Genomic DNA, 48,703 nt, shown 5'->3' with positions numbered 1-48,703 from the left:
TTTTCACAATTATTTCTTTCTATCTCCACCAATTTAATTTTATCGATAAAAATTAACGTATAGGGGAGCGAATTTTCCAGATCGTCCAATCCCACTTCCGCAATCCCCCTGCCTAGCTCGTCAAGTTCGTATTGGAAAGTGGTATTGTAAGCACTAAAGTCAGGATTTTCAATCTTTGGAGAATCGTTTAAACTTGTGTTCACTTCCTGGAATGAGTTATTGATACTCTCAATGAGGGCTTTGAGTTCCCTACCACTGCGGTCTAGGGGAAAAGAAAACCTTTGAATATCGCCCTCATCTTGAAAAAGACCACTGACAATGACTTTCTCTGAAAGCAGGTGAGTGGTCAAAAAGCCCGTACCAAATCTCCCTATAGTTTTGGGCATCTCTGTTTTATCAGTTTCTCCCCAGTCTTTATCATCCGAACTAATTTGACGGATTAAACCTTCAATATTTTTATTGGTAAAATAACTGTAATTGTGACTGAATTCTATAGATTTTGGAGTCAATCTTACCCTGACAGCAACCTTTTGTTCCGGAAAATCAACTGCAGCCTTATCATTGGCATTTTGTAAAAGTTCCCAAATCCACCGTCTCTTGGAGTTTTCCGTGGATGACATCCTTAAAATCCGCATCTTTTCAAAGATTTTCTGGGCTGCAATGCGGTTTAAGGTGGCAATAACGTTCTTGTCAAAACGAGACATGGTGATGACTCCTAACTCCAGTTGATAATGATTACAGAGGCGTTAGGTTTATCTTGCCCAAAAACTTTGTTAATCTATCACTAAACTCTAGCAAAGGCAGGGAGTCATATCATGTCCCGCAAATTAGCGCTCATAAAACCTCGGCAGACCTCTTTGCGTCTTTGCGCCTTTGCGTGAGGTAAATCATAATTCACTAGTTATGCCGCTAGCATATGGATGAAACCAACAACATAAGTATTAAAGGCAATATGCGATTGCAAGAAGGCATTGATCTGGTACGTCCGTCCGACCTCCCGCGTGTCCTTGAAGTTTGGGAAGCCTCTGTACGCGCAACTCACCTTTTCCTGACGGAAGTTGATATCCAGTTCTTCAAGCCACTGGTGCGCGATGAGCTTCCCCATGTGGAGGAACTGGCTTGCGTGCGTGATGAGGAAGGTCAGGTTGTTGGATTTGTTGGCGTAGTAGACGACAAAGTTGAGATGCTATTCATCCATCCCTTGTGGCGCTTAAGAGGGATCGGACGGCGACTGTTAGATTATGCCGTCAAGACCCTCGGTGCCACAAGAGTTGATGTGAACGAGCAGAACGAACAGGCGGTGGGGTTTTACCTACAGATGGGGTTTGAAGTCGAAGGACGTTCGGAGTTCGATAGCATGAGCAAGCCATTTCCCCTGTTACATATGCGCTTAGATAATTGAAGTTCTGGAGATGAGTGAACAATCTCTCTCCAAACGTATAAAACCACACTGTAATAAACAGCGTGGTTTGGTTTAGATATAAGCTTTAAAATTAATAAGTAAAATTTGTTTTTGTTGACTGTAACTACAAAACTGAGTTACAGCATTCCGGAAATTAGGGTCAAAAATTTTTCTACAAGTATTGACCTCGCTCTCCCCAAATGGCCAGGGAGATACTGTAATTTGATAGCGATTGTTTTTGTTTTCTACTAGAGTTAATTGAAGTGCGATCGTGCCATCAAGCGTTGGCACTTGAGTGACCTCCTGCTTACCAGTAAATCCCTGACACAAAAGAATTGAGAGTGTGTCCCAGGTTGCTACTAGCTTTTGGTTGCGTTCGATCGCCTCTCGCGTTGCATACCGTGCGTAGTATTCATCATGGCTCAAGGTCTCAATAAGTTTTTCTTGAAATTCGTACTTGTGATTTAAATGATAATTCTGCCAAACGGAAGGGATATGCTTTAAAACCATTTAGGACAAAATATGCTTTACAAATTTAATCAAGAGTCACTAAATTAAAATGATAATCAAACGAGAGGGCTTACGCAACACAGCACATAAAAACCGTAGGGTGTGTGACGCTACGAACAAATTTCAACGTAGTTGTAAGACTTGTAGCGTCACGCACCGGCTTAGAAATGTGACCGCTCTTATGCCTCTATCGGTTCGAGATGCCCTGAACCTGCAAGTGTTTTCAGGTCAATATCTGCGATACATTTCACTTTAACATAATTCAACGTAAGGTCACCTACTAAGTGAACCTTCCCCGTTTGACGCTCAAAGTCAGCGGAATTGAAATCGGATGCTTCGGGATCGAGTTTGACCCCCAATTCCGTACCACCCTTTGTGTTGGTGAATTTAATATGCACATAGGAGCGGTCAATACTCTCTTTGAAAGCGGCGACAGTTTTTTCAGGTCTCAGACTGGCTTCAACGGGATGATTTCCTTGGGATAATCTTTGTACTAACTCGTTCATTGCAGTTTCTCCTTGTTTTTCCTTTTCTTCAATAACTAGGGCTTGGCGTTGTCTTGAATAACCGAGGTGTTGATTGTAATCGGCTCGTAAACTGGAATTTCAAAACCCAACGTCTTTGTACAAAACTCTTTCCATTCAGGAGTGACGTTCTCAAAAATGATGTTTTCATCTTTGAAAATACCATCTGTCACTACGTAATTTTCTTGCAGATAGAGAATATCGTCATCAGTGAGTTGTCTATCAACTTCGACTTCTTTGCCATCTACCTGTTTCTTCTCTTTTTTGACATTTTCAATGTTCTCAGTCCAGTGAGAGAACTGACGGAAGTTTTTCAGCAAGTAAGCTTTGCAATATTTTCCCATTGTTGCCATAATGATACCTCTTATTGTTGAATTCTGGCTTCAATTGCACTCATAATACCTTTTGTTTGGAGCACCTGAGTCACCTGAAAACCTGCTGTTGATAATAAACAACGAAATTCATCTTCCGTTCGCATTAAAGAAGCACCAGTTAAAAATAAGTTAAGACTGGCAAAGCTGAATTCCGGCGACGGGTTATCTGTTGGCATGACAGTATCAACAATCAATAGTTTATCGTTAGATGTCATAGCTTTGTAGCAGTTCGTCAGAATTTTCAGAGCTTGGCTATCATCCCAATTGAGTAAAACTCGCGAAATTAAATAAACATTACCACTCTTGGGAATAGACTCAAAAAAGTTACCGCCAACAATCTGACAACGGTCAGCAACTCCAGCAGCTGACAAAACTTTTCCGGCACTTGCAACAACATCTTCTTGGTCAAATAAAATACCTTGCAATTGGGGATTTGCCTTGAGAATAAAGGCAATTAAGCTGCCCGTACTACCGCCGACATCGACAATTGTTTCCACTTTGGAAAAGTCGTAAGCTTCTAGAAGTGGCAAAAGCCATTCTCTGGTCGTCTCTTCCATGTACTCGTTGAAATTCTTTGCCACCTCGGGATTTTGTGCTAAGTAACCATACAAACTGGTTTGAAAAGTTTGTTGAACGGCACTTTCACCAGTTGTCGCAGTATGTAGCAGGTTTCCCCATAACGGATAAAATATCTGCATTGTTGCCAGTATTGTACTTCTAAGAGAATCATTCGTGCCAGTCAATAAACGTTTTCCTAAGGGGTTTAATGTAAAGTTGTTGTCCTCATCCACAGAAAAGAGATCGAGGCTGACTAGCATCCGCATCAAATGCTCAAGAAAAACTTGATTGACTCCTGTGGATTGGGCTAGCTGATGAGTATTCTTCGCTCCATTGCTCAAAATATCTGCAATCCCTAGTTTCGCGGCAACAAAAATAGCCTGTGATTTAGCGAATCCACCAACTATTTCAAACAAGGGGTCAGAGGTGGATAAACTTTGATTTTGTTGTTGTTGTTCATGTAATCGCATTTTTATCTCCTGAGTACTAAATGAGCTGCCTTGCCGAATCCAGATACAGCCGTAGCTTCTCACCTAAGACTTGCACGTGGGGAAGATGATGCATCGTAATGTGGTTTCCAGGTACTGGTATCACCTTGACCCCAGAAGTTGCTACCAAAAGCCAAGGTAATTCTGGACTTTGGGCATTGTATGCATCTCTCTCTGTTGCAAGACAAAAGACGATGTGACCGGAATAAGTTTGCGGGACATAATTTCGCATTGCTTTCATATAAACTTTGAAAAGCTTGAGTTCACGACGCAATTCTCTTAGTCCAAAATTAGGCGGTGTTCCTGTATCGGTCATCTTCATCTGCTCTAAAAAGTAGAGGAGTTGTTCGTCAGGGCTCATCTGCCGCAGGTGGTCTAGTGTGATTTTTATGTTTAAACCCACACTAAGTATGTAAACCAGGATTGCAGTTTCATCTTCTTCCAAAAACACGGGCATTTGACCGGGACCTGGGGTATCGATCAAAGCTAACAGTGCTACCTCTTGACCTAAAGCATGGAGTTGTTGTGCCATTTCAAAGGCAACTGTACCGCCAAAGGAAGAACCTCCGAGAAAATAAGGTCCTTGTGGCTGGAGAATACGTAACTGTTGAATGTACTGAGTCGCTATGTCCTCGACTTTGGTCAAAGGTTCTGTGTGTCCATCCACTGCAGGGGATTGTATGCCATAAACAGTCTGGTCTGAACCGAGACAACGTGCTAAATCGCGGTAGAAGTAGACGTGTCCACCTACAGGATGCACCAGGAATAATGGTTGCTGCGAGCATCCCTTTTGAATTTCCACAAGCAATGAAGGTACAGACTCTGTTTGTTTTTGGGTGGAAATTTCAGATTCTGATGGCGTCTGTTGAATGAGTTGCGATAACGCGGCGATGGTGGGAGCTTGAAGTAAGCTATGACCAGACAAGGACTTTTGAAAGGTTTCACTTAACTGGGAAAGAAGCTGAACTGCTTGTAAAGAGTCGCCACCCAATTCAAAGAAGTCATCGTGGATACCGATTTGGTCAATACCAAGAAATTGTTGCCAAATTTCAGTCAGACTTTGCTGCAGTTCATTTGTGGGAGCAACATAAGCATTGTGTAAATTGGGTCGCGAATGGATTGGTTCTCGTTTTTGGGTGGGTTCAGTATTTTCATTGGATGAGAATTGCTTTGCTTGACCAATAAGAGGGGGGTCAATCCAGTATCGCTGGCGCTCAAATGGATAGGTTGGTAAAGGAAGACGTTGGCGTTGCTCGTGTGCAAAAAATTCTGACCAATTTACCTGCACGCCAGCCAGCCAGAGTTTGCCTAAGGTTGTTAGTAACAAAGCAAAATCTGAGTTTTCGTCTTGGGGATGGCGTAGGGATGAGAGGACAATTTGTTCTTTTGCTTTCTGTGGATGTTGTTTTGCTAATGTCGTTAATGTTCGACCCGGTCCAATTTCTAACAAGATTTGCTCTGGTTGTGGGAACAATTGTTGCAAACCCTGTGCAAAGCGCACTTCGTGTCGTAAATGCTGCGCCCAATAGTTGGGATTCGTGGCTTGCTCTGGTGTTATCCACGTACCAGTGACATTGGACAGGTAAGGAATTTGAGGTGGTTTGAGATTGACTTTTTTCACCGCAAGAGTGAATGGTGCTTTTATCGGCTCCATCATGTGAGAATGGAAAGCATGGGAGGTGTGTAAATGGCGACACTCTACCCCTTGTGCCATCAACTTGAGTTGCAATGCATTTATAGCTTCTGTGGTTCCTGCCACGACACAATGAGCAGGTCCGTTAATCACAGCCAAGGAGAGTTGCTCACCCAAAAGCGGTTGCAGTTGCTTTTCTTCTAGAGGGACTGCAAGCATAGCACCTGTGGGCAATTGCTGCATCAGTTGTCCTCGTTTTGCCACTAACAACAAAGCATCTTCTAGGGAGAACACACCCGCAAGACAGGCGGCGACATATTCGCCAATGCTGTGACCAATCATGGCAGATGGCTTTATTCCCCAGGACATCCACAACTGTGCTAAGGCGTACTCAACGATAAACAGTGCGGGTTGGGTGAGTGCAGTTTGCTTGAGTTGCTCTGTTGCTTCTTCAAGGTGATGCTTTTGCGGATACAGATAGTCACGCAAGTCCAATCCCAGATGCGGCTTGAGGATTTCCGAGCTTATATCAATATAATGGCGAAATGTCGGCTCTAGTTGGTAGAGTTCTAACGCCATATTCACATACTGCGCTCCCTGTCCAGAAAACATAAAGACGACTTTTCGCTTTATGGGTTCTTGAAAGTTAGTCAAAACTTGTTGTGAGTCATTGGTTGAGAGTGCAGCGATTGGCTCCTCCAGTGTCCCTTGGGCGATCGCATCTTCTCGATTCCGACAAACCAATATCCGTCGATAGTCAAAAGCTTTTCTACCTATACTGAGAGTGTAAGCGACATCAGCCAGTTTCAGCTTGGGATGTTCCCGCAAGTGCTCCACTAAATTCACTGTTGCACCAAGAAGCGCCGTGTCGGTTGTTGCTGAGAGCATGAGCAATTGCCAAGGTCGGGATGGTCCTGAGGTTTGAATCACCGGAGCTTCCTCAAGGATAACATGGGCATTTGTACCACCAACGCCAAAAGAACTCACCCCTGCACGGCGCGGAGTTCCATTCGTATTCCATTCGGAGAGTTGGGTGTTGACATAAAATGGGCTGTTGGCGAAATCAATCTCCGGATTCGGCTCTTGAAAATGCAGGCTCGGTGGTATTAACTGATGTTTGAGCGCACAAACAGTTTTGATCAAACCAGCAACACCGGCTGCTGAATCGAGATGTCCGACGTTGGTTTTCACCGAACCCAGGGCACAAAAACTTTTCTTTTGAGTGTAACGTGAAAAAACTTGTGTGAGCGCCTTCATTTCTATGGGATCGCCCATAGGGGTTGCTGTTCCGTGAGCTTCGATATAAGCGATCGTTTCTGGTTCCACTTCAGCAAAAGCCAGCGCCTGGGAAATGACTGCGGCTTGACCATCTACACTCGGTGCGGTTAAGCCAACTTTCTTTGCACCATCATTGTTAATAGCACAGCCTTTGACCACAGCATGAATGTAATCTCTATCGGCGATCGCCTCCTCTAATCTTTTGAGCACCACAATTCCCACACCGCTACCACCTACAGTTCCTTGTGCTTGAGCATCAAAGGCGCGACAGTGACCATCCGGAGACAGAATCATGCCTTCTTGGTATAAGTATCCCGTTTTTTGGGGAACTCTAATGGAAACGCCACCTGCCAAAGCCAAATCGCATTCATAATTTAACAAACTGCGGCAAGCCATAGAAATGGCGACTAATGAAGTCGAGCAAGCCGTTTGAATCGTCAGACTTGGTCCTGTCAGATTTAACTTGTAAGAAACTCGTGTCGATAAGAGATTGCTATCATTAGCAATCATCATTTGATAATCCCCAACAGATTTTCTTAATTCAGGATTGGCATAAAGATTATTCAAGAAGTAGCTGTTGAATCCACCTGTTCCTGCATAAACTCCTATGGAACCTAAATCAGTTTCAAGCAAGTAACCTGCTTGCTCTAATGCTGACCATGCACATTCTAAAAAAAGACGCTGTTGTGGGTCTGTGATTGCTGCTTCCGTTGGATTCATGCCAAAGAATGCCGCATCAAACCACTCTACATTGTCGATAATACCATTGGCTTTGACATATTGACAGTTGCGAACCAATTCTTTTGGAACTCCTGCTGATTCCAGTTCCTCTTGAGAGAAGAACGTAATAGATTCGACACCATTTTGTAGATTCTTCCAAAATTCCTCTACATTTTTTGCCCCAGGAAAGCGACCTGACATCCCAATAATCGCAACGGCTTCTTGAGAATCAGACATCTCAAATTTCTCCATGATTTTTGCTTTCAACTAATAAAGAATAAAGGAGCGAGTCTTTGGGATTAGGATAAAAAACCCATCCTTCATCCTTCATACTTCATACTTCATACTTCATACTTCATACTTCATACTTCATCCTTTAGTTGTCGTTGCCTACGTTGTTTGTGTCGATGCATTGCCTCTTTTTGTTTATTAACTTGTTGATAGCTTTGCTCAACAGTGGTGTTGTCTGGTTGTGACTGAGTTAAATAGTTCGCTAAAGAATTGATGGTGGGATACTGAAACAGTTCAACCATTAATACCTTTTTGTCAAGCAGTTGTTGTAGCTGGCTATGGACTTGAGCTAGGAGTAATGAATGACCACCATTATCAAAAAAGTTGTCATGTATTCCCACTTTTTCACGATGTAATACCTGCTGCCAAACGCGAGCAATTGTTTGTTCTAGTTCAGTTTCAGGTGCCACATAAGCGGCTGACAAACTTGAGTCAAAATCTGGTGCGGGCAATGCTCTGCGGTCTACTTTACCGTTGGGTGTCAACGGTAGGACTTCGAGCATCACTATTGCAGACGGTACCATGTATTCTGGTAACTTCTGTTTGAGAAAGGCGCGTAATTCGCTAATTGTCGGTATGCTTTCCTGCTCTGGAACAATGTAAGCTATTATACGTTTCTCACAGAACATATCGTCGCCTGCGATCGCTACAGTCTCTCGTACCTGAGGGTGTTGAGTTAATGCAGCTTCAATTTCTCCCAACTCAATGCGGAAGCCACGTATCTTCACTTGGTTGTCAATGCGACCCAAAAACTCTATGTTTCCATCTGCTAAGTAGCGTGCTCGATCTCCAGTTTTATACAGGCGTACACCTGGTTGTGAGCTCCATGGGTTGGGAATGAATTTCTCTGCGGTAGTTTCCGGACGGTTAAGGTAGCCCCGCGATAGCCCAACGCCACTGATGTATAACTCCCCTGGTATCCCAATCGGGACTGGTTTAAGATGCTCATCTAGTAAATAAACCTGTGTATTCGCTATGGGGTGACCAATCGAAAGTTTGCCACTTATACTACATTCTAAGACCGTTGCACACACCGTTGCTTCTGTTGGTCCATAGGCATTGAAGAATTTTCGCTCCATAGCCCATTGGCGCACTAAGGCTTGAGAACAGGCTTCGCCTGCAACAATCATCGTTTGCAGTGCTTTAAGTTCAGACTTCGGCAACACTGCTAATGCTGATGGTGGCAACGTGACGTGGGTCATTTGATGTTGCCCCAACATCTCAATTAATTCTTTGCCCGGTAACAAAGAGTTTTTTGTACCCAGATACAGTGTTGCTCCTGTGTTGAGCGCCATCACGACTTCCCAAATCGAAGCGTCAAAACTCAAAGAAGCAAACTGAAGAACATGACTAGAATCCCTCACATCAAAAATTTTCTTCTGAGCAGTAGCTAAGTTACATAATCCTGAGTGGCTGACTAATACGCCCTTCGGTAAGCCTGTGGAACCAGAAGTATAGATGACATAAGCCAGATTTTGAGTTGTGACTCCACTGTTAGGATTGTCCTGGCTGTGTTGGGCAATTGCCTGAGCCTGTGTATCTAAACAAACAATATGAGCACTGTGCTGTGACAAACTCTCGACTAAATGCAGCTGCGTTAGCAACACAGAGACTCCAGTGTCAGAGAGTATAAATGCTAATCGCTGCTCTGGGTAGCTTGGGTCGAGGGGCACATAAGCACCTCCGGCTTTGAGAATAGCCAGTATTCCCAAGACCATTTCCAGTGAGCGCTCTACATACAACCCAACTAATACCTCTGGTTTTACACCCACTGATTGCAAGTAGTGGGCTAATCGATTGGCACGCACATTCAACTCGCTGTAAGTGAGCCGTTGGTCTTCAAAAACGAGTGCTACTGCATCTGGTGTCACCTCCACTTGTGCTTCAAATAATTCATTAATGCACAAGTGCTTTTGATACTCCATTGCTGTGTGATTCCAGTCAAACAGCAGTTGTTGCTGTTGTGTGGCACTCAGCAGTGGTAATTCCCAGATTTGCTGTCGTGGATTGGCGACCACTGCTTCGAGCAATGTTTGAAAATGCCCCAACATCCTTTGAATAGTATTTTGTGCAAATAAATCTGTCGCGTAAGCCACCATCACTTGTAACCCTTGTGGCTGCTCCCACACGTGCCATTCCATGTCCAGACGCGTCGTGTTGTACTCCAACTCTAAGCGACTCAATTGCAGCCCTGTGAGTTGTAACTCCGACATCGGCGCATTCTGGAGAGCAAACACCACCTGAAACAGTGGGTTGGAATTGAGGTGGCGTTCTGGCTGCAGTGCCTCCACAAGCCGCTCAAAGGGCAAGTCTTGATGAGCATATGCTTCCAAGGTGACGGAGCGTACTTGTGTGAGCAACTCGCTAAAGCACAAATTGCTTTGAATTTGCGTGCGTAACACTAAAGTGTTGACAAAAAAGCCAATGAGGGGTTCAATTTCAGAGCGGTTGCGGTTGGCTATCGGTGAACCTACCACGATATCTGTCTGCCCTGAATAGCGATGCAATAAGACTTTAAACGCAGCCAGCATCGTCATAAACAAGGTGACTCCATGCTGCTGTGAAAGTTTCACTAGCGCTTGTTTCAAATTCTGTGGCAGTGAGAGAATTTCTACCCCACCACGAAAAGATTGTACCACAGGGCGCGAGTAGTCTGTGGGCAAATCAAGTACAGCAAGATTTGCCAACTGTTGGAGCCAATAAAGCAGTTGGGTTTTCAGTACTGTATGTTCTAACCAAGTGCGTTGCCAAACGGCAAAATCTGCATACTGTATACTCAGTTCTGGTAATGGTGAGGTCTTGCCTGTAACAAATGCATCATACAGTACAGCTAACTCCCGATGTAACACTCCCCACGACCAGCCATCTGAGATGACATGGTGCATGACTAACAGCAGCACGTGTTCATGAGGTGCTAAGCGCAGTAGCATCACTCGCATTAGGGGAGCAACTCTTAGGTCAAAAGGTTGTTGCGCCAGTTCCGTTGCCAAAAAGCGGGCTTTTTGCTCGCGCTCAAATTCGGGCAACGATTGCAAGTCGATAGTTGCAAGTATTGACTCTACTGAAGGTAGGATACTCTGTGTTGGTTGTCCATTCACTGTCAAGAAACTGGTGCGTAGAGTTTCATGGCGGCGAATGATTTCGTTGAGGCTGCGCTGCAGTGCCAACACATCTAGTAGACCTGTCACACGCAATGCAAATGGCATATTGTAGAAAGGATTAAGTGGCCTCAACTGGTCGAGGAACCACAGTCTTGCTTGAGCAAAGGATAACGGCAATTCCTCCTCGCGTGCTACACGCTCAATGGCATTTGATTCCACTGCTGTATTTTGACCTTGAGTCTGTGCTATCGACTCAGCCAAAAGGGCTGGGGTCGGAGCTTCAAACAAATAGCGTAGAGGTAACTCCAATTGCAGCACATCTCGCACTCGCGAAATCAATTGCGTCGCTAGTAGCGAATGTCCTCCCAAATCGAAGAAGTTGTCATGAATGCCAATCTGCTGTTGCCCAAGTATCTCTGCCCACAAAGACACCAAAATTTCTTCCATCGGCGTGCGTGGAGCGACATAAGCTTCACTCAAGTACCCTCGACTGGCTTCAGGAACTTTCAGCGCTTTGCGGTCTACTTTGCCACTAGGTGTCAACGGCAGGGCGTCTAGCATCACAATTGCACTTGGCACCATGTATTCTGGCAACTTCTGTTTGAGGTAGGCACGCAGTTCGCTAATTGTCGGTATGCTTTCCTGTGCTGGAACAATGTAAGCTATTATACGTTTCTCACTGAGAATGTCGTCGCCTGCGATCGCTACAGTCTCTCGTACCTGAGGGTGTTGAGTTAATGCAGCTTCAATTTCTCCCAACTCAATGCGGAAGCCACGTATCTTCACTTGGTTGTCAATGCGACCGAGAAATTCTATGAAACCATCTGCTAAGTAGCGTGCCTTATCTCCAGTTTTATACAGGCGTACACCTGGTTGTGAACTGAAGGGGTTTGGTATAAACTTTTGCGCGGTCAGTTCCGGACGGTTGAGGTAGCCACGCGATAGCCCATCACCACTGGTGTACAACTCCCCTGCTACCCCAATCGGTACAGGTTTAAGATGCTCGTCGAGTATATAGACCTGCGTATTAGATATCGGGCGACCGATGGGGACAGTTCCTTGTACTTGGGTGAGTTGTGTGATGGGACAGCAGCAGGTGAACGTTGTGTTTTCCGTTGGTCCATAACCATTGATTAAGGTCAATTGCGGCAGTTGTGCCACCACCTTTTGCACATGAGGGACTGATAAAACATCACCCCCTGCTAATAACTGACGCACACCCCTTAAGTGTTGGAGTTGCTCCTCCACCATCAAGTGGAACAAACCTACTGTCAGCCACAACGTTGTTACCTGGTGTTGCTCAACCACCCGTCCCAATTCTGGCAACGATGGCTTGTGCGGTGGCATGACAACCAACCGCCCACCATTGAGCAAACATCCCCAAATTTCAAAGGTCGATGCATCGAAGGCGATGGGTGCCAACTGCAACAACACTTCCTCTGCATTCAAGTGAACGTAGTTAGTTGCTTTGACTAATCGTATGACTCCCCGATGCAGGACGCTGACTCCTTTGGGTAACCCCGTTGTGCCTGAAGTGTACATCACATAAGCTAAGTGTTCTGACCTCACCCGATTGAAAGAGTCGTGCTCGCGGCTTTGAGCTATCTCTTGCCAATCTGTATCTAAGCAGACTACTTTTGTAGTATAACTAGCCACCTTTTGGGTCCAACGCTGTTGAGTCAACACGAGCGACACTTTGGCGTCAGAAACCATCAAAGCCAAGCGCTCAGATGGGTAGCTTGGGTCGAGGGGCAAATAAGCGCCCCCCGCCTTCAGAATCCCCAACAGTCCTACAATCATCTCGATTGAGCGCTCCACACACAACCCCACTAACTCCTCTGGTTGTATGCCCACTGATTGTAAGTAATGTGCTATCTTGTTTGCACGCTCATTTAACTCATCGTAGGTGAGTTGCTGCTCTTCAAACACCACTGCCACAGCATCTGGCGTCTGCTCCACCTGTGCCTCGAACAGCTCGTGTATGCACAAGTGGTGGGGATATTCCTTTTGCGTGTCATTCCAGCCCAAGAGCAGTTGCTGCTGTTGTGTGGCACTCAGCAGTGGCAACTCCCAGATTTGTTGCTGTGGATTGGCAACCACTGCTTCTAACAAAGTTTGAAAATGCCCTAACATCCTTTGAATAGTATCTTGGGCAAACAAATCTGTCGCATAAGCTACCATCACTTGTAACCCTTGCGGCTGCTCCCACACGTGCCATTCCATGTCAAGGCGCGTCATGTTGTACTCCAACTCTAAGCGACTCAATTGCAGCCCTGTGAGTTGTAACTCCGACATCGGTGCATTCTGGAGAGCAAACATTACCTGAAACAGTGGGTTGGAATTGAGCTGCCGTTCTGGCTGTAGTTCCTCCACCAGCCTCTCAAATGGCAAGTCTTGATGAGCATATGCTCCCAAGGTGACTGAGCGTACTTGTGTGAGCAACTCGCTAAAGCACAAATTGCTTTGAATCTGCGTGCGTAACACTAAAGTGTTGACAAAAAAGCCAATTAAAGGCTCAATCTCAGAGCGATTGCGATTGGCTATCGGTGAACCGACTACGATATCTGTCTGCCCTGAATAACGATGCAATAAGACTTTAAACGCAGCCAGCATCGTCATAAACAAGGTGACTCCATGCTGCTGTGAAAGTTTCACTAGCGCTTGTTTCAAATTCTGTGGCAGTGAGAGAATTTCTACCCCACCACGAAAAGATTGTACCACAGGGCGCGAGTAGTCTGTGGGCAAATCAAGTACAGCAAGATTTGCCAACTGTTGGAGCCAATAAAGCAGTTGGGTTTTCAGTACTGTATGTTCTAACCAAGTGCGTTGCCAAACGGCAAAATCTGCATACTGTATACTCAGTTCTGGTAATGGTGAGGTCTTGCCTGTAACAAATGCATCATACAGTACAGCTAACTCCCGATGTAACACTCCCCACGACCAGCCATCTGAGATGACATGGTGCATGACTAACAGCAGCACGTGTTCATGAGGTGCTAAGCGCAGTAGCATCACTCGCATTAGGGGAGCAACTCTTAGGTCAAAAGGTTGTTGCGCCAGTTCCGTTGCCAAAAAGCGGGCTTTTTGCTCGCGCTCAAATTCGGGCAACGATTGCAAGTCGATAGTTGCAAGTATTGACTCTACTGAAGGTAGGATACTCTGTGTTGGTTGTCCATTCACTGTCAAGAAACTGGTGCGTAGAGTTTCATGGCGGCGAATGATTTCGTTGAGGCTGCGCTGCAGTGCCAACACATCTAGTAGACCTGTCACACGCAATGCAGATGGCATATTGTAGAAAGGATTAAGTGGCCTCAACTGGTCGAGGAACCACAGTCTGGCTTGGGCAAAGGATAACGGCAATTCCTCCTCGCGTTCCACCCGTTCAATAGTAGAAGACTCCACAGCCACCATGCCACCTTGAGTCTGTGCTATCGACTCAGCCAACTGAGCTGGGGTCGGAGCTTCAAACAAACAGCGCAGAGGTAATTCCAATTGCAGCACATCTCGCACTCGCGAAATCAATTGCGTCGCTAGTAGTGAATGTCCTCCCAAATCAAAGAAGTTGTCATGAATGCCAATCTGCTGTTGCCCAAGTATCTCTGCCCACAAAGACACCAAAATTTCTTCAATGGGAGTACGTGGAGCGACATAAGCTTCACTCAAGTACCCTCGACTGGCTTCAGGGGATGGCAGGGAATTACGGTCTACTTTACCATTAGGTGTCAACGGCATCGCGTCGAGTATGACAATTGCACTTGGCACCATGTATTCTGGTAACCGTTGTTCTAAATAACCGTGCAACTGCGACTGTAGTTGGCGACTCTGGTGGAGCTGTAAGGGATTGTTGGCATAAGTCTGCCAAGCTCTTGGCTGCACTTTCTTTCTTTCTAGGGGTGTCACTCCACCCACAGGCTTGTGTGGAATCTGTGTAGATTGCCGCGAAAATACGACATCGTAACACCCGAGATCTGTTTCTGACCAACTGATGGCTAGGGTATATCCATACTGTTGTGCCATGTTCCAAAACTGTTCCGGCTCCACCCCAGATTCAGCAGTGAGTGTGTTGATGGCTGTGCGTAATTGACTAATACTCTTGGGACACTCATGACTGGATAACAGTTCTACGGTTTTGATGGCGCTCAGTACTCGCGCATTAGGTATGTTGACAATCCCTAATTGTGCGCTTTGGCTTTCTAATAGTTGTGCTGTGCTCTCTAAACTTAGCCCAATGCTTTCCCACTCATGCCATGAGCACTGCAATTCTTTCGTTGATTGACCAGAACCTACCTCTAGTGTGACATCGTAGCGGAAGCAACTTAACTCATTGTGGGAATCCCCGCGCTGCAGGTGAATCTGCACGTTGGCAATTTGCGGCAAGTGCTGCTTCAGGGCGAGGAAAAATTCCGGAGCGATGACTAACTCCGTTTCCTGTGAGATCTGGGCTTGGACGCGCTGTCGTAACTGCTCGATAGAGAGTTCCTCTTGGGCTTGATACAACTGCACAGAGGCGTGGAATGCTTCTAGCAATGGTAAACTGCGAACATCTCCGATAAATACTATCCCACCTGGTGCTACGGCTTTGAGAGCTCCAGTTAACACCTTTAACAAATAATCAATACTGGGGAAGTACTGCACCACTGAGTTGAGGATGACGGTATCAAAGCTGCCTGTTTCTATCCCCTCAAAATCATCCGCTAGTTTTTGCTGTAATTGAACTTGTGGCAGGTGCCATTCTGGGTGGCGCAATTGCCGTGCTATCGATGATATCGCCACAGGAGAAAAATCTGTGCCGTAGTAGTGCTGAGTGTAAGGTGCAATTTGGAAGAGCAACAACCCTGTGCCACAGCCGATTTCGAGTACACGCTGTGGTTGGAAAGCTCTTATGTGATTGACTCGTCCATTGAGCCACTGTCGCATCTGCTCTGGTGGAATCGGTTGATTGGTGTAGCTACTATTCCAACCGATAATGTTGAAAGTGGCGTCACTCTGTTGGTTTGGTTGAGCATAAGTTTGGTCATAGAGTGTTTGCCACTGGCTGAGGTGCTCCGTTGGCAGTTGTGTCGATTCAGGATTCGTGTTGATTGTTCCAGATAAGTCTGGAGTGCAATACGCAACAATTCGCTCCACCCCTGGGCTATCCTCTCGGACTATCGCCACAGTTTGTTGCACCAAAGGATGCTGATTTAACAAGAACTCAATTTCGCCAAGCTCGATTCGGTAGCCTCTGAGTTTGATCTGATTGTCAATGCGACCGAGAAATTCTATGAAACCATCTGCTAAATAACGTGCCTTATCTCCGGTTTTGTACAGGCGTACACCTGGTTGGTCGCTATAGGGGTTGGGAATGAATTTCTCTGCAGTAGTTTCCGGACGGTTGAGGTAACCACGGCATAACCCATCACCACTGGTGTACAGCTCCCCTGGTACTCCTATTGGAACTGGTTTAAGATGCTCGTCGAGTATATAAACCTGCGTATTAGATATCGGGCGACCAATGGGGACAGTTCCTTCCACTTGGGTGAGTTGTGTGATGGGACAGCAGCAGGTAAACGTTGTGTTTTCCGTTGGTCCATAACCATTGATTAAGGTCAATTGCGGCAGTTGTGCCACCACCTTTTGCACATGAGGGACTGATAAAACATCACCCCCTGCTAATAACTGACGCACACCCCTTAAGTGTTGGAGTTGCTCCTCCACCATCAAGTGGAACAAACCTGCTGTCAGCCACAACGTTGTCACTTGGTGTTCCTCAACCACCCGCCCCAATTCTGGCAACGATGGCTTGTGCGGTGGCATGACAACCAACCGCCCACCATTGAGCAAACACCCCCAAATCTCAAAGGTCGATGCATCGAAGGCGATGGGTGCTAACTGTAACAACACTTCCTCTGCATTCAAGTGGACATAGTTAGTTGCTTTGACTAATCTTACAACCCCCCGATGCAGGACGCTGACTCCTTTGGGTAATCCCGTTGTGCCTGAAGTGTACATCACATAAGCTAAGTGTTCCGACCTCACCCGATCGAAAGAGTTGTGCTCGCGGCTTTGAGCTATCTCTTGCCAATCTGTATCTAAGCAGACTACTTTTGTAGTATAAGTAGCCATCTTTTGGGTCCAACGCTGTTGAGTCAACACTAGCGACACTTTGGCGTCAGAAACCATCAAAGCCAAGCGCTCAGATGGGTAGCTTGGGTCGAGGGGCAAATAAGCGCCCCCCGCCTTCAAAATCCCCAACATTCCTACAATCATCTCGATTGAGCGCTCCACACACAACCCCACTAACTCTTCTGGTTGTATGCCCACTGATTGTAAGTAATGTGCTATCTTGTTTGCACGCTCATTCAACTGGTGGTATGTTAATTGCTCATCAGAAAACACCACTGCTACAGCATCTGGCGTCTGCTCCACCTGTGCCTCGAACAGCTCGTGTATGCACAACTGGTGAGGATATTCCTTTTGCGTGTCATTCCAGCCCAAGAGCAGTTGTTGGTGTTGAGTGGCACTCAGCAGTGGCAACTCCCAGATTTGTTGCTGTGGATTGGCAACCACTTCTTCTAACAAAGTTTGAAAATGCCCTAACATCCTTTGAATAGTATCTTGGGCAAACAAGTCTGTTGCATAAGCTACCATCACTTGTAACCCTTGCGGCTGTTCCCACACGTGCCATTCCATGTCAAAACGTGTCGTTTTGTACTCCAACTCTTGCTGACTCAATTGCAGCCCTGTGAGTTGTAACTCCGACATCGGCGCATTCTGAAGCGCAAACACCACTTGAACCAGTGGGTTGGAATTGAGCTGCCGTTCTGGCTGTAGTTCCTCCACCAGCCTCTCAAAGGGCAAGTCCTGATGAGCATATGCTTCCAAGGTGACGGAGCGTATTTGTGTGAGCAACTCATCAAAGCACACACGGTCTTCAATCTGTGTGCGTAATACTAAAGTATTGACAAAAAAGCCAATGAGGGGCTCAATCTCAGAGCGGTTGCGATTGGCAATCGGTGAGCCAACTGCGATATCTGTTTGTCCTGAATAGCGATGCAGTAAAACTTTAAACGCAGCCAGCATCGTCATGAATAAGGTGGCTCCATGCTGCTGTGAGAGTTTCACTAGCTCCTGTTTCAAATTCTCTGGCACCTGCAGAATTTCTACCCTACCGCGAAAAGACTGCTCTGCAGGGCGTGAAAAGTCTGTGGGCAAATCAAGTACAGCAAGATCTGCCAACTGTTGCTGCCAATAAAGTAATTGGTTTTTCAGATAAGTTTGTTCTAACCAAGTTCTTTGCCAGATGGCAAAATCTGCATACTGAATACTTAGTTCTGGTAATGGTGAGGTCTTGCCTGTAACAAATGCATTGTAGAGTACAGCCAACTCTTGATAAAACACTCCCATTGACCAGCCATCTGAGATGATGTGGTGCATGACAAATAGCAATACGTGCTCTGTGGGTGTTAAGCGCAGTAGTATCACCCGCAACAGAGGTGCTACAGTAAGGTCAAATGGTTGCAGCGCCAGATGGTCAGCTAACTCCTGTGCTTTGTCAGAGCGCTCAAGTTTCGGCAATGATTGCAAGTCGAGAAGAGCAAGTGTTAACTCCAAAAACTCAGCAATTAACTGTGTTGGTTGTCCATTAACTGTCTCAAAACTGGTGCGTAGGGTTTCATGACGACGGATGATTTGATTGAGGCTGCGCTCTAGAGCCAACACATCTAGCCTACCCACAAGACGCAATGCAAAAGGTATGTTGTAGAAAGGATTAAGAGGCATGAGCTGGTCTAAAAACCACAGTCTTGCTTGGGCAAAAGATAATGGCAATTCTGTGTTGCGTGTGACACGCTCAATGGCATTTGATTCCACAACTTTTGTCTGGCTCTGCGCCTGTGCAATGCACTCTCCCAAGGACGCCACTGTTGAATTCTCAAACAAGCTACGCAGTGGCAACTCCAATTCAAACACATCTTGCACTCGCGATATTAGCTGCGTCGCCAGCAAGGAGTGTCCCCCCAACTTAAAGAAATTATCGTGAATTCCTAAGACTGGAACTCTCAACACTTGTTTCCAGAGACTAGCAAGCTGACGTTCAATCTCAGTTCGTGGTTCTACTTTAGAGTTAGCTCCAGAGCTACTTGGAGTGCCAAAACTTAGCAGTTGCTCTCTGTCAATTTCTCCTGTATCGGTCACCGGCATTTCTTGCAACTGTACGAATTTGCTCTGGCTTTTCGTGCCAAAGCGATCGCATACTATCAATTCCTGGAAGCTAGCTCTTGACGATTCATGGTCTTTTTTGGTATAATAGGCAGCTAAATTCAGGTTGCCATACGATTCGCTTTGCATATACCGTCGCAGGTTTCGATTGCTGCCATCCAAACCCACTAATAGCTGTGCTTGGTCATGACGCAAACTTGCCAACAACGAATACAGTCCTTGTTGGGCAGTGATGAGATGGTAGCCTCTCGCACGGGTCAACTCCTTCATCTGGTAGCCACGGCTCATACCAATTTCATCCCACATACTCCAAGCTAAGCAATAGCTTTGTAATGGACTGTGGTATTTTTGGTATTGTGCAAAGCAATCGACAAAACTATTGGCAGCAGCATAAGCTCCAACATTGGTACCACCAAAGAAACCGTTAATGGAGGAAAAGTTGATGAAGATACTGTTTGGCTTGTCTAGGAGCAGTTGATGCAGCACCCAACTGCCAGATACCTTGGTAGCCAGTGTCTCTGAGACAGTATCAAAAGTTTCTTCCTTGAGCAAAGACTCGTGATATGTTCCTGCCAGATGAATCACCCCATGCAATTGACATTGCCAGTGCGACTGTGCCTGTTCTACCACCAGTTGCATTTGTGTCAAATCACAAACATCAGCAGCTTGATAGAGGATTTCTCCCCCAAGCTGCTCTAATGCTTGAAGGGCGCTAATTTTTTCTGCTATGGCATTCGTTTGTTGGAGATAGGCATCCCAAGTACTTCTTTCAGGTAGGGGCGTCCGACCCACTAACAGCAGCTTAGCCTCATAATGTTCTAACAAATACTTAGCAATCTCAATGCCAATACCTCCCAAACCCCCACTTAGCAGATACATTCCACCTTGGTTGAAAGGAAGTTCAAGATTTGGTTGAACAGATAGGTCGGCTTTTTCCAAACGACAAACCCAGCGCTGTCCGTGACGATAGGCAACTTCTTTTTCCTTTGATAATACTCTCAGTTCATGAAGGATACGTTCGCCATTCCATTGGACATCAGATGATGGGGGTAAATCAAGATGACAACAACTTAGCCAGGGCATTTCCTGGGGAATGGTTTTGAGTAGACCGAGAATTGTCCCTTTTTCATAAGCAATCAAGTCCTTAGGTGAAACAGCTTGAGTATCGCTGGACACTACTAGTAACCGGACTTGAGGCTGTGAGTTTTGAACTAAAGCTAGGGCTTGTACCAAAAATAGCAGACTGTAGATTCCTTTGTCCTGAGCAATATCTAATGCTTCTTTGCTCTTGACTTCGCTATAGGAGTTATAATTCCACAAATGCAAGATTTGCGTGATGTGAAATTTGTCGTTAGCTAAGGACGACAGCAGCAGCTGATAGTGGTTGGAGTTACCAGGAGAGAGGCGATAATGGTTGGCGGCGAGTTGGACGAATTGCGATCCCACCTCAACTTTGACATATGGTTGGTGGAGTTGTTCTAGTTGTCCACAAAGGTATTCACCCACGCCCAACGGATCTAAGAAGACCAGAGACTGAGCAGAGTGGGTGAACGGGGCGATCGCTACAGCTGACTTGCGACACCATTTTTTGCGGTAAAACCAGTCTGGAAGCGTGTTAGCATTAGCACTTTGGATATCAAGCTGTTTGAGAATGTCGTTGAACTCACCAGCTTCAAAGCGCTGTCTCAGTTGCGAGCGCTGGATTTTACCAATAGTGGTTTTGGGAATTGCCGACGGCTTGACGGGAACTATGTAGTCTGGATTCACCCCAATGTTTTGAACAACCTGTTGGCGAATGTCCGTTTGCAGCTTGACCATATCTGCTTTATGGGAGTCCCCAGGACTGAAAAAGATTGCCAATTTATCGGTGGAGTCACTTGCATCCCTCACGGCAACGGCAGCAGTATATGAAACTTCTACACCATCAAGCTCTTCTACTACCGATTCGATTTCATGACTGTAATAGTTGAGCCCGTTAATAATAATGATATCTTTTTCGCGACCAGTAATGGTCAGACGCCCTTGGTGCAAAAATCCCAAATCTCCAGTTTTCAACCAACCGTCTGTGGTAAAAACTTCACCGTTCAGTTCGGGATTTCCATAGTAACCACTCGTAACTGTCAATCCTTTGACCTGTAGAAAACCAGTTGTTCCTTCAGTAACGACTTGGTGATTGCCATCGACAATCCGCATCATAAATCCAGGAATGGGCGCTCCCACCTCGACAAACTTGTCATCATCTTTTGTAGACAATAGGGAAAAGTCGTGGGAAAAAGTCACCGCTGAACTGGTTTCCGACATCCCCCAAGCCGGGTGCATGGCAGTTCCTCTTAACCCATGCGGAGCTAGCAGGTGCAAAAACTTTCTGGCGTGTTTGGCAACAATCGCCTCGCCTGCATTGAGAATAAATCTTAGAGAAGACAGATCCCAACAACGCTGGCTCAGTTCTTCCGCTCGGTCGTCGATCAGCCCATAAGCAAAGTTTGGTGCCCAAGTCATCGTAACTTGATGCTGCTCAATCAGATCTAACCATAAAAGAGGATTTTGCACAATCAATTGCGTGGGAGCATGAAGTTGTTGGCAACCGAGATAGACGTCCCGAATATGGAACATCACAATTCCACCAACATGGTCTAGCCCGAACCAATTCAACGAGACATCAAGACTGGTAAAATTATTGACTGTAGCAGTTGCAGCCGAACGGCTCAACAGAGCGCGATGGCTCTGCATGACTGCTTTGGGAACCCCTGTGCTCCCAGAAGTTAAAAGCAATATTGCTAAATCATCCGGCTGGCTATTGTGCCAATTCTGCTCTGGCTCACAACAGCACAACTCATCCACCGTCGCCAAGTGAAAATTTTCTAAATTCGAGTTCTGTGACCAACAACAAATCTTCTCTGCTAGCTTTGCACTTGTCAGCACTATTGGTCGCCCAAGCATATGCCACGCATTCAAGAGCTTGCTGGTAGTACTGTTTTGTTCTTGGTAGCTAGGCGCAACTGCGATTGGTACTGGCACAAAGCCTCCCAGTATGCAGCCCCAGAAAGCAGGAATGAAATCTTGATTGTGCTCTAACTGAAAAATGACTGTGTCTTGAGGCTTCAAGCCTAGCTTTGTTAAACCTGCTTGAATCTTTTGTGCTTCACAAAGCAATTCGCTGTAAGATTGAGCCAATTGAGTGCCATCAGACTGGATGTAAATGATTCCTTTGGCTGGATGACTTTGGGCTGCTTGGTGTAGGGCTTGTGCTAAATTCGGTGGCAGAAAGACAGTTGGCGGTAATGGTCCACCATCACTTATGGCGAGGGCGGTCGATGATTTGCTGTTGCTCAGTTGTGGCTCTGTTAGGATTGGAGTCTGTAAGTTATTCCTGTTGCCAAAGTCTGCTTTCACTTGACCAAGCAAATCCATCAGATGCAATGGTGGCTGCCTCTGGACTTGTTCTTGAACCACCACTGCGACTTGGTCAATTTCTGGGCGCGATCGCAGTTGTTTTTCCCAGCGCTGAACTAACTCAGAATCAATGACTTCCCTTCGTCTCAAGGCAATATCATCCACCTCTCCAGCCTTTGTCAACGGCAGGACAGATAATGGCACATAAGCACAGGGTAGTTGATAAGAGGGCAAAACGCTTTGCAACTGTGAGTGTAACTGCTCTGCAAAGAATGGTCCGTTGAGGACTACATAAGCCACTAGTTGCGGCTCATTTTTTTCAGTTTCCCGCACCAGTACTCTCGCATCTTCGACGGCACTTAGGGCTAATAACGCTGCTTCCACTGCCTGTAATTCTACCCGGTCACCTTTAATCCAGGTCTGCCGAGCGCTTGAACCGAGCCACTCGAGTGTGCCATCATTCAAATAGCGGCCCAACTCACCCGTCTTAAACAACCGAGCGTTGGGGTTTTTCACGAAAGGATTGTTGACAAAGCGTTGCGCTGTGTCCGACTCAGCTTTAAGGTAGCCCCGAGCCAGACTTGTCGTTCCGCCGACATAGATTTCCCCTTTCACTCCTATGGGAACTGGTTGCAAGTGCTGGTCTAAAACGTAAATTGGTTTGTAAGCCGGATATCCCATCGGCACCGTTTGTTGCTTACCTTTGGACTGACACGCAAAGCTAGTTAACTCTCCAGCTGCTTCTGGTAAGCTATAGAGATAGTGCAATTGGGAAGAAAAGTTCGCTCTGAATGCCTCAACGACTGATTGCCGTAACGGCTCTTGAGAGCACAGAACCAAACGTAGTGAATTCAATTGAGCCAGTGAATCTGTGCCAAGGGAGGCAACAAAAGCTGATAGCTCTGAAGGTGCAAAATTTAGGACACTGACTTTTTGCTCTGCTATCAGGCATTGCAAGTTAGCGAGTTCTTCTTGCTTGTGTTCAGAAGCGATCGCCCCTTGTGCGCCTCCAATAGGGAGCATCGCCAATTGTCCACCCACAACCAGTGGCCAAAAGATTTCCCTGACTGCTGTGTCCTGAGTCAGGGGAGCTTTGGACAATACGACATCTGTTTCACTTAAAACAAAAGTGTTTTGCAACCATTGCAATCGCTGACTCACCGCTTGATGCTCAACTAGCACTCCAGGCTTTGATGCATAAGTTACGTACATCAAGCTTAGGGGCGTTGCTTTGCTGATTAAATTCTCCTGAGAATGTTGTGCAATGACTTCCCACTCTGCGTCTAAGCAGATTACCACTGCTTCATCTAATGCAAGTATCCCGACAGTATCCTGTTGGGTTAACACCACCGATGCTTTGGTGTCCCTCAACATCAACTGCCAGTGCTCAGTCGGTTCTCGCGGGTTTAATGGCAAATAAGCCCCTCCCGCTTTGAGAATACCCAGCATTCCCACAACCATCTCGATTGAGCGCTCCATGCAAATGCCGACGATCGCATCCGGTCCTACCCCAAGGGCTTGCAGGTGATGTGCGAGTTGATTGGCACGAGCGTTCAACTCCCCATAGGTTAATTGCTCGTGAGCATCTACCACCGCCACAGCATTACTGTTCCGCTCCACCTGTTCCTCAAATAGCTGATGTATGCACAAGTTTTGAGGATATTCTGTGTGAGTGCCATTCCAGTCCAAGAGCAGTTGTTGCTGTTGCGTTGCCTTCAGTAATGGTAACTCTGAAACTCGGTACTGTGGATTGGCAACGACCCCTTCTAATAAAGTTTGAAAATGCCCTAACATCCTTTGAATAGTATCTTGTGCAAACAAATCCGTTGCGTAAGATACGGTCACTTGTAACCCTTGCAGTCGATCCCACACGTGCCATTCCATGTCAAAGCGCGTTGTGTTGTCCTCAAACTCCAGCGGAGAGAGTTGCAATCCTTTGAGTTGTAACTCCTGCATCGGCGCATTCTGGACAGCAAATATTACCTGAAACAGTGGGTTGGTATTGAGGTGGCGTTCTGGCTCAAGGACCTCCACCAGCCGCTCAAAGGGAAAGTCCTGATGAGCATATGCTCCTAAAGTAATTTCCTGCACCCTGCTGAGCAACTCATCAAAGCACAGATTGTCTTCAAGTTGGGTACGTAATACGAGTGTGTTGGCAAAAAAACCAATCAGAGGCTCAATCTCACTGCGGTTGCGGTTGGCAATGGGCGATCCCACCACAATATCTGTTTGCCCTGAATAGCGATGCAGTAAGACTTTGAAGGTCGCTAGCATCGTCATGAATAAGGTGACTCCATGCTGCTGGCTGAGATTCACTAGCGCCTGTTTCAAATTCTGTGGTAGTTCGAGAATTTCTACCCTACCCCGAAAAGATTGTTCTGTTGGTCGGGGGTAGTCTGTGGGCAACTGGAGGACAGTAATATCTGCCAACTGTTGCTGCCAATAAAGCAGTTGCTTTTTCAGCGCTGTTTGTTCTAACCAAGTTCGTTGCCAGACGGCGAAATCTGCATACTGAATCCTCAGCTCTGGTAATGGGGAGGTCTTACCCGTGACAAATGTATCATACAGTACAGCCAACTCCCGATGAAACACCCCCATTGACCAGCCATCTGAGATGATGTGGTGCATGACCAACAGCAGCACGTGTTCGTTAGGTGCTAAGTGTAATAGCATCACACGCATCAGCGGTGTTACACTTAGGTCAAATGGTTGCTGCGCCAGTTCGTTTGCCAACGAGCGGGCTTTGCGATCGCACTCAAGTTTCGGCAACGATTGCAAGTCGATGGCAGCAAGTGTTAACTCTAATGTATCTGCAATCAATTGCGTTGGTTGTCCATCCACTATCTCAAAGCTGGTACGCAATGTTTCGTGACGACGTATAATTTCATTGAGACTTTGTTGCAGTGCCAATACATCTAGTTTCCCAGCCAGACGCAATGCAAAGGGCATATTGTAGCAAGGATTGAGTGGCATCAACTGGTCGAGGAACCACAATCTTTCTTGGGCAAAGGATAGAGGAAGCGTTTCAGATCGTGAAGTGGGAAGTATAGGTAGCAAATTATCGTCACTTGCAGCCTTGACTTGAGACAGAAATTCCAGAATTTCTGCTTTACGCTTGGTTAATTCTGCACGTATGGCTGGTGTTAAAGTCCCTTGAGGCGCTTTACACTTTAACTGTTCACCTTGGGGAACAACTGTAATTCCTAAACTATGAAGATATGATAAAAATTGACCTGTTTTCATATTTCTACTTCTTCAAGGTTATGAGAGTTTAGAGACTGTAATTGTGGCTGTCCCGAACGAATTAGCTCAATCAACTCAGCCAACTGGGCTGGAGTAGGAGCCTCAAACAAATAGCGTATAGGTAACTCCAATTGCAGGACATCTCGCACCCGCGAAATCAGTTGTGTCGCTAGTAGTGAATGTCCTCCTAAATTGAAGAAGTTGTCATGAATGCCCACCTGCTCTATTCCCAGTATCTCTGTCCACAAAGACACCAAGATTTCTTCTACTGGCGTGCGTGGTCCTACATATGCTTCCCTCAAGTATGCTCGACTCGTTTCAGGGGAAGGCAATGCTTTGCGATCGACTTTGCCATTGGGTGTCAACGGCATCGCGTCTAGCATCACAATTGCAGAGGGCACCATGTATTCTGGCAACCGTGCTGATAAACGATCGCGCAACTGCGACTGTAGCTCGCGGCTCTGTTGACTGTATAAGGGATTGTTCCCATAACTCTGCCAAGCCCTTGGGTGTACCTTCTTCCGTTCTATGGGTGTTGCTCCGCCCACAGGCTTGTGTACTTTGTGTGTAGACTGCCGTGAAAATACCACATCGTAACACCCAAGCTCTGTTTCTGACCAACTGATAGCTAGGATATAGCCATGCTGTTGTGCCATGTTCCACAACTGTTCCGGCTCTACTCCAGATTCAAGAGTGAGTGCGTTGATGGCTGTGCGTAATTGAGCGATACTTTTGGGACACTCAGTACTGGACAACAGTTCTATGGTTTTGATGGCGCTCATTACTCGTGCATTAGGTATATTCAATATACCTAATTGCTCCGGTTGCATTTCTAACAATTTTGCTGTACTCTCTAGGGTTAGTTTTTCTGTTTTCCACTCATGCCATAATAAGTCCAACTCTGGCATTGATTGACCAGAACCCACCTCTAATGTGACATCGTAGCGGAAGCGCGTTAATTCATTGTGGTATTCACCGCGCTGTAAACGAATCTGCACGTTGGTAATTTGCGGTACAGTCTGCTTCAGGGCAAGGAAAAATTCCGGGTCAATGACTAACTCTGTTTCCAGTACTATATCAGTATGCACGCGCTGCCGTAACTGCTCGATAGAGAGTTCCTCTTGGGCTTGATACAACTGCACAGAGGCATGGAAGGCTTCTAGCAATGGCAGGCTGCGGACATCTCCGACAAACACAATCCCACCTGGTGCTACGGTTTTGACTGCGCCTTCTAAAACTTTTAACAAATAATCAATACTGGGGAAGTGCTGTGTGACTGAGTTGAGGATGATAGTATCAAAACTGCCTGGTGCTATCCCCGCAAAATCATCTGCCAGTCTTTGCTCTAGTTTGACTTGTGGGAGATGCCATTCTGGGTGGCGCAACTGCTGTGCTATTGATGCGATCGCAACTTCTGAAAAATCCGTACCGTAGTAGTGCTGGCAATGGGGAGCGATTTGGAATAGCACTAACCCTGTGCCACAGGCAATTTCTAGTACGCGCTGTGGTTGAAAAGCGAGTAGATGATTGACTCGACCATTGAGCCACTGTCGCATTTGCTCAGCCGGAATGGGTTGATTGGTGTAGCTGCTGTTCCAACCGACGATGTTGAAAGTGGGGTCACTCGGCTCTGAGAGTTGAGCATAGGTTTGGTCATAGAGTGTTTGCCACTGACTCACCTGCTCCGTTGGCAGTGGTGTCGATTGATTATTTGGGTTGAGGGAGTCGGATGAGAATGAAGTGTAATAAGCCACTAATTGCTTATTGCCTGGGCTATCCTCTCTAACTATCGCCACAGCTTGTTGCACCAAAGGATGCTCGTTTAACACCGACTCAATTTCCCCTAGCTCAATCCGGTAGCCTCTAAGTTTCACTTGGTTATCAATGCGACCCAGAAACTCTATGTTACCATTTGCTAAGTAGCGTGCTTTATCTCCAGTTTTATAGAGGCGTGTCCCCGGTTGGTCGCTCCATGGGTTAGGTAGAAATTTCTCGGCGGTGAATTCTGGACGGTTAAGATAGCCTCGCGATAGCCCATCACCACTAATGTACAACTCCCCTGGTACTCCCTGAGGTACTGGTTTAAGATGCTCGTCGAGCAAATAGACCTGCGTATTGGCTATAGGGCGACCAATTGAAGGCTTACCGTTACTGATAGTACACTCGGCAATAGTCGTACACACAGTTGCTTCTGTTGGTCCATAGGCATTGAAGAATTTTCGCCCTTTCGCCCATTGGTCCACTAAAGCAGCCGAACACGCTTCACCTCCAACAATAATTGTTTTCAGTGCCAAAAGTTTGGATGTTGGCAACAAGAATAATGCTGATGGTGGTAGCAAGACCTGCGTAATCTGATATTGGTGCAATAGCTCAATTAACTCTTTCCCTGGTCTCAGAGAGTCTGTTGTGGCAAGATATAGTGTCGCTCCTGTAGCGAGTGCCATCACTACTTCCCAAATCGAAGCGTCAAAATTCAAGGAAGCAAACTGAAGAATATGACTCGAATCGCCTAGAGCAAAAGTTTTCTTCAACGCCCAAGCTAAGTTGCACAATCCCGAATGGGTAACTAATACCCCTTTCGGTAAGCCTGTAGAACCAGAAGTATAGATGACATAGGTCAGATTACCAGGTGCGATCCCACTCTTAAGATTGTCCCGGCTTTGGTGGGCAATTGCCTGAACGTTTGTATCCAAACAGACAACTTGAGCGCTGTGCAGTGGCAGTTTCTCAACCAGGTGCTGTTGCGTCAGCAGTACTGATACTCTAGCGTCAGAGAGTATAAACGACAATCGCTGCTGTGGGTAGTTTGGGTCGAGGGGGACATAAGCGCCTCCAGCTTTGAGAATAGCGAGCATTCCCACAATCATCTCAATTGAGCGCTCCATGCACAAACCTACCAGCACCTCTGGAACGACCCCCATTGATTGCAAGTAGTGCGCTATCTTGTTCGCACGCTCATTCAACTCTCGATACGTCAATTGCTCACAAGAATACACCACTGCCACAGTATCTGGTGTCCTTTCCACCTGTGCTTCAAATAGCTGGTGTATGCACAGATGTTTCGGGTAATCTGCTACTAACTTATTAAGGTTCATAGTGTAATTTCCCTAATATTTTTACTTCCAAATACTAAGAGAGTTTTTCAAGAAGTGGGAAAACCTCAGAAACAGGTTAATTTCTTTGTCTCCATCGCCAGGTTATTTAAACATACCAAAAAGATGGCGAATTTTTTTCATGACTCCTTCAAATTCAACACAAACATCTCAATCGACAACTTTACCTGTTGGAGAATCGGCAGCCTTCTTCAATTCCATCAAAATTTTGTATGGCATTGAAGCAGATTGGTGAATAATGAAATCATTAATTCTGCGAGCAAAACTGACTAAAAAATCCAAAAAAACTCGTCCCCCCTAAGACTGTTGAAAATAATAATTCTTGACTATACTGCCTTGCGAGCGTTGCTTCAAATAATTCGTCATGCTATTAGATAGCTTTAAAACGTAGTAAATTCTGGTCAATCTTAGCAAAACTGTATTCATAGCCATCAGAGCGATGAATAAGTTTTACGTATTGTTGGTCAATTGCAATTCGATGACCGCTAATTAGTACCTCTACTCCTTTAGGCGTTGGAGTTTTAACTCTGGCGCGATAAATTCCCGCTTTAATGTGTTTCCGATCTTTTAGCAGATTGCAAATCACATAATCACCTGCGGTTGCATGAGTATATTTCTGATTTTTGCTAACTAGCTTAACTTCTTTTTTACCAGTAACGGGATTCTTTTTGATGCTGGCAATCGCTGGAAAACCTTTAGCATTGACTCTTTGAGCTTGTCTTGTGCCGTGTCCAGTACAAGTAACGCGCAATGGTTGACAGATACGCAATTTAACTATTTCTGATGTTCCTACACAAGCACTATCAATCCAATGAAGTTTGGGTAATCCACTTTTAATCCGAATCATTTTAGTAGATGCACCGTCTCCACTGATTACAGGCAATCCGAATTGATGTGCCATTTCAAATATAGCTTTGCGGGTAGAGTTAACAGCAGCAGCATTGAAGCGTGATTTTTTCTGATGTGATTTAATTTTTTGGAGAATTTCTGGTTTACCCTTCAGAAATTGTTCTACTGGCTTATTCCCCTTTTTTTGATTGCATTTCTCACATGATAATGTCAGGTTTGAGAAGCGTTCGCTACCTCCCTTACTTCGTGCGTTGATGTGTTCTATTTGTAAAGGGACATCTGTCTTGCCACAATAAACACACTCCCTACCCCAATGCTCAAGCAATGCTTCGCGTAGGGTGTAGCCGAATAATGTACCTTGCTGATATTCAATGCCCTCTATATCTGGTGTCTCCATTTTCTGGAGATCGAATTTAACAGATTCAATTGCAATTGATTTAATTGGTGCTATTTTCAGCAATCTTTTAATCCAAGTCTGGGTAGTTAACAACCGATGTCGCAAACTAGGTGCTAGCCAACCATCTGGCTTTTTCCGGTCAAACCGTTTTTTCCGATAGCGAACTCTTCTAGATCTCCTAGAACGCCGAATACCTGCTCGTTTAATTAATTCCATTTTTATGGCTAGACCTCGATGCTCTAATTCCATTGCCCAGATGACTTCATTCTTATTTAAATCTACTAAGGAAATGCCTGTATAGCGGCTTCCTGGGTCGATTCTCAGTTCTAAATATGGTTCTACATTTTCATCAACATCCTTATCTAAAATTAGAGTGAATGGAAATAATTTAAGTTTTTTAGCTTTCCCCTGTGCTTGAAGAATTCTCGCTCTCACAGTTGTTGTTGGTTTTAGTATTTTTCCATTTTTACTGAGAACAAATACAGAATTGGTAATCATCATTTGATGAATCTCCCGATTGGGGTGTAGTTTGCCTTGACACTGCTTTTAAACTTCTCAAAAAGGTTCGGTGTTGCACTGTCGCAAAGCAGCCATGTTCCTCCCTCGACGCTTGAGACTGGCTAATCTCATTAAGTCATGATTTAAAAGCGGACTTAAACCTTTGCAGGTGAGACAACCTGCGCCTATGAGGGTCTCCCGACCTAGGCAACTGGCTATCCCGTTGGGGTAACATAGAATCAACAGTTCTATGCTGAGTCTGGTGAAGTCAGTTAACCGAATTACTCGGTTTCACTACGAATTCCTTCGTTTTGCCTACTTCTCTATTTGCTCTGCGCCGAGAATTCGCTCTCGTGTAGCTCTCAGTATGAATGTGATTTATGAGCTATGTTTAATTTCTCACTTTAAACTCAAGCGGGGCTATCTCCTGTACCACTGTCTCACCCAAGGGCGCAGTGATATTTTCACAAAGCATACACTCTTCCCCAGTCCGGGTGCATATTTTCACGTTTTGTACTGAATATTCAGAAGAATAGATTTTAACACTATGTACTGTCATGTGTGTAAGGTAGATTTTAACGTTTTATACAAACACCGTTAAGTCTAACATAAGGCTTTTGTTAGCGATCGCACCAAAAAGTTTATAATTTTATTACATTACTCCCTTCCCGCTAGAAGATTACCGAATGTGTATTATTAATACTACAGAATAAGACAAAAAGAATCTCTCGTTTTTATCATTAATTAAAACGAGAATAATGTGTAGTAGTTAACAAAGTTCTTTAAAAAGAGCTACTGTTGTAGTATGAAGCGACAAAACTTTGTTTGACCGTTTAGCTAGTAGCCGAATATCGTAATAATTCGGAATAATTGCTATAAGATTGGTAAAGAGCAATTATTCGGAAATTATGCCATATATTACACCTCAAGAAGCATCCAGAGTTACTGGATTTCATACAAAAACTTTAGTCAAATGGGCGGATGAAGGTAAGATAACTTATATTAAATCTGCATCAGGATAAAGGATTGCTAACTTATACAGTCAAGCAACTAAAACTGCTCCTAAAAAATGTTTGACCAGAAGTTGAACGGGCAACGCCAGCTCAATGGCAAGAAATTTGTGAGAAGATGACGGTTTTGGTTGGGCAGTGGCAAGCTCTTGAGCAACCGCGTAGCAGGAAAGGACTGCAATTTTATTGGTTAAGCGATTAGATTGGGGGAACCGCAAACAATACTAACACTTACGTTAGTATTGCTATAAAGCCTTGACTTGTATGCAAAGACGTGTTTACGAGTGTTTGGATTGAGCCAAAATCTGCAAAGCGTTTCTCGCTAGTTTTGGTCATTCTTTAAGTGTAAATTAATCGCCCTCAGAAAGTCAACGTTCCATTCGTTAACAAATATTAAAATTTCTTCAGATCTGGTAATCTTTTGCCCTGAAGTTAACGAGGTAAACAAACCTCCTCAAAAAGGCGAGCATTGGGTAGGATTGACTAGTTATCTCTTATGAACTTATTAATAAAAACAACAACAACAGCGTAGCGCCTTTTGTTTCCCATTTAATAAATTGAAAAGTAGCCTAGATACGTTGCAAATTACCTCATTTGCCAGTAAAAAGCACTCGTAGGCTTACTGAAAATCATTTGGTGATTCTCAATGAAGAAAATCTTGTTCCTTTGTACAGGTAACTACTATCGTAGCCGCTTTGCCGAACATCTTTTTAATTGGTTGGCAACGAAGCAGGGGTTAGATTGGCAGGCTGATTCACGAGGCTTGGCACTTGAGCGGGGTGTAAACAATATCGGACCGATTTCCCGTTATGCGCTTGAGGCTTTAGCAGTGCGCTTGGTTAATGTAACTGAGGATGAACGGTTTCCTCAGCCAGCAAGTGAGCAAGATTTTCAAGCATCTGCTAGAGTTATCGCCCTAGATGAGTTAGAACACAGACCACTGATAAATGAGCGGTTTCCTCAATGGGCAGATAAAATTGAATACTGGCTAGTTCACGATATAGATAAAACCTCTGCGCTAGAAGCCCTTGGTCAAATTGAAAAAAACTTATTTCAACTTATAGAACAATTAGCTCAAAGTTAGCCATTTTTCAAGGCATCTCTTAGTTTGGTCTTTTGAATTTCATACTTAATAATGACAACGCCGATTAAGTTGGAGTTCTCTGATACTCAATCAAAATTTTTACCCCGTTCTTATTACAAACAAATTCGAGATATATCCCATGACTAAATATATTCTGGCATTCGACCAAGGCACCACCAGCTCGCGCTCTGCTATATTTGACCGCAATGGAGAGATCCTAACCATTGCTCAGAAAGAATTTCAACAAATCTTTCCGCAGCCCGGTTGGGTAGAACATGATGCAGATGAAATCTGGTCTTCTCAAATTGGCGTTGCTAATGAAGCTTTAGCTCGCATTGGGATCAAAGCTGGAGATATTGCTGCTATTGGTATTACCAATCAACGAGAAACGACGGTAGTTTGGGATCGAAAAACAGGCAAGCCAATTCATCATGCGATCGTTTGGCAAGATCGCCGCACGGCTGCTTACTGCGATGAACTTAAGGCGGCTGGACATGAGCCAACGTTCCAGAAAAAAACGGGATTGGTGATCGATGCTTACTTTAGCGGCACTAAACTCAAGTGGTTGCTTGATAATGTGCCTTATGCTCGCGAAAAAGCCGAGCGTGGAGAACTGGCATTTGGAACCGTCGATAGCTGGTTGATTTGGAAACTCACTCAGGGGGAACTCCACATCACAGATGTGACTAATGCTAGCAGGACGTTGTTGTTCAATATTCACACTCAGCAGTGGGACTCGGAATTATTGTCCATTCTCGATATTCCCCCTTCTCTTCTTCCCCAAGTGCAGAGTTCGTCAGAAGTATATGGGTATACATCTGAAGGTCTTTTCGGTAGTCGCATTCCCATTGCTGGAATTGCCGGAGACCAGCAGGCTGCAACCTTTGGGCAGGCATCGTTGCAATGTGGCATGGTAAAAAATACTTACGGTACAGGCTGCTTTATGCTACTGAATACAGGTAATAAGCCGATGCAATCTCATCACAAGCTGCTGACCACGATCGCGTGGAGCATAAGTGGACGAACCAATTATGCTCTAGAAGGCAGCGTATTCATTGCTGGGGCCGTTGTGCAATGGTTACGCGATGGACTTGGAATTATTAAGCACAGCGCGGATGTGGAACCGTTAGCTGGCAGTGTTCCTGATAATGATGGCGTGTATTTTGTACCTGCCTTCGTTGGTTTGGGCGCACCTTATTGGGACAGCTACGCTCGTGGCACGATTGTGGGTTTAAGTCGCGGCTCAACGGCTGCCCATATCGCCCGTGCAGCGCTAGAAAGTATTGCTTATCAAACAGCTGATGTGATTGATGCGATGCGTCAGGATTCTCAGCTTGCTCTGTGTGAACTGCGCGTAGATGGTGGTGCTTCCCGCAACGATCTGCTGATGCAGTTTCAGGCTGATATTTTGGGTGTGCCCGTTGTCCGTCCAAAAATCACCGAAACGACTGCCTTGGGAGCTGCTTATCTGGCAGGACTCGCTGTTGGCTACTGGGAAAGCGAAGCCGAAATTGTGCAGCAGTGGCAGGTTGAGAAACGGTTTGAGCCAACAATGAGCGACGATCGTCGTTTAACACTACTAGACTCGTGGCGGCAGGCGATCGCCCAAACACGGCATAGGTAGAGAGTAGGGGAAACAGGGGAGGCTCTTGGAGCAAGGGCATCCTAAACTCCATGGCTCCTGTCTTCTAGCTTTTAGCACGACGCACGCGAGCGCTCTTTAGCGCGATTTAATAATATGACTATCATTATCTTGCTGCCGGATACTTGCTTCATCATGAAGCAACAGCTGATTCAATACTGCAAGGGCTGAGAGAAATTGTAGGTTGGGTTGAGCACAAGCGTTACCCAACAAATGCCGATAAATGTTGGGTTTCGTTCCTCAAACGCCAGTCCCCTACGGAGGGAAACCCTCCTTCAGGGCTGGCTCCCCAACCTACGTAATTGCGTGTTTTTATGCAAAACCTACGCAGTATTGACAGCTGATTCCAGCGCTAATTAAAGAGCGTTATAGCCTAGTGCATCAATACCTACAGTTCTTGACGCGATAACACCGATAAGCACTACAAAACCGAGCACTCTACGAAAATAATTAACACCTTGAAATAATTCCAGCCATGCCCAAGTAAATAAAGAGCCAAAAGCCAGCCAGTCTAACACTGTACTGATGCCCCCTGTCGGAAAAATGAGTTTCAGTAAACTAGATGCTATCCAAACAATAAGTGGTGGGTTTGGCATCTGAGCTAAAACAATTTTGCCATTACTGTCACGGAATATTTTATCAAATAATGTATTTTTCATAACAAGTGCCAACAATGATTGACTTAACAAAACTTTACTTTTAATTAAAACATTTAGGTTGCTCTCTTACAAGCACCATCATGCTGAGATTGAAAGTGCTAAAGGATATTCCTTGAGACTGATAGTATTGTGTAAGTTGGGGAGCCACAAAAAGTGCTCTGGGTTCCACCAGTTGAGTGAAGTGGCGTTTGAGGAACGAAACCGAACAATAAGGGTTCAATGTTGGGTTGAGGAACGAAACCCAACCTACTGTTGAAGTGCGTATTCTTTCAATTTCTCCCATCCCAACCTTTGAGCCACAGAAAGGGTAATGGTCTTTCCATTACGAAATAATACGTATTCAAATCCGTTGTCATCTGAATTGACATCCGCAATGATTTCATTTCTTATATCTCTCCCCCAAGCTTTGAGAGATTGCTCCCAAAAAATTTCACAAGGACTTTTAAATTTAGGATTATTTAAGTATTCGTCTTTCCAGTAACGTGAATCCCAACGGTTGTATAATGCTTTAATTAAAGCCATGTTTGGATTTTCTAGAGTCTGGGAGTTTTCTTCTAACCAATACCAATACGCGATAGTGGCACGGAGGGCATCCTCGAAACCATCCAGACAATTCAGAAGTGCTTCTTGAACATCCTCTTGAGAAAAATCCACACCAATATATGCTAAAGCGTACTTATACTTAGTGAAGATTTCGTCTTTGGCTTCCAGTTCTTCAACGCTAAATTCATAAGCTTGATTAAATGACTTTAAGCGAAGCATTTATATATAGGTAGGCACACACATCTATATTATAGGAATCATAAATGATTTATCCAAAATTTTAAGTACTAGGGCTATTTTCTGTACCCACCAGTAATGTTTCTGCACCTGGAGAGTAAACACCCAGTATTTCCAAAATCTCTATTACTGAAGGTTTCTGCGCTTGGTGGGTCAATGAATAGTACTGTTTCCGAATCCAAGATTTTTACGTTTTTTACTGGTGGGTATTACATTACTAGGGCTATTCTCACAACTAGGACATACCCGTAACTACTACAAACCAATTCCAACAGAATCAGAAGGCTTGACAGGAACGCGAGGTGAAGGAGATGGTAATAACCTCCAAACTTTAATTGTTTTATCGCCGCTACCACTTATCACCATTTGCCCGTTGGGACTGAAAGTAACAGCATAAACTCCCCCTCCATGACCCTCAAAAGTGCGAAGCAGTTTCCCTGTCTTCAAACTCCACAGTTGAACTCTCCGTGCGTGACCCCCACTGGCAAAAACCAGCCCATTGGGAGCGATCGCAACACTTTCTACAGTCCCAAGATGGGCTGAAAAATTGTGGAGTAATTTTCTCGTTTGCATGTCCCAAACTTTGAGATTTTTGCCATCTGTTTGTGGAAGGGATTGGAAACGATCGTCACCACCACTATTAACCAGAGTTTGTCCATCAGGTGCGATCGCAACTGCAGTTACCCCAGAGGATTTTTGAGGAGGAACGAGACTCCACAACTGTTTACCCGTAATTAAGTTCCATAACGTAATTTTGCCATCATTATGACCCGCGAACAAAGTTTCACCATCGCGACTAACGGTAAGAGCAAAAGCCCCCGATTGCAAAGTGCGGAGTAGCTTTCCATTTGCCATATCCCACACCTTAACTATATCTAAACTCCCAGTAACAATTCGTCCATCTGAAGTTATGGCAATTGCTGTCACTCCACCTTTATGACCATTCAAAGTGCGTAGCAACTGTCCTTTTTTCAAGTCCCACAGCTTAACTGTTCCATCCATACCACCACTTACCAGAGTTTGTCCATCTGGACTAATGGCAATAGACTTGACTCCTGTTGAATGACTTGACAAAGAACTCAGTAACTGTCCTGTTTGAAAATTCCACAACTTAACCGTTCCGTCATCACCACCACTAGCGAGAGTTAGCCCATCTCCAGCAATAGCCACAGCACGAACAGGAGCTGTATGTCCAACAAAAGTGCGAATCAATTGACTGTTTTTTTGCTGAAGTGGAGCAACAGGATTTTGACCAGTCATCAGTGACCAGTGACCAGTGACCAGACTAGCATTGATAGGATAGAAACTGGTCACGGAAAGAGGAGTCACACCATTTTGAAAAAAAGATGCAACACGCGAAAGCTGTAGGAGTGTAGTGCTTTGTACCCCTACCAGAAATAGCAGCGCCATCGCTGTCCTAACATTTAACTTCCGTATCATTATGGCGATCGAGATATCTTAATGTATCAATTGACTCCATAACCATCTCACTGTTCCACCGATCGCTGGTCACTGATTACCGAATCATCCAGTAATTCGGAACACAAATCTGGTTCTGTAGTTCCCTCCTGTGACAAATTTGTGACAAATGCAGCAATCTCTGAGAATTTAGGATACAAAGGAGTCACAACTGCCACTGGTGCTTCCCAATCTAAATCTAATGCTTTGTCATCGGCAGGGAAATCATTATTTGTAGTTGCTGGCTCAGTTTTGGTGCTTTCGGAAATATGAACCTCTGCATCGTTAACAACCTCTGTTGATGGTTGCACGTCTGTTGTGACTTCTTCAGACTCTTGCTGCTCAACGGGTGTAGACGAAGTTGCATCTTGAGTTAATTGTTCTTGTTCATCAGCCGCCAGTTCATCCCAAACATCTGGTAAAGGAGGGTACAAAACCTTTTGTGATGAAGTTTGTCCTTGAGATGAATTGGGAGACAATATGACTCCCGATTGGAAATCCTCATCTTGTCGCGATCGTCTTTTACAAGAACGCCATAAAATTAAACCACCTAAACTTAGAGGTATCATTAGCCAAAACACAGAAGCTGTTTCTTGTGAGTTGTTACGATTCTCAGGAGGAGGTGCAAACGCTCGATGGCTGGGAGAAACCAATTCTGCAGTCTCCATTGGGATGACAGAATTGGTGGGTGGTGGGGTAGGTGTCGCCTCAGAGCCAGGTGAAATAGTAGGGTTAGTTGTGACTGAAGTTAGGTTTGAGAGACTTGTGCTTTTGATAACCATCCCTGCTAAACTTTGGTCTACAGTCACGGGTTGACTGTCCTTAGCATTTTCTATAGCTTGCTTTCCTTCAGGCGTTTTGGCAAAAGTCAGAAAACGACTTGCAGGTGAGCTAGGGTTTTTCTTGTAAACGTATACTAAGGGCAATGAAAAAGGATACTTAGAGTCTTTTGGCAAAGTCCCGTGTATTGGAACAACTCTTACACCTTGCAGTTGCAACGCTCGCTCTGCGTTGATATAACTAATACCGTCTTTGCCCAATTGCTTCACCAGTTCTTCGGTGTCCTCTTCCGTTACCTTGATTGTATTGGAACTTGTGGGAAAGCCCTTTGATTTCAAGACAGAATATCCCTGCAACGCTTGGCGTATCTCGCTTGATTCTGGGCGATCGATAAAACGAATCTTACCTTGAGTGCGTCCCAACCGCGACCAGTTTGTCGTTCTTCCACGAACAATTCTGGCAAATTGTTTAATTGTCAGACTACCCTTAAAAGGATTATCTTTCCCTACCACAATGGCAATTTTTTCACGTCGCAAGCGAACTAATTCCAAACCTTGGGCTTTTTCATCTGGTGTCAAACCACGTCCAATTGCTGCTATATCAATATTTCCATCTTGCAGAGCTTTGAGTGCAGCCTCAGTTCCACTAGCAGCCACCTCAACTTCTGTACCAGAAACCCGTTTTTCAAAACCTTGTTTCAACGTTTGATTGATTGGTAACATTCTATCCGAACCATCAATCCGTACCTTAAGACCACTGAGAGTTTCTGGAGGGGGGGAAGATGAAGCCTCAGGAGAAGATTGCGCCTGTGAGAACTCCGACATAAAAAGATCTGTTACTGGGGTAAGAATTAATGCCAGCAGTAAAGAGAAACTTATTGTCGAACTATCTTTTTTTTCTTGTTGCCACATATGCCCCATGTCAAGGTAGCGGAATTCAAAGGTCTACCAGTCTCAAGTCGTATTTTTCTGGTTTAAGATGCATTAATTATACAACCCTGTCAATGTTTTTTCCGGGGAGGAATCTACTTATGTAAATCCTAACCCTAGTTCACTGTACACTCTCAAAGCCATAGAAATTTAATACTTATTTTTTCTTAATCGTTTTTCTTAAACTTTTTCTAGAGCCATACAGTTCAATTAGCATTAAAAACAGCACCCAAGGTTTAGTTGGATTGAAGAACAAAACCCAACTTCATTAAACATTCCTTAACCCAGTTAATAGTCACTAGTTATCGGGCACTATTGATTATGCCAAATGACTGAAAAAATAACTATAAAACCCCCGGTTGTAAGCCGGAGGGATTGGGTTTTGTCTTATGCTGTGAGTCTTAATACAAGACCTCATTTGTTGTCAAAGATATTCTTTTCCCAATCCCAATAGTTGCCAATTTGCCAAATCAACAGTGACTAGCGAGCAATGACCAGCTAATTATTATATGTAAAAGTAGAGTATTTTATCTTTTTTGCATAAGTAAGTTGAGAGACTTCTATAGTAAATGTAACTATTTATTTGTCACTTGTGACTGATTGGCGATCGCTAAAATTTTCTCTCCTTTTTTTACCCATAACAAAACCCTAGATTATAAATCTAGGGCATCCGGTGTTGCAAAGATGATGTGCATGACGATTTCTTTTATTAATCTATCCTTAGAGTTTTATAAAAAATTGCCAATTTGACCAAAATAATTATCTTCATAAAATCTTTCAATTTATTAAGTTTTCTTATTTTCAGGAAAAAATCATAATTGATTTTCCGTCTTTTTTCTCTTATAGACAATTCCCAAATAGAAAAATGGTAGGAAATCGTAATGAGTGCCTATTTTTTAGTAAGCGTACAGCCACCAGATCAAAATGAACCCAACTTCCACAGAGCAATCAGGCTTTAGTTAACATATAGTTTTGGTTGCCTCAATGCAAACTTTTGTAACAAATCTTGCTTTAATTCCCACTTTTTGAATAAAAAGATGATCGAGGTGGCTCACCGATTTTAGTAAAACTTACCCACTGACAAGATAAACGAGATGTAGGTTAGCGCAATAAAAATGAAGGGAATATACTAGATTCCTAATAGGGAATTTTATGTTGAGACGGAAGTAATCCAAAATCTAAAATCCAAAATCTAAAATCCAAAATCCAAAATCCAAAATCCAAAATCTAAAATCCAAAATATATATGCGCTTAATCCATACCTCTGATTGGCATTTAGGAAAACGACTCAAAGGTGAAGACCGCACGCCGGAAATTGCGGCTGCATTAGATGAATTACTCAAGCAAGCAAAAGAGCGACAGGTGGATGCTGTTTTAGTAGCAGGTGATATTTATGATGTCCCAAATCCACCTGCAGAAGCCGAACAAGTTGCTTATAATTTTTTCTGCAAGCTGAAAGAGGCAAAAATTCCAGCAATTGCGATCGCAGGAAATCATGACTCTGCTTTTCGTATTGATGGGATCGCAAAACTGCTCTCATTTGTGGGAGTCCAAGCATTAGGTAGACCCCAACCGCCGAATAAAGGGGGCGTTATTCACGTTGATACTCCTGCTGGAAAGTTATGCGTTGCAGCAATGCCATTTGCCTCCGAACGTAGATTATTGAAATATGAAGATTTGTGGGATAAAGATGATTTAGAACAACGCCAACATTACCGCTTTCAGGTTCAAAAACTCTTAGGTAAATTAGCAACTCAGTTCCGAGATGATAGCGTTAATGTTATCATGGCACACATGACAATTGAAGGAGCTTTACGTGCTTACTCAGAGGTAGATTACTATACACGAGATACTTATGTCATTTCCGGGCAAACTTTACCACCTACAGCCCAGTATATTGCCCTCGGTCACATTCACAAACCCCAAAAAATTTCTCACGCCGCACCGACTTGTTACGCAGGATCTTTAATTCAGATTGATTTTGGCGAAGCTGGAGAAGACAAAGGATTTTATCTCGTTGATGTAGAACCGGGACGTCCTGCAAAACCTGAATTTATCCCTCTTCCTTGCCAAAAACCGTTAAAAATTGTTAAATGTCATGAAAACGATTTAGAAGACACTTTAGAAGCCCATCGGACGCATCCAGGATTTTTAAAGTTGGTAGTTGAACTCACTGCACCCAAAACGGGTTTAGCGGAAATGGTGCGAAAGGTTTGTCCCCAGACATTGATTGTTGAGCCTCATTATTTAAAAACCGAGCAAGAAATTTCTACTGAGTACCGCGAAGACAATCATTTTGACGCTGTAGAAGAGTATCGTCGCTACTACTTGCATCGTCATGAAACAACAGTACCGCCATCGGTGTTAGAAGCATTTGAAAAACTATATCAGGAGATGAGTGATGCGAGCGCTTGAATTATCCCTTGAAGGTTTTACCAGTTTTCGCTCTCGCGAAACTCTCGATTTTTCCGAACTCGATCTGTTTGCCATCACAGGACCAACGGGTGCAGGCAAAACTTCTCTTCTTGATGCTATCACTTTTGCACTTTACGGTCATGTGGCTCGATTTGGCAAGGATGCGACTGCTAAAGAACTGGTGAGTCTTGGAAGCCAAAATCTCAAAGTCAGTTTTCGCTTCTCAGTGCGTGGAGTGGAGTATCGGGTGACTCGGACTTGGCGGGAGCGTCCTAAAACTCCTGAGAGTAAAGTTCTGTTGGAATGGTTGCAAAATGGCGATTGGGAAAAATTGGAGACAAAAAATGTCACCAAGCGAGTCGAGCAAGTGTTGGCGATGGATTATGAAACGTTTACTCGTGTCATTTTATTGCCTCAAGGGAAATTTGATGAATTTATAAAAGGAAATAGAGCTAAACGTCGGGAAATTTTGCGAGATTTAGCTGGCTTTCAGATTTTTGAAAGAATGCGCCAACAGGCTCAGGGACAAGCTGATAGCCTTAAAAAGGAATATCAAATTCTTGAGCGTCAGTTGGAGGAGTTAGAGTTACCCCCAGCAGAGCTATATGCTGAAAAACAACAGCAGTGCAAGGCTATTGAACAGCAGATACCTGGCTTCAATGAAGCAGTTTTCAAAGCACAAAAAGCTCTGGATGAAGAGGAAACTCTGTTACAGCAAATAGAGCGTTTAGACGATCTGCGATCGCAGTTAGAGCAACTGATTGCTAAATCTGGAAAAATTGAAGAGTATAAATTACGGTTGCAAAAATCCCAAGCTGCTGACCAAATTAAGGACACTTATGCTTTGGTGAAAGCTGCTAGAGACAGATTCAAAAAAGCACAGGCTGATGTTGTGTCAACAGAAAAGAATTTCAGTCAAGCCACTCAGGAATTAGAGCAAAATAAAGCAAAAATCAATGAATTTACAGAATACCAAAAACAGGTAGAACCTCAGTTTAAGGCGAGAGAAGAAGCTTTAACCTCAGCGAGAAATTACGAAGAACAAAGACAACAGCATCAAGCGGAATTAACTCACAACCGTCAAACACTCACCCAAAGACAGAAGAACCTAGCTTTAGCCAAGCAGGAATTAAGCGATGCTGAGAAGAAACTGCAAGCAGCTAGCCAGCAAGTTGAAGAAGCAGAAAAGGAACTGACTCAATATTCTCCAGGTGGTACTCGTTTAGAACAACTTCAGGAAGTTTCACAACGGCTTGGTTCTTATAAGTTATTACAGGAACAAACCGAGAATTTTCGTAAAAAATTAGAGAAAATAACTTTAGAACGACAAAAATTAGAGAAAAAATATCAGGAAAATCTGGCAAAATTAGAAAAAGCCAAATTAGTTTTTCAAGAAAATCAGCAACTTTTACAAGAAGCAGAAACAGCCAATCATCTGGCATTGCAAAGTAACCATGCCGCTGCTTTACGTCAGACGTTACACGATGGTGATAACTGTCCTGTTTGCAATGGAACATATATAACAGCACAGTTGCTAAGTTTACCAGAAATTGAGCAAGTTGATACAACAGAATTATTATCTCAGAAAGATGAAGCAGAAAAAGATTATAAGGCAACTGAGAAAGCTGTTGCTATATCCGAAACCACTTTAGAAAACTCCAAGCAAAAAGAAACAGAATCTCAACAGGAATTAGCCAAGTCTGAGGAGCAATTAGCTAAGTTACAACAGGAAATTAGCTCTGTACTGGAAACAGATGGTTGGGAAATCAATGCATTGAACAAAGAGTTTAAAGAACTACAAGAAAGCGATCGCTTGTATCATCAAACGTTAGCCAAGCAAAAAGATGCAGCAGCACGAGTGCGCGAAACCCAACAAGCATTAGAAGCTAGTCGCAAGACTCATACAACAGCTTCAGAAGAATGTAACCAGGCTCAACAGGAAGTTCAACGTTGGGAACAGCAGTTACAGGAAGTGGAAACCAAACTGCATGAGATCGCTGGAGGTAAATCCTACGTAGAATTGCAAACAGAATTAGAAAAAGACAAGCAGAAACTGGAAAAACAACTGAAACAGGTTACTGAGGCTTATCAAGCTGCAGAGAAAAAAGCGATTCGGTATGAGGCTGAAGATAAAAAAGTCCGTGATGATGCAGATGCAGCACGTCTTCAAGAACAACAGCTAGAATCCACTTGGCAAGTTGCACTTGTTTCTGAAGGATTTACTGAGGAAAGTTTTCTAGCAGCGCGGGCTGATTCCAAACAACAAACTTTTTGGAAAGGAGAGATTTCAGATTATGAGACTGCTAGAGTGGACGTAGAAACACGAGTTGAAGTGGCAAAGTCACAGGTGGGCGATCGCACCACAAACTCAGGTACTATCCAATCTTTGCATGATGCCAAAATTGCAGCCGATGGACAACTCAAACAAGCACAAAATCAACTGGCTCAATTAATGGCTTGGATACAAGATGCTCAATCAAAGCAGAAGCAAGCAGAAAAACGACAAGAGGAATTGTCTTCCGTGAGGACACAAGTCGATACTTATACGAATCTCGCTCGCAGCCTCAAAACAGATGAATTTCAAGCATTTGCTTTGGAACATTTAGAAAGAGAATTAGTAACTCGTGCAACCCATGTTTTGCAACAACTCACAGATTCTCGTTATGCGCTGAGAATTCAAGAGGGAGATTACTTGGTTGAAGATAATTGGAATGGTGGTGAATTGAGACGAGTACAAACTCTTTCAGGTGGTGAAACATTTGCTGCATCTCTTTCCATGGCACTTGCTTTGTCAGAGAAGTTATCCATGGGTGCAGAATTGGGCAGTTTATTTTTAGATGAAGGATTTGGAACTTTGGATGCAGATACGCTAGAAACTGTCTATCAAATTTTACAATCTTTACAACAGCAAGACCGATTGATTGGAGTCATTACTCATGTTAAGGCACTGGGAGAGCGATTGCCACAAGTCAAGGTTTATAAACGTCCAGAGGGATCGAAGCTAGAAGTTGAGATATTTTAATGTTGCATAACCAGTTACTCTTCAGTTTGTTAGCCCAAGAGTGGAAGGAGAACGGCTATGGTTGTGTAAATTAGGTGATCGCTATCCTGCTTGGACTGGTGTAAGCCATAATCAAGAAAGAATGAGGAACCAGGAACACTAGAGGCGAACCATGCATATTTTATCCCTTCATTATCCCGATGACTTACTCATTACCTCCGGCAAATCACCCCAAGCATTAGAAGCAGAACTCACATTTTTGCTCGCAGTCAAACTATTTGAGCTACGCCGACTATCGCTTGGTAAAGCCGCCGCCTTTTGCAGTATGAACAAACCTCAGTTTATGTACGAACTAGGGCGTTTGCATATCCCGGTTATCAACCTAGATGATGACCAAATCGCCGAGGAATTGCGCGATGATTAACTCTGTCATTGTTGCCGATAGTAGCCCCCTTATCTCCTTATCAATTATCGGGCAACTGGAGCTTCTACCCCAACTGTATCAGCGAATATTACTTCCCCCAACCGTGTGGGATGAAGTAACAGTCCAAGGTGTAGGTTTACCTGGCGCACAAGCAGTCAGTCAATTAACTTGGTTAGAAATTCAAACCCCTGAAGCCTTGGTACTATAACCATTATCAATCCTAGTCGATCGTGGAGAAGCTGAAGCTATTGCCTTAGCTCAGTCAACTCCAAATAGCACGGTACTTTTGGATGATGCTCAAGCACGACGGGTTGCAGAACGCTTGGGAATTCGCCGGATAGGTACTCTTGGCATTTTGCGTAAAGCGAAAAAAGCGGGTTTGATTGTTGAGATTAAAGTATACATTGAGCAGCTACGCACTAATGGAATTTATATCCGATCTAGCGTCGTTGATGCAGTGCTACGGGATGTCGGAGAAATAGACTAATTGCGGGTTCAGATAATTTAAGGGTAAAGAGAGGCGTGCTGTTTTTACGAAAATGGGCTTGCTCTGGTACGATGCATCGCTGGTTACACAGACGTGCAGAGCAACTTATACGCTTGAATGCGATCGCCCGTAACTCACTTGCAACACGGTTATAATCCTTTTAAGCAACGCCATAGCCTGTGTAGGGACGTTTGTAAGGAGGATGTAACCCAAGTACAATGTCTTCTTTGGCAATGCCCATTTCAAGCAATTCTTCACCAACATCAATGTCAGTCGCATTATGCTGAAGCCAAATTTTTCCATCTTTGATATCAAAGTGTAGTACGGTGTAGTAAACTCGCTCCAATCCTTTCCAACCGACTCGCATAAGTTGGTAATGATCCCGGATGGAGTCAAAAAATAATTCGTTTTCTACGTCTTTATTTTGAGATTTAGATTGACTGTGCTTTTCTAACAGTGTTTGAATGCAGGAGCGATAACGCTCTAACTTATCCATTGGACAATCTCCTCAGTAACTGGTTCGTAAACAATGAGTTTAAGTTGATGGCGCTCGATCGCCAACTGAGCAAAGCGACTTTGAAAGAAAGTTTTATAAGTTTCGAGTGGCACCGCCAAATAGAGTAGGCGATCGGGTTCATTAACTTCGGTTGGTATGTTTTAGATATTCGACGCTCTAAAATGATGACAGAGTTCTTGCAAGAACTCGAAGCCAATTTCAAATTAATTCCGTATGTGGGGAAAGAACATAACTATCTTCAGGCAATCTTACCTGATATTGAGCAAAGGGTATTGGAGCGATGCAGCCAACTTTTGGGGAATTGTTAAATAGTTGTAGCGGCTTGCAATTATAAATCACTCGGCTTGCAGAGAGATTACTGTCAGTGTGACGATAATATTGCCGTTTTCGCACGCTTGTGCTTCCAATTGCGTTTGGCAAAGTTATACTTCTATTTTTTAGCACGTAATTACGTTATTTTTTGGGAACTTTGTATGAAATTAAATCCATAAATTCTCAACTGTATTAATGCTATCCATTGATACAAAAACACCCCAGACATTTTACTTAACTTAACTATTTTGGCAAGCTTATAATTCCATTGTTGGTTTTCTGCAAGATTTTGATGACAATGCATCAAAAAAAGGATGTGACCGTGTTACCGAAGAATAAGCATTGCAGGCTTTTAAGCGGCAGGGTTATAGTTCCATTCATAGCAATATTATCGTCACACTGACAATTACCTACCGAACTAAAAACTGGGTTAAGACAAAAAGTTTTTAAATTTCAATGTGTAAGCCATGTATATACATGGCGAAACATCAACCTTTTTTAATTAGTATTGTCTTGAGAGGTTTGAAAATGGCAAGATTATATGAATATATAGGTCCTGATGATATCCGGCTTTCTGTTGCTGCTTATCCAGTTGGAATTCGCATTAAATCAGTAGATGCTTTAAAAAGCTGGATAAATCAAACTATGCAGAAGCCAAACACTTGGGGGCTGATTGCAGCCACTTTCGTAGTTGATTCTGAAGGCTATATTCGTGTTGCAGACCGCCACTCTGAGCATATAGCTTGTGCTGGTGGTAAATCTGTACTGTCAGCTGGAGAGATATTTTTTGCCTACAATAAACAGAATTTTGAAGTAGTTGAAATTACAAACCAATCAACAGGATATTGTCCAGAACCAGAATCATGGTCTCAAGTTGAAAAGGCACTTGAACAAATTCCACTTCCTCATCCTGGTAATTTTACCACTGAGTTTATTTTTCGTCGCTGTCCCGTATGCTGTCAATTAAACATAGTCAAAGATGATTTATTCTTATGTGCAGTCTGCAATACCAATCTTCCGAAAATATGGAATTGCGACTGTTAACCTAACGGAATGCAACTCAACCAAAGTGCATATTAAACCATCATCATTAGGTATTTTGTACTAAATACAACATTTGGTATAAAGAGCATTGAGGATATTAAAGTTGGCCATTGGGTGATTGCTGATGACTCTTGGATTGTTGGGCTTGAAATATCGTGAAATGAAGCGACTGTATCAAAGACATTGAAGAAATGGGTTGTTTGTGCATCATGGTGGCGCACACCAATATTTGGTGCTATTATATGGTGTTATTGAGTGGTATAACAAAATAGATTCACGAATAACAGTACGCTTTCCAGCAGAACTTTTAGATAATGCTAAGACTGTTAAAAACGATGCAGAATCGCTCAATGACTTAGTTGTTTTAGCACTAGAAAGAGAAGTGCGACGTCGTAAAGGATTAGCGGCTCACGAAAAGATTCTTGCTATCAGCAAACAAATTCCGCAACAGCCAGATGCCACTGAATTAATTCATCAGCTTAGGGAAGGCGAAGAGCGAGATGTCTAGAATCTTATGCTTAGATACGAGTGTATTCATTAAATATTTGGTCAGTGCAGAATACGAACCTTTAGCCATGGCTCTTGTTGTTGAGGCGATTGAAGGCAGTACAAGAATAGTTGTACCCTACTTTACATGGGCAGAAGTCGGTTCTGTATTGCGAAAAAAGGTTAGAGCTAAGCTAATTAACCCTGAACAAGCAAGTGAACTTTTTGCTGCATTTTGTGAATTGCCTATTGAGTATCTTGATAGCAAAATCCTTCGCCATCGAGCATGGAGATTAGCTGAACAATATCAAATGCTGACTTTATACGATGCAGCATTTTTAGCTTGTACTGAAATAGTCGGAGCTAACGGCGAGTATTGGACTGCTGACAAAAAGCTACTTAATCAACTTGGACAAGCAAAACCTTCCTATGTTAATGAAGTGCCACAAAGCTAATACCATCTCAAAGATATACTGTAAACGCTTAAGAACTGTTTTTTTTCAGAATAGGTTCACAGCATTTGTAGGGGCGCATTGCCTTGCGCCCCTACGACTGTTGATAATTGTTGGAAAGTCTAGTTCTAAACCGTTTTCGGTATATAAAGCGCTCGCTTTGGAAATAGTAAGGGCATTGGTTAAACTCTAATTCCACAAGCTTTTTTATATTATGATACGAGAAGCTAAACTGAAAACATAAATTGGCTAGTGGGCTGTGTTCCCAGTTCAGCTAAGCCAAACATTCCACTCGCGTAACCATACTAGAAAAGGCTATGTCCCCAGATACCACAACTAAACCGGAGACAAAATGGCCCCAGGTTGAGCCATATGAAGTGCCAACACCACCGACAAATTTGATATTTGATGATGGAGAACCATTGGAAAGTAACCGCCACAGGATTGCTATAAATGTTTTGATTGAATCAGCGCAGGCGGCTCTCGCATCCCGCGAGAATTTTTTTGTAGGTGGCAATATGTTCGTCTACTACAGCAGCTTGCAGGTATTGAATCGCGATTTTCGAGGACCGGATGTTTTCGTGGTGCTGGATGTAGATGGGAAGCGCGATCGCCAAGGTTGGGTAGTATGGGAGGAAGAGGGGCGCTATCC

General features: G+C 44.1%; 28 protein-coding genes (1 of these 28 running past the window's edge). 13 read left to right on the top strand and 15 right to left on the bottom strand.

Annotated features, from left to right (window positions below; genetic code table 11):
• The coding region (locus F7734_RS11320) for a hypothetical protein (RefSeq protein ID WP_207714076.1) at positions 1-704 on the bottom strand (704 nt) is incomplete at its 3' end.
• Between the two features lie 212 nt (positions 705-916).
• Here F7734_RS11320 and F7734_RS11315 point away from each other — a divergent pair.
• Entirely contained in the window at positions 917-1,402 is a 486-nt protein-coding gene (locus tag F7734_RS11315) for a GNAT family N-acetyltransferase (RefSeq protein WP_243146817.1), read from the top strand.
• Positions 1,403-1,474: 72 nt separating this feature from the next.
• On the opposite strand, the gene F7734_RS11310 is transcribed toward F7734_RS11315, so the two are convergent.
• The 8 genes from F7734_RS11310 to iscB form a co-directional block, all read right to left on the bottom strand.
• Positions 1,475-1,912: a DUF3891 family protein gene (locus tag F7734_RS11310; protein WP_243146816.1), complete on the bottom strand. Its 438-nt coding sequence runs from the start codon at positions 1,910-1,912 to the stop codon at positions 1,475-1,477.
• A gap of 179 nt (positions 1,913-2,091) precedes the next feature.
• Complete coding sequence (locus tag F7734_RS11305; protein ID WP_155744738.1) at positions 2,092-2,418, bottom strand: MbtH domain protein; 327 nt, start codon at positions 2,416-2,418, stop codon at positions 2,092-2,094.
• Positions 2,419-2,453: 35 nt separating this feature from the next.
• Positions 2,454-2,789, bottom strand: a complete 336-nt coding sequence (locus F7734_RS11300; protein WP_155744737.1) for a hypothetical protein — start codon at positions 2,787-2,789, stop codon at positions 2,454-2,456.
• A gap of 11 nt (positions 2,790-2,800) precedes the next feature.
• Entirely contained in the window at positions 2,801-3,838 is a 1,038-nt protein-coding gene (locus F7734_RS11295; protein ID WP_155744736.1) for a methyltransferase, read from the bottom strand.
• A gap of 16 nt (positions 3,839-3,854) precedes the next feature.
• Positions 3,855-7,724, bottom strand: a complete 3,870-nt coding sequence (locus tag F7734_RS11290; protein WP_243146815.1) for a type I polyketide synthase — start codon at positions 7,722-7,724, stop codon at positions 3,855-3,857.
• A gap of 125 nt (positions 7,725-7,849) precedes the next feature.
• Positions 7,850-25,714: a non-ribosomal peptide synthase/polyketide synthase gene (locus tag F7734_RS11285; RefSeq protein ID WP_155744734.1), complete on the bottom strand. Its 17,865-nt coding sequence runs from the start codon at positions 25,712-25,714 to the stop codon at positions 7,850-7,852.
• Positions 25,711-28,809 carry an amino acid adenylation domain-containing protein gene (locus F7734_RS11280; RefSeq protein ID WP_155744733.1) on the bottom strand — a complete coding sequence of 1,033 codons (3,099 nt, stop codon included), beginning with the start codon at positions 28,807-28,809 and terminating at the stop codon, positions 25,711-25,713. Before F7734_RS11280 ends, F7734_RS11285 begins: the two co-directional genes overlap by 4 nt.
• 388 nt (positions 28,810-29,197) lie before the next feature.
• Positions 29,198-30,574, bottom strand: coding sequence for an RNA-guided endonuclease IscB (gene iscB, locus F7734_RS11275; RefSeq protein ID WP_243146814.1), 1,377 nt, complete (start codon positions 30,572-30,574; stop codon positions 29,198-29,200).
• Between the two features lie 905 nt (positions 30,575-31,479).
• On the opposite strand from iscB, the gene F7734_RS60645 reads away from it, so the two are divergent.
• The 3 genes from F7734_RS60645 to glpK all read left to right on the top strand — a co-directional run bounded on the left by F7734_RS60645 (position 31,480) and on the right by glpK (position 34,289).
• Positions 31,480-31,593: a helix-turn-helix domain-containing protein gene (locus tag F7734_RS60645; RefSeq protein WP_166481846.1), complete on the top strand. Its 114-nt coding sequence runs from the start codon at positions 31,480-31,482 to the stop codon at positions 31,591-31,593.
• Between the two features lie 634 nt (positions 31,594-32,227).
• Positions 32,228-32,665, top strand: coding sequence for a low molecular weight phosphatase family protein (locus F7734_RS11270; RefSeq protein WP_155744732.1), 438 nt, complete (start codon positions 32,228-32,230; stop codon positions 32,663-32,665).
• A gap of 139 nt (positions 32,666-32,804) precedes the next feature.
• Positions 32,805-34,289 (top strand): glycerol kinase GlpK, encoded by a 1,485-nt coding sequence (glpK, locus tag F7734_RS11265; RefSeq protein WP_155744731.1) that lies wholly within the window; start codon positions 32,805-32,807, stop codon positions 34,287-34,289.
• A gap of 374 nt (positions 34,290-34,663) precedes the next feature.
• Here the strand turns inward: glpK and F7734_RS11255 are convergent, their stop codons facing one another.
• The 4 genes from F7734_RS11255 to F7734_RS11240 form a co-directional block, all read right to left on the bottom strand.
• A complete protein-coding gene (locus tag F7734_RS11255; RefSeq protein ID WP_155744729.1) occupies positions 34,664-34,966 on the bottom strand; it encodes a hypothetical protein in 303 nt (100 codons plus the stop codon).
• Between the two features lie 246 nt (positions 34,967-35,212).
• Positions 35,213-35,728 (bottom strand): hypothetical protein, encoded by a 516-nt coding sequence (locus tag F7734_RS11250; protein WP_155744728.1) that lies wholly within the window; start codon positions 35,726-35,728, stop codon positions 35,213-35,215.
• A 273-nt stretch (positions 35,729-36,001) separates the two neighbouring features.
• Positions 36,002-37,156 carry a WD40 repeat domain-containing protein gene (locus F7734_RS11245; protein ID WP_166481845.1) on the bottom strand — a complete coding sequence of 385 codons (1,155 nt, stop codon included), beginning with the start codon at positions 37,154-37,156 and terminating at the stop codon, positions 36,002-36,004.
• Between the two features lie 77 nt (positions 37,157-37,233).
• Entirely contained in the window at positions 37,234-38,808 is a 1,575-nt protein-coding gene (locus F7734_RS11240; protein WP_166481844.1) for a substrate-binding domain-containing protein, read from the bottom strand.
• Positions 38,809-40,158: 1,350 nt separating this feature from the next.
• Between F7734_RS11240 and F7734_RS11235 the strand changes: the two genes are divergently transcribed.
• The 5 genes from F7734_RS11235 to F7734_RS63335 all read left to right on the top strand — a co-directional run bounded on the left by F7734_RS11235 (position 40,159) and on the right by F7734_RS63335 (position 45,240).
• Positions 40,159-41,328 (top strand): exonuclease SbcCD subunit D, encoded by a 1,170-nt coding sequence (locus F7734_RS11235; protein ID WP_155744725.1) that lies wholly within the window; start codon positions 40,159-40,161, stop codon positions 41,326-41,328.
• Complete coding sequence (locus F7734_RS11230) at positions 41,315-44,350, top strand: SMC family ATPase (protein ID WP_155744724.1); 3,036 nt, start codon at positions 41,315-41,317, stop codon at positions 44,348-44,350. The genes F7734_RS11235 and F7734_RS11230 overlap by 14 nt, the downstream gene beginning before the upstream one ends.
• 151 nt (positions 44,351-44,501) lie before the next feature.
• The gene (locus tag F7734_RS11225) at positions 44,502-44,753 is read left to right on the top strand and encodes a UPF0175 family protein (RefSeq protein WP_017739872.1); all 252 of its coding nucleotides are present in this window, start codon (positions 44,502-44,504) and stop codon (positions 44,751-44,753) included.
• Positions 44,746-44,961 (top strand): hypothetical protein, encoded by a 216-nt coding sequence (locus F7734_RS63340; protein ID WP_243146813.1) that lies wholly within the window; start codon positions 44,746-44,748, stop codon positions 44,959-44,961. The genes F7734_RS11225 and F7734_RS63340 overlap by 8 nt, the downstream gene beginning before the upstream one ends.
• Before the next feature lie 78 nt (positions 44,962-45,039).
• On the top strand, positions 45,040-45,240 hold the full coding sequence (locus F7734_RS63335; protein WP_243146812.1) for a DUF3368 domain-containing protein: 201 nt from the start codon (positions 45,040-45,042) through the stop codon (positions 45,238-45,240).
• Positions 45,241-45,400: 160 nt separating this feature from the next.
• On the opposite strand, the gene F7734_RS11215 is transcribed toward F7734_RS63335, so the two are convergent.
• Positions 45,401-45,736, bottom strand: a complete 336-nt coding sequence (locus tag F7734_RS11215) for a XisI protein (RefSeq protein WP_155744723.1) — start codon at positions 45,734-45,736, stop codon at positions 45,401-45,403.
• Positions 45,724-45,894 carry an element excision factor XisH family protein gene (locus F7734_RS11210; RefSeq protein ID WP_347566168.1) on the bottom strand — a complete coding sequence of 57 codons (171 nt, stop codon included), beginning with the start codon at positions 45,892-45,894 and terminating at the stop codon, positions 45,724-45,726. The genes F7734_RS11215 and F7734_RS11210 overlap by 13 nt, the downstream gene beginning before the upstream one ends.
• 652 nt (positions 45,895-46,546) lie before the next feature.
• On the opposite strand from F7734_RS11210, the gene F7734_RS11205 reads away from it, so the two are divergent.
• From F7734_RS11205 to F7734_RS11190, 4 genes are all read left to right on the top strand, one after another.
• Positions 46,547-47,113 carry a hypothetical protein gene (locus tag F7734_RS11205; RefSeq protein WP_155744722.1) on the top strand — a complete coding sequence of 189 codons (567 nt, stop codon included), beginning with the start codon at positions 46,547-46,549 and terminating at the stop codon, positions 47,111-47,113.
• A gap of 202 nt (positions 47,114-47,315) precedes the next feature.
• A complete protein-coding gene (locus tag F7734_RS11200) occupies positions 47,316-47,621 on the top strand; it encodes a YlcI/YnfO family protein (protein ID WP_347566167.1) in 306 nt (101 codons plus the stop codon).
• Positions 47,614-48,054: a type II toxin-antitoxin system VapC family toxin gene (locus F7734_RS11195; protein WP_155744721.1), complete on the top strand. Its 441-nt coding sequence runs from the start codon at positions 47,614-47,616 to the stop codon at positions 48,052-48,054. Before F7734_RS11200 ends, F7734_RS11195 begins: the two co-directional genes overlap by 8 nt.
• Before the next feature lie 314 nt (positions 48,055-48,368).
• Positions 48,369-48,703, top strand: partial view of a Uma2 family endonuclease gene (locus tag F7734_RS11190; RefSeq protein WP_155744720.1) — the beginning only. Its footprint extends 469 nt past the window's final position; only the first 335 of its 804 coding nucleotides appear in the window; it begins with the start codon at positions 48,369-48,371; the stop codon falls past the right edge of the window.

Source organism: Scytonema sp. UIC 10036, assembly GCF_009725235.1.
Note: the sequence above shows the minus strand (reverse complement) of the source record. Positions and strands in the feature narration are given on the sequence as shown.

Coding starts and splice junctions, on each gene's coding strand:
- iscB (WP_243146814.1), bottom strand. CDS start 30,574: ATGATGATTACCAATTCTGTATTTGTTCTCAGTAAAAATGGAAAAATA.
- F7734_RS11305 (WP_155744738.1), bottom strand. CDS start 2,418: ATGAACGAGTTAGTACAAAGATTATCCCAAGGAAATCATCCCGTTGAA.
- F7734_RS11295 (WP_155744736.1), bottom strand. CDS start 3,838: ATGCGATTACATGAACAACAACAACAAAATCAAAGTTTATCCACCTCT.
- F7734_RS11235 (WP_155744725.1), top strand. CDS start 40,159: ATGCGCTTAATCCATACCTCTGATTGGCATTTAGGAAAACGACTCAAA.
- F7734_RS11230 (WP_155744724.1), top strand. CDS start 41,315: ATGCGAGCGCTTGAATTATCCCTTGAAGGTTTTACCAGTTTTCGCTCT.
- F7734_RS60645 (WP_166481846.1), top strand. CDS start 31,480: ATGCCATATATTACACCTCAAGAAGCATCCAGAGTTACTGGATTTCAT.
- F7734_RS11205 (WP_155744722.1), top strand. CDS start 46,547: ATGGCGAAACATCAACCTTTTTTAATTAGTATTGTCTTGAGAGGTTTG.
- F7734_RS11285 (WP_155744734.1), bottom strand. CDS start 25,714: ATGAAAACAGGTCAATTTTTATCATATCTTCATAGTTTAGGAATTACA.
- F7734_RS11310 (WP_243146816.1), bottom strand. CDS start 1,912: ATGGTTTTAAAGCATATCCCTTCCGTTTGGCAGAATTATCATTTAAAT.
- F7734_RS11195 (WP_155744721.1), top strand. CDS start 47,614: ATGTCTAGAATCTTATGCTTAGATACGAGTGTATTCATTAAATATTTG.
- F7734_RS63340 (WP_243146813.1), top strand. CDS start 44,746: ATGATTAACTCTGTCATTGTTGCCGATAGTAGCCCCCTTATCTCCTTA.
- F7734_RS11255 (WP_155744729.1), bottom strand. CDS start 34,966: ATGAAAAATACATTATTTGATAAAATATTCCGTGACAGTAATGGCAAA.
- F7734_RS11290 (WP_243146815.1), bottom strand. CDS start 7,724: ATGTCTGATTCTCAAGAAGCCGTTGCGATTATTGGGATGTCAGGTCGC.
- F7734_RS11215 (WP_155744723.1), bottom strand. CDS start 45,736: ATGGATAAGTTAGAGCGTTATCGCTCCTGCATTCAAACACTGTTAGAA.
- F7734_RS11240 (WP_166481844.1), bottom strand. CDS start 38,808: ATGTCGGAGTTCTCACAGGCGCAATCTTCTCCTGAGGCTTCATCTTCC.
- F7734_RS11270 (WP_155744732.1), top strand. CDS start 32,228: ATGAAGAAAATCTTGTTCCTTTGTACAGGTAACTACTATCGTAGCCGC.
- F7734_RS11250 (WP_155744728.1), bottom strand. CDS start 35,728: ATGCTTCGCTTAAAGTCATTTAATCAAGCTTATGAATTTAGCGTTGAA.
- F7734_RS11315 (WP_243146817.1), top strand. CDS start 917: ATGGATGAAACCAACAACATAAGTATTAAAGGCAATATGCGATTGCAA.
- glpK (WP_155744731.1), top strand. CDS start 32,805: ATGACTAAATATATTCTGGCATTCGACCAAGGCACCACCAGCTCGCGC.
- F7734_RS11245 (WP_166481845.1), bottom strand. CDS start 37,156: ATGGCGCTGCTATTTCTGGTAGGGGTACAAAGCACTACACTCCTACAG.
- F7734_RS11225 (WP_017739872.1), top strand. CDS start 44,502: ATGCATATTTTATCCCTTCATTATCCCGATGACTTACTCATTACCTCC.
- F7734_RS11300 (WP_155744737.1), bottom strand. CDS start 2,789: ATGGCAACAATGGGAAAATATTGCAAAGCTTACTTGCTGAAAAACTTC.
- F7734_RS11280 (WP_155744733.1), bottom strand. CDS start 28,809: ATGAACCTTAATAAGTTAGTAGCAGATTACCCGAAACATCTGTGCATA.